Origin of the sequence: Acinetobacter sp. 809848, from assembly GCF_000581275.1 — a bacterium.
GTDB lineage: Bacteria > Pseudomonadota > Gammaproteobacteria > Pseudomonadales > Moraxellaceae > Acinetobacter > Acinetobacter pittii.
In genome coordinates this window covers 1-56,318 of sequence record NZ_JEXG01000026.1, presented here as the reverse complement: position 1 = coordinate 56,318, position 56,318 = coordinate 1, and the positions used below count along the sequence as shown (strand labels likewise).

Genomic DNA, 56,318 nt, shown 5'->3' with positions numbered 1-56,318 from the left:
CACACGCTTGATAAGCGTGGGGTCACAAGTTCAAGTCTTGTCAGACCCACCATGACTTTGACTGGTTGAAGTTATAGATAAAAGATACATGACTGATGATGTAAGCTGGGGACTTAGCTTAGTTGGTAGAGCGCCTGCTTTGCACGCAGGAGGTCAGGAGTTCGACTCTCCTAGTCTCCACCAGAACTTAAGAGAAGTTCGGATTACAGAAATTAGTAAATAGAGATTTCGGTCTTGGTTTATTAACTTCTGTGATTTAAGTATCACGGTATTAAGCATGACCTGACGAAGGCGTGTTTATTCATTAACAGATTGGCAAAATTGAGTCTGAAATAAATTGTTCACTCAATAACAAAGAGAGAAGAAGTAATTCTGATCTTAGAGTTAATTGAGAACTAGCAAATTAACTGAATCAAGCGTTTTGGTATATGAATTTAGATTGAAGCTGTACAGTGTTTAAGTACACAGGCAACAGATAGTAGTGATGAAGAATCGCACGGACAACACTCACTTGTAGGTGTTGACGACTGTTTGGGGTTGTATAGTCAAGTAATTAAGTGCATGTGGTGGATGCCTTGGCAGTCAGAGGCGATGAAAGACGTGATAGCCTGCGAAAAGCTCCGGGGAGGCGGCAAATATCCTTTGATCCGGAGATTTCTGAATGGGGAAACCCACCTACTTTAAGGTAGGTATTGCAACATGAATACATAGTGTTGCAAGGCGAACGAGGGGAAGTGAAACATCTCAGTACCCTTAGGAAAAGAAATCAATTGAGATTCCCTCAGTAGCGGCGAGCGAACGGGGATCAGCCCATTAAGTTATGTGTGTTTTAGTGGAACGCTCTGGGAAGTGCGAACGTAGAGGGTGATATTCCCGTACACGAAAGGGCACACATAATGATGACGAGTAGGGCGAGGCACGTGAAACCTTGTCTGAATATGGGGGGACCATCCTCCAAGGCTAAATACTCCTGACTGACCGATAGTGAACCAGTACCGTGAGGGAAAGGCGAAAAGAACCCCTGTGAGGGGAGTGAAATAGATCCTGAAACCGCATGCATACAAGCAGTGGGAGCACCTTCGTGGTGTGACTGCGTACCTTTTGTATAATGGGTCAGCGACTTATATTCAGTAGCAAGGTTAACCGTATAGGGGAGCCGTAGGGAAACCGAGTCTTAATAGGGCGTTTAGTTGCTGGGTATAGACCCGAAACCAGGCGATCTATCCATGAGCAGGTTGAAGGTTGGGTAACACTAACTGGAGGACCGAACCCACTGTCGTTGAAAAGCCAGGGGATGACTTGTGGATAGGGGTGAAAGGCTAATCAAGCCTGGTGATAGCTGGTTCTCCCCGAAAGCTATTTAGGTAGCGCCTCGGACGAATACCATAGGGGGTAGAGCACTGTTTCGGCTAGGGGGTCATCCCGACTTACCAAACCGATGCAAACTCCGAATACCTATGAGTACTATCCGGGAGACAGACTGCGGGTGCTAACGTCCGTAGTCAAGAGGAAAACAATCCAGACCGCCAGCTAAGGCCCCAAAATCATAGTTAAGTGGGAAACGATGTGGGAAGGCATAGACAGCTAGGAGGTTGGCTTAGAAGCAGCCACCCTTTAAAGAAAGCGTAATAGCTCACTAGTCGAGTCGGCCTGCGCGGAAGATGTAACGGGGCTAAAACTATGTGCCGAAGCTGCGGATTTGACATTAGTCAAGTGGTAGGGGAGCGTTCTGTAAGCCGATGAAGGTGTATTGAGAAGTATGCTGGAGGTATCAGAAGTGCGAATGCTGACGTGAGTAACGACAAAACGGGTGAAAAACCCGTTCGCCGAAAGACCAAGGGTTCCAGTCCAACGTTAATCGGGGCTGGGTGAGTCGACCCCTAAGGCGAGGCCGAAAGGCGTAGTCGATGGGAAATTGGTTAATATTCCAATACTTCTGTGTAATGCGATGAGAGGACGGAGAAGGTTAAGTCAGCCTGGCGTTGGTTGTCCAGGTGGAAGGATGTAGGTATGTATCTTAGGCAAATCCGGGGTACTCTATACTGAGATCCGATAGCAAGCTGTACTTGTACAGTGAAGTGGCTGATACCATGCTTCCAGGAAAAGTCTCTAAGCTTCAGTTACACAGGAATCGTACCCGAAACCGACACAGGTGGTCAGGTCGAGTAGACCAAGGCGCTTGAGAGAACTCTGCTGAAGGAACTAGGCAAAATGGTACCGTAACTTCGGGAGAAGGTACGCTGTTGTTGGTGATGGAACTTGCTTCCTGAGCTGACGACAGCCGCAGAAACCAGGCCGCTGCAACTGTTTATTAAAAACATAGCACTCTGCAAACACGAAAGTGGACGTATAGGGTGTGATGCCTGCCCGGTGCTGGAAGGTTAATTGATGGGGTTAGCGTAAGCGAAGCTCTTGATCGAAGCCCCAGTAAACGGCGGCCGTAACTATAACGGTCCTAAGGTAGCGAAATTCCTTGTCGGGTAAGTTCCGACCTGCACGAATGGCATAATGATGGCGGCGCTGTCTCCAGCAGAGGCTCAGTGAAATCGAAATCGCTGTGAAGATGCAGTGTACCCGCGGCTAGACGGAAAGACCCCGTGAACCTTTACTGCAGCTTGACACTGAACTTTGACCTTACTTGTGTAGGATAGGTGGGAGGCTTTGAAGTTGGAACGCTAGTTCCAATGGAGCCGTCCTTGAAATACCACCCTGGTAATGTTGAGGTTCTAACTCTGTCCCGTTATCCGGGACGAGGACCGTGTCTGGTGGGTAGTTTGACTGGGGCGGTCTCCTCCTAAAGAGTAACGGAGGAGTACGAAGGTGCGCTCAGCGTGGTCGGAAATCACGCGTAGAGTATAAAGGCAAAAGCGCGCTTAACTGCGAGACCCACAAGTCGAGCAGGTACGAAAGTAGGTCTTAGTGATCCGGTGGTTCTGTATGGAAGGGCCATCGCTCAACGGATAAAAGGTACTCTGGGGATAACAGGCTGATACCGCCCAAGAGTTCATATCGACGGCGGTGTTTGGCACCTCGATGTCGGCTCATCTCATCCTGGGGCTGAAGCAGGTCCCAAGGGTATGGCTGTTCGCCATTTAAAGAGGTACGCGAGCTGGGTTTAGAACGTCGTGAGACAGTTCGGTCCCTATCTACCGTGGGCGCTGGAAATTTGAGAGGATCTGCTCCTAGTACGAGAGGACCAGAGTGGACGAACCTCTGGTGTACCGGTTGTGACGCCAGTCGCATCGCCGGGTAGCTATGTTCGGAAGGGATAACCGCTGAAAGCATCTAAGCGGGAAGCCTACCTCAAGATAAGATTTCCCTAGGAATTTATTCCTCTAAAGAGCCGTTCGAGACTAGGACGTTGATAGGTTGGATGTGGAAGCATAGTGATATGTGAAGCTGACCAATACTAATTGCTCGTGAGGCTTGACTATACAACACCCAAGCAGTTGTATATGAAGCATCAATCGATTTATAAACATGCAAAGCAACTTGATTTAGTTATACTACTAGCTAAAATGAACAAATAAAGTAAGATTCAATCAGCCCATCTGTAAAGATTTGGAAAACGCAACGTATCACACAGTGAATAAAACGAAGCAAGTATCCATACCAGTTGTGCTGGCGACCATAGCAAGAGTGAACCACCTGATCCCTTCCCGAACTCAGAAGTGAAACCTCTTAGCGCTGATGGTAGTGTGGGGTTACCCATGTGAGAGTAAGTCATCGCCAGCTCATTATTCTAAACACCCCCGTTCTAATGAATGGGGGTGTTTCTTTATTGCGATAAAAAATTTGTGCGGAGAATAAATATAAAAATACTAAGGAAGAGTTGTGCTATAAATAATAAGAAAATTAATCTTTTAAGTATGCATAATAAGGGAAGAGCATCTATGATAATTTATGGTGATGTCGGTTCGGGTAACTGCTATAAGATAAAACTATTACTTTCCTTATTAAATATTAATCATAGATGGATCCACGTTGATATTTTAAACAAAGAAACTCAATCAGCTGATTTTTTGTCCTTAAATCCTAATGGAAAAATACCTGTATTAGTCCTAGAAGATGGTCGTGTTTTGAGTGAGTCGAATGCTATCTTAGGTTACTTGGCTGAAGGAACAAAATTTATTCCTACAGATCCTTTTATTAAAGCAAAAATGTACCAATGGATGTTCTTTGAGCAGTATAGTCATGAACCATTTATTGCAGTTGCACGTTTTATTAATAAATATTTAGGGTTACCACCAGAAAGAATAGAGGAATACCATAATTTACAGCCAAAAGGCCATAAAGCACTATCTATTATGGATAAAGCTTTAGTAGATCACGACTATCTTGTTGGAGATCAATTAACTATTGCTGACATTGCCTTGTATGCATACACGCATGTCGCGGAGGAAGGTGGTTTTGATTTGGAGCTATATCCAAATATTCAAGCGTGGTGTCAAAGAATTCGAGAATATTTAGGTTATGTAGATATGATTTAAATAAAAAAGAACTCATATCGAGTTCTTTTTTATTTCTGAAATTCTGATTTAGAAATGTGCTTCTAGACCTACATATGGGCCTTTAAACTCAAATTTAAGGTCATTGTTATCGTAGTCATCTAAGTCAATATTAAGTACGCGATAGCCTGCTGTTAGACCCAGATCAATGAGTAAGTTATCTGCAAATTTATATTTTACTTCTGCCAGTGCATCTGTAATTCGTGCATCGTCAAAGTTTGTATAAGTTGCTTCACCTTTAGCACTTAAGCCTGTAAACGGAAGTTTTACTTCACCTGACAAATAAGCAATAGGATATGTTTTATCAATATCCACGCGATTACCTGTATACGCAGTAATATCACCATTTAATACAGTTGCACCAAGACCAGCATCTACACTTACGATATTATCTAGTAATTCGTAGTAGAGGATAAAATCGCTATGATCTAGATCAACTTTATAGTTGGCTTGACCTAAAGTTTCTGATTTAGTTTCGGTATCTAAATTTACATAACGAATTTTTGCATTTGGAATAAATGGGATTGGGTGTTCTACTGCTAATGAGATTTGAGCACTACCTTTTTGATCTAAATCTTGATCTTCAGGTGATTGAGAAGACATATTAGCTTTACCGTCATAAAACCAGTAACTGACGTCTCCTTTTACTCCTACCAAGTCTGCTTGAGCAAAGCCACTTAAGCCCATCCCGAGCGTTAATAAAGATATTTTTAATATTTTCATTTTTACATCCACATAAAAGAAATCTTTGAGCGCATGATATAGACATCTTGCTACAGATGCATTGATAAAAAATAAGGATCTGAGATGTGTGATATGAATAAATTTTTAATCCTTAAAAAGTTTATTTATTTCAAGGAGTTAATATTTTCTATTTAATTTAAATGAATTTAATCTTGTAGAAAATTTAGTATAAATTTTGTCAATCGTACTGACTTATTAAATTTTAATTGATAACTGGAGAGTTAAAAATAAATTAGTGGATAAGTTGAGTAATTAAAGGAGCTTTTTTAAGAGTTGGCAGAAAATGTCATTGAACAATAATGTTGAGCTACAAGTAGTAGAACGTAAATATTAGCTGAAAAATAACCAATTGTGAAAAAAACTCAGAAAATTCGTAAAATTTCTGACGGAAATTACAGTAAAAAGAAATAAAAACAGGTATTGTTCAGCTATATAGGGGCAAAAAATGGACAAAAATCTTTAAGGAAGAATTTTCTATTTTTGCTTGTTTGTTAAGGGAATAAAAATACTCAAAAGGTGCTTTTTATTTTCTACAAACACAAAAGTATTTTTTGGTTCTTTTTTTGCATGCGGAATAACAATCAACAATAGCAGTAAAAATAAGTAATCTTTTAACATTAGGTGTTCTATGACAGATTCTCGTGAAAACTGGACGTCACGATCTGGTTTTATTATTGCAGCCGTTGGTTCGGCTGTAGGCTTAGGTAATATCTGGCGCTTTCCATACGTTGCTTATGAAAATGGTGGTGGTGCGTTTCTTATTCCCTATCTATTGGCACTCATTACTGCTGGTTTACCGTTACTATTTTTAGATTATGCGGTAGGACATCGTAGTACTGGTTCACCTCCTAAAGCTTACCGTGCCCTATTTAAAGGCGGGGAAACATTAGGTTGGTGGCAGGTTTGTGTCTGTATCATCATTGGTTTGTACTATGCAAGTGTGCTCACTTGGGCTGGTAGTTATGTTTACTTCTCTATTGGCCAAATGTGGGGAAGTGATCCAGAAGGTTTCTTCTTTAATACCTATTTGCAGACCACAAAAGCAACCGGTTTTGATTTACAATTTGTAGGTCATTTATTCTGGCCAATTGTTGGGATTTGGGCACTTACTCTAATCATTCTTTATGGTGGTGTGAAAAAAGGTGTGGAATTATCGAATAAGATTTTCATGCCTTTATTATTCATTCTCTTCACTATTTTAGTGATTCAATCATTACGTTTACCAGGCGCGGTTCAAGGCTTAAATGCTTTCTTTACGCCGAACTGGTCAGCAATGATGGATTATAAAGTTTGGTTAGCTGCTTATGGCCATACTTTCTTCTCCCTCTCTGTCGGTTTCGGGATCATGGTGACTTATGCATCTTATTTGAAACCAAAAACGAATTTAACAGGTTCTGGTTTAATCGTTGGTTTTGCTAATGCATCAACAGAGATTTTGGCTGGTATTGGTATCTTCGCAGCGCTTGGTTTTATGGCTCATGCGGCAGGTACTGAAGTTAAAGATGTGGTGAGTGGTGGGATTGGGTTAGCATTTATTGCATTCCCTAAAATTATCTCAAGTTTAGGTACTGGTGCCGATTTATTTGGTTTCTTATTCTTCTCTTCACTTTTTGTCGCAGGTATTTCTTCGATGGTGAGTATTTTGGAAGTACCTATTGCAGCAATGCAAGATAAATTGAAATGGGGCCGTAAAAAAGCTGTAACCATTATCGGTGGTGGTAGTGCGCTTGTATCAATTATTTTATTCTCAAGTGTAAACGCAATTAAGCTGGTTGATATTGTTGACCACTTTATCAATAACATCGGTATCATTGGCGGTGCTTTACTTTCTATTATTGCCGTGACTTGGTTTAAACGTTCTGCACTGAAAGAACTTCGTGATCACGTAAATCGCATCTCAACTATTCAATTAGGTAAGGGGTGGGATTTCACTTTAACAGTCATTACATCATTAATCTTGTTAACTACTCTCAGTATGACTGTATTTAATTTGATCAAAAATGGCTATGATACTTATAGTATGAGCTTACAAGGTGTATTCGGCTGGGGCAGTGTGATTTTCTGTGCAGTCGTTGCAATTGTTTTAAGCAAAATGAAAGATCGCTAGGGGGACAGAATAATGAATACTTCAGCAATCGTAATGATGGTAATTTCGATGGTGTTTTTATGGGGTGGCTTGGCTTTGTCCATTATCCATTTATCGAAACATCCTGAAGAGTTAGATGATGTTTTAGAAGAAGTAAAAGATCAGCACACACTTTAATGCTGATCAAGTAAAAAAGCAGGCTTTAAGCCTGCTTTTTTATACAATTTTTTGGATTTTACAATAATAAAATCCATCACCAGACTGCGCTTGTGGCAGTAATTGGCGACCATAGGTTTGCTCGATTCCCCAGTCAGCATCAATCTTGATCTCTTTTGCATTTGGATTTTCAGCAAAAAAAGTCATCATTTGCTGTTCATTTTCAGCTTTTAAAATTGAACAGGTGATGTAAAGCAATGTGCCGCCAACTTTGAGCTGTTGCCACATGTGGTCCAAGATCTGCTTTTGTAGTTCAATGGTTTGAGCTATATCGGTAGATTGGCGCAATAGGCGTATGTCAGGATGACGACGAATAACTCCTGTAGCAGAGCAAGGTGCATCGAGCACGATACAATCTACTGGCTGTGCAGGAGTCCATTGAGTTGCATCGGCTGCCAAAATCTCTGTATGACTTTGATCAAGTGCTAAGCGATTTAAGTTCTCAGTTACACGCACTAAACGGCTTGGGTCCTGATCAATCGCAATGAGCTGAGCTGGTTTAAACTTTTCAAGTAAATGAGCAGTTTTACCACCTGGGGCAGCACACGCATCAACTACTATTTTATCGTTCAAATCTGGCAATAATGTTGCGCAAAGCTGAGCGTGTTCATCTTGTACAGAAAACCAGCCCTGTTCAAAACCATGTAACTGAGTGATTTGTACAGATTGTTCAAGAACAATACCTGCTTCAGACAAAGTACATGCACGTGCCTGAATTTCTAAACTTTGTAGTTTTGCTAAATAAGCATCGCGGCCAATATGACGCTGGTTCACCCTTAAGGTTAAAGGCGCGACTTGCTTCAAAGATTGGCAGAGAGATTCAGTTTGTTCACCCCAATCCTTTTTTAACCGTTTGAAAAGCCAGCTTGGTAAGCCATGCGCCTGCTGTAAGCCTTGCTGAAAGTCATCAGTTTCACGAGTAGCTCGGCGTAAAATTGCATTAATAATACCGCTGAGTGCAGGGAAACCAAGTTGTTTGGTTGCATCTACTGTTTCTGAAATAGCGGCATGCGCTGCAATACGCGTGCATAAAACTTGATAAAGACCAACATAAAGACAGGTTTCTACTGCCTCATTATTTAAAGGCTTGCTGAGTAGCGGTAGGCTAATTGATTTAAGTGCAAACCATTGACGCAATGTACCTAATACAAGCTCATGAAACAAAGCACGATCACGCTCTGCGACCTGATTCAGCTGTGTATTTAAAATACTAGCGAGTGATTGGCCTTGCTGAACTTTTAGTAACGTCTGGACGACTTGAGCACGCAGGTTAAAACGTGAGGAATTTGAGGTAACCTGACTCATGGCAAAATTTGTCCTACATGAAGTTTTTGAGTTTGTGCAATTTGTTGAGCGTTTAATGCTTTGCCACCCGGCCACTGCACGCTAGTCAGACAAATAAATGTATTTTCACCGCAAGCAACGTGCACACCTTGTTTATCGATTGCAATAATTTCACCAGCTTGAGCATTCGCTTTGCTTTGGCTAGATACTAAAGAGTTCCAGACACGTAGAGCATTATTTTCATCAAGCTGAACAAAAGCGACTGGCCAAGGGTTGAATGCACGTATATTTCGGTCAACTTGAATAGCATCAATTGCCCAATCAATACGAGCTTCTGATTTTACGAGCTTATGAGCATAGACCGTTAAGCTTTCGTCTTGAACTTCGCGTTCTGCCAAATATTTTTGTAGTGTTTCTTCTGACTCAAGTACCGCACAAATTGCTGTTGCACCTTGAGCTGCGAGTTTGTCATGCAAAGTTGCTGAGGTATCTTCGGCAGTAATTGGACAGTATGTTTTATACATCATATCGCCTGTATCTAAACCAGCAGCCATTTGCATGATAGTGATACCAGTTTCGTCGTCACCTGTTGCAATCGCACGCTGAATTGGTGCTGCACCACGCCAACGAGGTAATAGTGAGCCGTGAATATTTAAACAGCCATATTTAGGTGTATCGAGCACAGCTTGTGGAAGGATCAAACCATAGGCTGCAACCACCATCACATCAGCACCTAAAGCTGCCAGTTCTTGTTGAGCTGCTAAACCTTCTTCGGTTGAAGCTTTGAAGTGAAGGGGTTGATAAACAGGGATATTATGCTCAAGAGCAAGTTGTTTTACAGGAGATGGCGTTAGTTTTTGTCCACGACCCGATTTACGATCTGGCTGAGTATAAACCGCGATAATTTCATGGGAAGTTTTTAATAAAGCCGCCAATGCTGTTGCAGCAAATTCGGGGGTGCCAGCAAAAATAATTTTCACAAATGCAATCCAAAAAGAGTTTAGGCGTAGTATACGTGAAAAATGATTGAAGCCCTAAAAGCATGGCGATTGAGCATTTTAGTTTTTAAATAGTGAACAAAAAATTATTGAAAAACTTTTATTGATAAAAAAAGGTTATGAAAAAATAAAAAATTATTCATGTAAGTTTTGCTAAATATTGACTGTCTATTACTGTTCTTGGCTTTCCGAATATTATTTGCTTCTATAGAATGGAGAATGATCAAATTATGATGATGAGTCAATATTCCGACTGATCTAACGCTATATCAGTATCATTCGCCAGAGCGGGAAAAATTCCGCTCAAGCACAACTTGTTGGAAACACTAATGCCTGACTATCGTTCAAAAACATCGACACACGGAAGAAATATGGCTGGCGCACGTGGCTTATGGCGTGCAACAGGAATGAAAGATGAGGATTTCGGCAAACCGATTATTGCGGTGGTCAACTCATTTACTCAATTTGTGCCGGGCCATGTACATCTTAAAGATCTAGGGCAGCTTGTCGCAGCAGAAATTCAGGCAGCAGGTGGTGTTGCTAAAGAGTTTAATACGATCGCAGTAGATGACGGGATCGCAATGGGGCATGATGGCATGCTTTATTCACTACCATCACGTGATTTGATTGCTGACTCAGTTGAATATATGGTGAATGCACACTGTGCAGATGCCATGGTGTGTATTTCAAACTGTGACAAGATTACTCCGGGAATGCTCATGGCTGCGATGCGTCTGAATATTCCTGTTGTTTTCGTGTCTGGCGGACCAATGGAAGCTGGTAAGGTTAAGTTCCGCGGTAATGAAAAAGCGATTGACCTTGTTGATGCAATGGTTGTTGCGGCTGATGAAAGTTATACAGACGAAGAAGTTGAGGAATTTGAACGTTCGGCATGTCCAACCTGTGGTTCATGTTCAGGGATGTTCACTGCAAACTCAATGAACTGTTTAACAGAAGCTTTAGGTTTATCTTTACCGGGTAATGGTTCGATTGTTGCGACGCATGCAAACCGTAAAAAACTATTCTTAAAAGCAGGCCAACTTATTGTTGAATTGGCTAAGCGCTATTACGAACAAGAAGATGCAAGCATTTTACCTCGTTCGATTGCAACCAAGGCTGCATTTAAAAATGCGATGACCCTTGATATTGCAATGGGTGGTTCAACCAATACCGTTCTGCATTTATTGGCTGCGGCAAGTGAAGCAGAAGTTGATTTTACAATGGATGATATTGACGAATTATCACGTCGAGTTCCTGTATTGTCGAAAGTAGCGCCTGCAAAACAAGACGTTCATATGGAAGATGTTCATCGTGCTGGCGGTATCATGGCGATCTTAGGTGAACTTGATCGCGCGAATTTGCTTGATGTATCTGTACCGACTGTACACGAGAAAACTTTAAAAGATGCATTAGATAAGTGGGACATTATTCGTACTGAAGATGCAGACGTTTATGAATTCTATCGTTCATCACCAGGTGGTGTTCCAACTCAAGTTGCATTCTCGCAAAATCGCTATTATTCAACATTAGATGGCGACCGTGAAAAAGGCGTTATCCGTAATGCAGAAAATGCATTCTCTAAAGATGGTGGTTTAGCGGTTCTATACGGCAACATCGCGCTTGATGGTTGTATCGTGAAAACTGCAGGTGTTGATGAATCAATCTTGAAATTTACTGGTACAGCGCGTGTATTTGAGAGCCAAGATGCGGCTGTAGACGCAATTTTGGGTCATGATATTAAAGCTGGCGATGTGGTTGTGATTCGTTACGAAGGTCCACGTGGTGGTCCGGGTATGCAAGAAATGCTTTACCCAACTAGCTATCTTAAATCGAAAGGTTTAGGAAAAGACTGTGCATTGGTAACAGATGGCCGTTTCTCTGGTGGTTCATCAGGTCTTTCGATTGGTCACGTTTCACCAGAAGCGGCTGAAGGTGGTGCAATTGGTTTGGTTGAAGATGGCGATACTATTGAAATCGATATTCCAAACCGTACGATTCACTTAAACGTTGATGATGCGACTATGGCACATCGTCGTACAGTGCAAGAAGCGAAAGGCTGGCATCCGAAAGAAGAACGTAAACGTAAGGTATCAAAAGCGTTAAAAGTTTATGCAATGCATACAACAAGTGCAGCGAAAGGAGCTGTACGCGTTCTATAAAATATTCAATTTTAATAATTGATTATGAATCATGCACCCTTTGACAAGATGAATTGCTATCATGTTAAGGGTGCATTTTTCATGTCTGGTAAATAAAATCAGCTTGTAGAAAAAGGTGTTTTTAGATCATTCTATGGGTTTGCCATAAAATGGTGATAAAATCTTCACCTACGTAGAAACTTGCTAAAAACATGACTTATTTTCTGCGTAAACTAAGGTAGTTATATTTCAATCTCGACTACTGTTTTACCTTGCACTATGATCAAAACAATCTTTGATCTCGCTTAGGATTTATTTTTTAGAGGCACAACTCATGTCACTGCTACGCCGTTGGTTTGACCCTATTCGATCGAGCTGGTTTTACCAAAAGCCTTCTCGTCAAGCGGTGTTACCCACGGAAAATGGTTTAAGTATTTATTTACGACTTGATGATGTGTATAGCTATTTGGCTGTTCAGCAATTGTCTCAGCTAGATGAAATTTTAAGTGATGAACTTAAGCCTTTAAAAATTATTATTTCGCATACGGCTTCTGAACCTCCAAACAGCATGTCGCATGAAGAGTGGCAGAATTATTGTCTGAATGATGCCAAGATATTAGCCAAACAACATCGTTTCGGTTTTGATGAATTTCCAGAAATCCCAAGCCCAGAATCTTTAAAACAAGCGGCAGTCATATTAAAAAGAACCCCATTACAAGGTCAGAACTTCTTCCATCTATTAGAAGATATTTTTCACATGCTTTGGCAACAACAATATGGAAAGTTACGAACTTTACATGCCATGGCAGTTAAACATCAGCTTCCTCAACATTTTTCAGAACGCATTTTTACGGATGAGCCTGTACCTGCGGCATACTTTGAATTTGGTGGACGTAAATATCACGCAGTAGATGATTTATTACGTTTAACTCGTCGTCTGAAGCAGCAAAAATTACTGACGGGTAATCCAATTTTTTTAATTAATCATATCGAATGGCGTGAACATTTGATTAATGATGCTGAGGCACTTACCGAGATTCAGACCCTTCATCCTGAGCTTGATATTTATATTGCTTTAGAAGACCCAATGAGCTGGTTGTTACTTACCTACATTAAAGAAGAGCTGGCTGATTATTATGATATTCAACTAAAAGTTTACCCTTTAAGTTATCAAGGTCGAGACTGGTTTGACTGGAGTTTGGCGACACGTGTTTCTAAACGAACAGGTGTGGCCTTTACACCATTTTGTCGTCCTACTGAGGAAAGCACATTAGAGATGGCAAAGCTTTTCTATAGTGTGCAAGAGAATCAGCAAATCGATACAATTTTTACAATATTGCAGGCAGTTTGGACGAAAGGAAAAGATTTATCTTTCTTAAAACATTTTCAACAGTTACAGCAGCAACTTGGGATTGAGCAGCTAACCGTCCAAGATGTGCAATCTGTTTTGGCGCAGAATGATGCACTTTGCAAAGACAAGCATCAGCCTGATTTACCGGTTTTAGAGCTGCGTATTGATGGTCAGACCTACGTATTTAATAGCTTGTATCGTGTGTGGATGATCGAAAGTATTTTTAGCAATGTATTAGAAGAAAAATATAAAACAGCCTCAACTTTTAATTGAGGCCTACTCCTAAAAACAAGAATAGGGCAGTACCTGTTTTTTCCGTAGCATATTCTTTAAGGAATCGGAGATAAACAGTGACTTTTTTAGCAATTATTATAGTGGTCTTTGCCTTCGCTGGCATGATTAAAGGCATGATCGGTTTAGGATTGCCCGCGGTATCGATGGGCTTACTCACCATCGCAATGAGCCCTTTTCAGGCAGCATCTCTGCTCATTGTCCCTTCAATGGTCACCAACGTCTGGCAGCTTTTTGCTGAAGGACATGTCTGGGCGTTTATTCGCCGTTTCTGGACGTTGCTTGTCGGCATTATAGTAGGTTCTATATGGAGCTTTTTACCTACTTTAAGTCAAAGTCATGGGCATAGTAGTGAAATTTTATTAGGCTGTATGTTGGCCTTATATGGACTCTACGGTTTGTGCGTGAAGAAACTTCCACACTTAGGAAAGTATGAACGTTGGCTATCACCGATTATTGGATATATCGGCGGGGCAGTGACTGTAGCAACTGGTGTCATTATTATTCCAATCGTTCCTTATTTGCAGTCTTTACATTTAAAGCGTGATGAGTTGGTTCAGGCTTTAGGACTAACGTTTACTGTCTCTACCATTTGTCTTGCAGTCTTTTTACACCACAACCCGATGTCGGGAATGACATTGGATTATCGTTTATCTTTTGCTGCATTATTGGCGGCTCTCGTTGGAATGTGGTTAGGTAAAAAAATCCGTTATCGGTTAAATGAGCAGTTATTTCGCCGTATCTTTTTTATAGGTTTGGTGTCATTAGGTCTTTATATGATTTTGCATTAAGCTAATTTTTAAGGGCGATGTTGCAATAAAAAATCTGAAAATTGTTTATAACTGTTAGGCAGTTGATTGAAATTTTGTGTGGCCAAAAGCAGTTTACGATTTGCCCACGCGCCTAGCAGTTGAATGGAATGAAAGTCATAGTCCGATTGCAAACGCTGGGCAGCACGAGCCGGCATAATCGCAATTCCAACGCCTTTGGCGACTACCTCAGCAATCGCCCCAAAATTAGGTAAGCGCAAACGGTACTGTATGTTAAAGCCCAATAGCTTAGCTTGAGTTTCGATGGACTGTTGCAACGAATGGTGGGGTTTAAGGCCAATAAAACCATAATTTAAAGCCTCTACCAAATTCAGCTCTTGGTGTTGAGCTAAATTGTGAGTAGGAGGACAAATCAGAACTAATGGATCGCTAGCAAATTCCTTAGTTTGCAAATGTCTGGTATCAAAAAAACTTGAGACTAGCCCAAGATTTGCAACTCCTTGCGTTAATACCTCTACAATTTCTGAACTTTCTGCCTCATGTAAATCAATACTCATTTCGGGATGAAGCACCAAATATTGTGGTAATAACGGAGGCAAATATTCGCTTTGAGCAGAAGAGTTACACCAAAGCGTTAATGACTCTGTTGTAGGCGGCCTAAACCTCTGCATTTCTTGTTCGAGCTGCTCTTTTTGTGTCATCAGTTGACGGGCATGCTCTACAAACGCGTGTCCCGCTGTGGTGAGCTCCACTCCCGTCGTCTGGCGAATAAATAAGGGCGTTTCAAAATATTGTTCGAGTTTTTTTATACGTTCACTGGCGGCTTGAAGTGAAATTGCAGAGCGGTCTGCACCTTTGGTTAGACTACCTGTAGAGACAATATGAAGAACCAGCTGTAAATCAAAAAAATCAAAACGCATGACAAGGAACGTATTGAAGGCTAAAAAGTCATCATACTAAATCGTAATAAAAAAAGGCAGCTTGCGCTGCCTTTTTGAATTTAGGTTTTATCTTTTAAACTAAACAGCCAATTTAAAATAATGGCTGCAAAAGTTGCGGTACCAATACCACCTAAATTGAAATTACCAAACAATAATTCAAAGTTACCAGCACCTAAAATAATCGTGACCGAAGCAACAATTAGATTTTTATTGTTAGAAAAATCAACTTTGTTTTCGATCCAGATTTTGGCCCCAGCAATGGTAATTAAACCAAACACAACAATAGACGCGCCTGTTAAAACAGCACTTGGAATAGTACTAATAACCGCGCCAAATTTTGGAGATAGACCTAAGAAAATTGCAAAGACACCTGCGATGACGAAAACAATAGTTGAGTACACACGAGTGACTGCCATCACACCAATGTTTTCACCGTAAGTAGTCATCCCTGGAGCGCCGACACTACCAGATAATGTTGTTGCCAAACCATCTGCAACAAATGCTTTACCTAATTGTGGAGTCAGGTTTTCACCAGTCATCGCGCCAACAGCTTTAATATGTCCTAGATTTTCTGCTACTAAGATAAGCGCAACTGGCGCAATAATTAGCATAGCATTCGTGTCAAAAGTAGGATGCGAAAAGCTTGGAATCCCAAACCATGCGGCTTGTGAGATCTGGCTAAAATCGATTGGTTTACCTAAACCTAGCCCATTGGTGGTGATGGCATAAATTGCATATGCCAAGATCAAACCAATCAACAGAAGCAAGCGTTGCAATAGGCCACGAGTAAAGACTGCAATACTGCCCATACAAAGTACAGTAATTAAGGCCATCCACATTTCAAATGGTTGGCCTGCAACACCTTTAATCGTAACAGGTGCAAGGTTCAGACCAATAATCATCACAATGGCACCAGTCACCACAGGCGGCATGAGTTTTTCAATCCAGCGTGTACCAGTAAGCATCACGATAAAACCGATGATGGCATAAAAAACACCACATGCTACGATTCCACCTAAAGCCATAGATAGATTTGGATTGGCACCTGAACCTGTAATATGCCCAGTTGCAGCTGCAACCACCCCAATAAAGGCAAAACTTGATCCTAAGTAACTTGGAACACGACCACCTGTAATTAAGAAAAACAGAATGGTACAGATTCCAGACATTAAAATAGCAAGGTTAGGATTAAAACCCATGAGTAAGGGTGCTAAAACAGTCGCTCCAAACATAGCAAATGCATGTTGAATACCCAAAACAGCACTTTGAACGGGTGGGAGATATTCATTGGTAGAGACTGGCCGATGGTCAATATCACCTTGGTAAGGCTGCCATTTTGGAAACCAATTGGACATAAAATAAGCTCATTATTCTTTAATTGCTGCCATGATACTCTTTCTTGAGAGTGCATTTAATCTCTAGAGAGAAGTATATGAGTGAAAAGTAATTATTTTTTAACGATTGGTATAATTTTAAAAAAACTAAATGTGCGTATTTAGTTATTTTTTTCTTATAAAGATTAATTTTATGATTTTTAAAAAATATTCAAAAAAATAGAAAATCGGAGAAAATTTAAGAAAAATAAAGAACTTTGCAAGTAAAAAGCAGCACATCGAGATGCACTGCTTTATAAAACAATTGGTAAAATTAGCTTAGCCTGTATTACGTAAGCCAGCAGCGATACCCGCAATACTCACCATAAGTGCATGGTCAACAGGAGTGTGCTCTGCCTGACGCTCAGCAAGATAATCACGACGGCGCTTCATGAGTTCAGCCTGTAAAAGATGCAAAGGAAGTAAGTATGGTTTACGAACCTGCATGGATTGATCAAGAACATCATTATTACTCAGAAGCTTTGATTCATCTTTTAAGGTTAATAAAGTTTGCACAGCATCTTTTAGTCGTTGGCGTAATTGGTTACCAAGAACTTTCAAATCTTCATCTTCAGTCAGATGAGACTCGTAATAGAGTGCAATGTTGGCATCGGATTTAGACAATACCATTTCCAGCATATCAATGAGTGTCTGGAAATAAGGCCATTGCTGGAGCATTTCATCAAGTGTTGCTTTTTGCTGATCTGCAATCACTTCATTAATGGCAGCACCTGTACCTAGCCATGCAGGCAACATCAAACGGATTTGTGTCCAAGCAAATACCCATGGAATCGCACGTAAAGACTCGATGCCGCCACTTACTTTTCGTTTTGCAGGACGCGAGCCTAAAGGCAACATCTGTAATTCGAGTTCAGGCGTAACGGTCCGTAAATACTTGACAAAATGTGGGTTTTCACGAACTGTCTGGCGATAGACCTTAACAGAATGATCAGTCATGCGATTCATGAGTTCACGCCACTCAGCCTTAGGCTCTGGTGGTGGTAATAAGGTCGCTTCAAGTGTTGCTGCGGTATAGATTTCAAGGTTTTGCATGGCAATACCTTCTAAACCGAATTTGAAACGGATCATTTCACCTTGTTCTGTGACACGAATTGCACCAGAGATCGAACCCGGCGGCTGTGAGAATAGAGCTTGTTGGGTTGGTGCGCCACCACGGCTAATTGATCCGCCGCGACCATGGAATAGTGTCAACTGTACGCCGTGTGTTTGAGCAATTGCAGTCAGCTCTTCTTGAGCACGATATTGCGCCCAGTTGGCAGACATGAAACCGGCATCTTTTGCAGAGTCGGAGTAGCCGATCATGACTTCGTGTTTACCCTGAATGTGCTGTTTATACCAATGCATATTGAACAGCGTATTCATGGTAGTTGCAGCGCCATCTAAGTCTTTTAAAGTCTCAAATAGAGGAACTACACGTAAAGGATGCTGAATACCTGCTTCTTTTTGCAATAACAACACAGCTAAAACATCACTTGGATATTCAGCCATCGAAATAATATATGCTCCTAAAGACTCAGGTGGTTGGTCTGCCAAAGTACGCATGGTTGCAAATACTTCTTGAACATCTGGATGACCAATCAAACTCCCTTCAGGCTCATTAATATATTTCGGTAAAAGCGGGCGTTTACTTTGTAATTCTTGAATGAGGAAATTTTGGCGCGCTTGTTCAGTCCACGATTCAAAATTACCTAAACCTAAATATTCGGTAATGGCTGAAATCGCTTGGCGATGACGGCCTGATTCTTGGCGAATGTCGAGTTTAAGTAATTCAATACCAAAACAGTTCACACGGTAGATAAAGTCGAGCAGTTGACCATTCGCAATTTCAGGTAGGTTACTGTCGATTAAAGAGCGATAGCACAGCAATAATGGTTGTAAAAGCTCATCTTTACTTTTAATGACATTGCTGTCATCAGCTTCTAAGCCTTGTAAACGCTGAGCTAACCAGTGGCGAGTTGCTTTTAAACGCTCTCGTGTAGCACGTAAATATTCACGATAAGGTTCTGCATGTTGGCTACCAATTGCTTGAATCATTTCTTCAGAACACGTCTGGATTGAAAGTTCCCAACGTAAGTTTTCGATATCTCTTAAATAGAGATCGGCAGCTTGCCAGCGTGATAACCACAGCACTTCTTGGGTAATTTGATGGGTAACATTTGGGTTGCCATCACGGTCTCCGCCCATCCAAGATGCGAAACGTACTGGTGCAATATTAAGTGGTAAATTGAGTTGGCAGTTTTCTTGAACTAATTCATTTAACTCGCGAATGAATTTAGGTACAGCATTCCAAAGTGTTTGCTCAATTGTGGCAAATCCCCATTTTGCTTCATCGACTGGAGTTGGGCGATGCTGTCTGATTTCATCTGTTTGCCAAGCCGAACTAATTTGTTGCTTTAAATTCGCAAGTGCATTTTGGCGTTCGCGTGGGGTAAGTTTTTGCTGATCAAGCTGCGAGAGACATGCGTTAATATCATCATATTTCTGAATCAGGGTACGACGACTCACTTCAGTGGGGTGCGCCGTAAGTACTAACTCAATTTTAAGATCGCAAATTTGCTGGAATAGTTTTTCTGTTGAAATACTTTTATCTTTAAATTTTTGAAATAAGTGAACCAGCGGATTCGGAGAGTTTGCATCCGAATCGAACTCTGCCTGTCTGCGGCTACGGACCACATGATATTGCTCGGCAATATTGGCAAAATTGAGGAAATGAGAAAAAGCGCGGGTGAGAGGAAGTAACTCTTCATCGGGCAGTTCTAAAAATAATTGTTCTAGTTGCTTTTCGGCTTCAGCTTGACCATCACGTGCACCTTTGGCAAGAGCACGGATTTGCTCGATCTGATTAAACAGTTCTTGTCCTGCATGTTGTTTTAGGGTTTCACCTAATAAATTACCAAGTAAGCGGACATCCTCACGCAGTGGCGCATCGATTTGCTGAACCATGCTATTTTCTCCTGTTCTTATTCTTATCGAATATAGCGCGATTAACAAACATTCCAAGCTTTGAGCGTAAGAAAATGTGAATTTTTGCTTAAAAAATAACATTTAATTCGCTTATAGTGTCTTAAAAGCTGGCATGCACTCAGCGCAACTTTTGACAATCGGACTTTGGTTTAATTCCGGTATTTGAGCAAGAATAAATTAATTGCGTCACGAATAATTTGCTCTAGCTCCTGTGCATTTGGGGCAGCAGTGATGCCCAGTAAAACCTTGTGATGGCGTACACCAAGCAATAAGGTCAAAAGTAGTTCTGTTTGATAGATCGGATCATCGGCTTGAATGAAACCTAATTGAGCCGCTTTTTGAAAAAACTCAGCTAATTGATTCTCCATTCGTGTATGTGAAGCTTCAAAAAACTGTAGGGCGAGTGGGTTCTGTTCGGCTGCAAGCTCCAACAATACATGATCAAGCTTTAATGCTTCAGGTGAATAAATAATTTGTAAGGCACGTGAACATACAATAAAGAGTGTTTGATAGAAGTCTGCCGATGTATCTAAGTCAAATTGTTTAGTGCACAGTGTCTCTTCACAAGTTTCCGTAATCGCACAGATAAACAGGTTCACTTTATCTTGAAAGTGGTTATAAACCGTGAGTTTAGTAACGCCTGCTTCCTGTGCAATCTGGTTCATGCTAGTACCGTGATAACCGGATTTTAAAAAAATAGCTTTCGCGGCTTGTAGGATACGAGCACGCTTTTCCAGATCTTTGGGGCGACCACTTTGATTAACTGTTTGCACAAAACCCTCTAATAAAAGTTTAGAAAAATAAATATTTATAAGTTTTTTTTAATTAATGTACTCGTAGGTATATTAATTAAAAAACAAACAAATTATGATGCAAGCATATTGTGCCTTAAAAAATCAGTTTGAATAAGAGCGATAAGATATGAATCTGTTAAAACCTCTCATCATGAGTATGGTGATTGTTTGTACGGTCACATTAATGGGATGCAGTAAAGAAGCACCCAAAACAGAAGAAATACCCTATGTGATGGTGGCGCAGCCATTAACCACACTCAATGAACAAAAAAGCTATGCAGGGGATGTGCAGGCTAGACAACAAACGGCTTTGGCATTTCGGGTTGGTGGACAAGTTACGGCGCGCTATGTGGATGTAGGCGACCGAGTTAAAGTTGGACAAGTATTAGCAAAACTCGATGTGGCAGATGCTCAGTTACAATTAAATGCTGCTAAAGCCCAACTGGATAATGCACAGGCTTCAGCAAAAACAGCAGCAGATGAACTTAAACGTTTTCAACAATTACTCCCTATTAATGCAGTGAGCCGTTCGCAATTCGATACGGTAAAAAATCAATATGACGCGGCACAGGCAGCACTACAACAAGCTCGTTCTAACTATGAGGTTTCTGCTAACCAGACAGGTTATAACCAACTCGTTTCTAACAAAAACGGGGTGATTACTGCGCGAAATATAGAAATTGGACAAGTGGTTGCAGCAGGACAAGCTGCTTATCAACTTGCAATTGATGGAGAGCGTGAAGTTGTTATTGGTGTTCCTGAACAAGCAGTTACCGAGATTAAAGTTGGTCAAGGCGCTTGGATCACCTTGTGGTCTAAACCGAATGAAAGGTTTGCCGGATATGTACGTGAAGTTTCTCCGGCAGCGGATCAGTCTCGTACCTTTACAGTGAAAGTTGCACTCAAAGAAGGGCAGTCTGTTATCCAACTTGGACAAAGTGCACGCGTATTTTTTACCTCAACTCAAACCAACGTGATGAGTGTGCCACTTTCGAGTGTTTCAGCAACAGATAATCAGCCTTATGTCTGGGTTGTTAATGCGAATCAAACTTTACGCAAAGTACCTGTAACTGTTGGTGCATATGGCAGAGACAGTGTACCCGTGCTATCTGGTTTAACACCAAATGATTGGGTGGTGATTGGTGGTGTGCATTTGCTACGCGATAAGCAGAAGATTCACCCGATTGACCGTGAAAACCGTGCGGTGAAAATTCAGGGAGCAACCCAACCATGAAATTCAATCTCTCGGAATGGGCATTAAATAATAAAGGTATCGTCCTTTATTTTATGCTGTTACTCGGCATTATCGGCGCGATCTCTTATTCAAAACTCTCACAAAGTGAAGACCCACCATTTACTTTTAAAGTCATGGTCGTACAAACCTATTGGCCGGGAGCAACAGCGAAAGAAGTTTCAACGCTGGTGACTGACCGTATCGAAAAGGAACTGATGACCACAGGTCAATATGACAAGATTATGGCTTACTCCCGCCCAGGTGAGTCGATGGTTACGTTTGTTGCCAAGGACTCGCTGACATCGGCACAGATTCCTGACGTGTGGTATAACGTCCGTAAGAAGGTGAATGATATTCGCCATGAACTGCCAAACGGTGTACAAGGCCCATTTTTTAACGATGAATTTGGGGACACTTTCGGTAATATTTATGTACTGACAGGCAAAGACTTTGACTATGCACTTTTGAAAGAATATGCAGATCGTTTGCAATTACAGCTTCAACGAGTCAAGGATGTCAGTAAGGTCGAATTGATTGGTCTACAAGACCAAAAAATATGGGTTGAGATTTCTAACACTAAAGCGGTGCAGCTCGGAATTCCAGTTACAGCGATTCAAGAAGCCTTACAAAAGCAAAATAGTATGGCAAGTGCTGGCTTTTTTGAAACGGGTACAGACCGTATTCAAATTAGAGTAAGTGGTCATCTACAAAACATTGATGAAATTAAAAAAACACCTTTATTGGTCGGTGATAAAACCATCCAGCTTGGTGACGTTGCTGATGTTTATCGTGGTTTTAGTCAGCCTGCTCAACCACGTATGCGTTTCATGGGTGAAAATGGTATTGGCATTGCCGTTTCGATGCGTAAAGGCGGTGACATTATTGCCCTTGGTAAAAATCTAGAAACAGAATTTGCCCAACTGCAAAAGACCTTGCCACTCGGCATGAAATTGCAAAAAGTTTCTGACCAACCTGTAGCAGTACAACGCAGTATTCATGAGTTTGTGAAGGTACTCGCTGAAGCAGTCATTATTGTCTTGTTAGTGAGTTTTTTCTCTTTAGGCTTCCGTACGGGATTGGTGGTCGCTTTTTCTATTCCATTAGTTTTAGCAATGACCTTTGCCGGTATGAGTTTATTCGATGTCGGACTGCATAAGATTTCACTTGGTGCTTTGATCTTGGCGTTAGGTCTGTTAGTCGATGACGCCATTATCGCCGTCGAGATGATGGCCATTAAGATGGAGCAGGGCTATAGCCGAATTAAAGCCGCCGGATTTGCGTGGAAAACTACCGCATTTCCGATGCTCACGGGAACATTGATTACCGCGGCAGGTTTTTTACCGATTGCTACGGCTCAGTCTAGTACAGGCGAATACACACGCTCTATTTTTCAGGTCGTGACCATTGCTTTATTGGTGTCTTGGATCGCGGCAGTTTTATTCGTACCTTATTTAGGTGAAAAGCTATTACCAGATTTTACCAAGTTAGGACATCAGGCCCCTTGGTATGTCCGTTTGTGGGCAAGATTAACGAAAAAACCGCAACCGCAAACTGTGGCAATTTCACAGGACCATCATTACGATCCTTATCAATCTAGTTTCTATTTACGTTTTAGAAAGATGGTCGAGTTTTGTGTGACCTATCGTAAAACCGTGATTGCAACGACAGTGGGGATTTTTGTACTCTCTGTGCTGATGTTTAAGATGGTACCTCAGCAGTTTTTCCCGCCTTCAAACCGTGCCGAGATTTTAGTCGATTTAAAGCTTGAAGAAGGCGCCTCTTTAACAGCAACAGAACAAGCTGTGAAAAAGGTTGAAAAATTCTTGTCGAAACAAAAAGGTATTGATAACTATGTGGCCTATGTGGGTACAGGTTCACCACGTTTTTATTTACCTTTAGACCAACAATTACCACAAGCCAGCTTTGCTCAGTTTGTTGTACTCGCATCATCACTTGATGATCGTGATGACATTCGTCGTTCGTTAGAAACACAAATTAAGCAGTTACTCCCACAAGTCCGTACTCGTGTGTCATTACTCGAAAATGGCCCACCTGTGGGTTATCCATTGCAATATCGTGTGTCAGGTGAAGATTTAAATCTGGTACGTAAAGAAGCACAGCAAGTCGCTAAAGTAATGAGTGAAAACCCGAATACCACCAATGTGCATTTAGATTGGGGCGAGCCAAGTAAGATCATTTCCATTCAAATTGATCAAGACCGTGCTCGACAAATGGGTGTCTCTAGTCTGGATTTAGCGAATTTCATTAATGCATCAATTACTGGTAGTGCGATTGAGCAATATCGTGAAAAACGTGAACTCATTGAAATTCGCTTACGCGGGGACCAAGCAGAGCGCGTTGAAGTGGCTTCACTGGCAAGCTTAGCTGTGCCAACGAACAATGGAACTACTGTACCTTTAGCTCAAATTGCGAAGATTGAGTATAAGTTTGAAGATGGTTTGATCTGGCATCGTAACCGCTTACCGACGATTACTGTTCGTGCAGATATTCGTACCAATTTGCAGCCTGCTACTGTTGTGGGTGAGTTAGCTGAATCAATGGATAAGTTACGTGCTGAATTGCCAAGTGGCTATCTCATTGAAGTGGGTGGAACCGTAGAAGAGTCTGCACGTGGGCAAGATTCTGTGAATGCGGGTATGCCACTCTTCTTGGCAGTGGTCATGACATTACTGATGATTCAGCTCAAAAGCTTGTCTCGCTCGACCATCGTGTTGTTAACAGCTCCACTGGGTTTAATTGGTGTTGTTTTATTCTTACTGTTATTTAACAAACCATTTGGCTTTGTGGCCATGTTAGGCACAATTGCGCTCTCTGGCATGATCATGCGTAACTCGCTTATTTTGATTGATCAAATTGAGCAGGACCGACAAGCGGGACATCCAACTTGGGAAGCAATTATTGAAGCGACAGTGCGTCGATTCCGTCCAATTATTTTGACTGCTTTAGCCGCTGTTCTGGCCATGATTCCACTTTCGCGAAGTATTTTCTTTGGTCCGATGGCAGTTGCGATCATGGGCGGATTGATTGTTGCCACCTTACTGACATTATTTTTCCTACCTGCACTCTACGCAGCGTGGTTTAAGGTGAAAAAAACCGCATAAAATACATAAATTTTTTGTGAATAAAGGTGCGAAATATTGAAAACTCCAATATAGTAGCACCTGTCTTTACACAAAAAATACAGGATTATTTCACTGCATAAAAAATAGGCAAAATGCAGTGAATTGAGGTGAAATACAGATGGGGCAAGACCATATCGAACAGCATCGCCGCTATATAGTAATTTCTTATGCGTTCATGTTTCTTGCATTGTTTACGGTTATTTTTGCGGCCTTTGCTTATTTGGTCGCTCGTAAAGTGGCAGTTGTAGATAATGCAGAAGTTTGGATTCATGCGCATGCGCTATGGATTATGCGCAATGCGATTCTATTTCTATTTATGGCAATTTTTGCTGTTGTCTGGTTTATTCCGCTCTTCTTCTTTGCATGGGACAGCAATCTTTGGGTCACAGCCTCTACAGTTGCTGGTGTAGTTTTTAGCGCTATTGCGTGGTTATTTCTATTAAATGCATGGTTAAAAGGCTTGTCTAAATATTTAAAAAATAAGGCAGTTTTTTAATATATCTATTTTTTGAACATTTCCCCCTTGTAAATTCGGCTAAAGTCCCCCATTTAGTCGGCAATAGAGTATTGATAAAATTCCGTGAGGAGCACCGCCAAAAATGGCTAAACGTGATTATTATGAGGTTTTAGGCGTTTCAAAAACCGCAAGTGATGATGAGATCAAAAAAGCCTACCGTAAATTGGCGATGAAATATCATCCTGATAGAAACCCTGACAATGCCGAAGCTGAAGAGAAATTTAAAGAAGCTGCTGAAGCTTATGAAGTTTTATCGGATAGCGAAAAGCGTAGCATGTACGATCGCATGGGACATAATGCGTTCGAAGGTGGCTTTGGCGGAGGCGGTGGTGGCTTCGGCGGATTTAGTGCAGAAGATATTTTTAGCCAGTTCGGTGATATCTTCGGTGGCGCATTCGGTGGTGGTGGACGTCAACAGCGTCAACGTCGCGGATCAGATTTACGCTATGTAATGGAACTTACCCTTGAAGAAGCTGTAAAAGGGGTGAAAAAAACCATTACCTTTACTGCTCCAGCACCATGTGATGTGTGTGATGGTAAAGGTTCTAAAAATCCAAAAGATGTTGAAACCTGTAAAACTTGTCATGGTTCAGGACAAGTTCGTATGCAGCAAGGTTTCTTCTCTGTACAACAAACATGTGGTACGTGTCGTGGTCAAGGTAAAATTATTAAAAACCCTTGTCAGGCATGTCATGGTTCAGGTGTTGCCGATCGCCAGCAAACGTTGGAAGTTACAATTCCAGCGGGTGTAGATAATGGTGACCGTGTTCGTTTGAGTGGTAAAGGCGAAGCAATTCGTGATGGCCAATCAGGTGACTTATACGTTGAAGTCGTTGTTCGTGAACACGAAATTTTCCAACGTGATGGTGCCGATCTTTATATGGACGTACCAGTAAGCATTGCTGATGCTGCACTTGGTAAAGAAATTGAAATTCCAACTTTGGAAGGTCGCGTTAGCCTGAAAATTCCTGAGGGAACTCAAACAGGTAAATTATTCCGTTTACGTGGCAAAGGCGTTCGTCCAGTACGTAGCAGCATGGTGGGTGATTTACTCTGCCGTATTGTGGTAGAAACACCAGTCAACTTAAATTCTCGCCAACGTGAATTACTTAAAGAGTTGCAAGCTTCTTTTGATGGCGAAGACAGTGCTTCCTCACCAAAGAAAAAATCATTCTTTGATCGTTTGTTCGATTAATGCTTGATTAGACAAGAAATTAAAAAGAAGGCGGATATTTATAAAATATCCGCCTTTTTATTGCGCTGATGTATCTTATTATTTTTATTCTGCTTAAAAGAAAATTACGTCTGCTTACTTTGTAGGGAGAGCAACATCAATATCATTAACACTTACAGTCGGTTCGCTAGAAGCAAGAGTAGGAGCATTTTCGATCACTGGTGCGGCTACTGCTTCTGCCTGTACAGCTACTTTTGGTGCCTCTGCTGCTGTTTCGCCAATAATTGGGTCAATATCTTCAACTTTAACCTCAGCATTGGCATCGCTTGTTTGAGCTGTAGGCGTTGCTGTTTGAGTATTTACGTTTGTTGTAATACGCGCTTTAGATAAGCTTTCTAATGTGTCTCCTGGCTGGATTGCAGGCTCTGCAAATGCCACTGAACTCATAATCCCCATCATTACTGTAAAGCCAATAATTCTCGAATGCATGCTGAACTCCTTATAGTCATCTTTTTCTCATTCGTGGCTCCGTAGTCTGCCGATCAATTCTTTAACTTTTGTGAAAACAGATTAAATTTCGTCCCAACTCAAAAAATAATTTTTACTTTTTAAGATGAGCAAAGAGTTTTGATATAGTAGGTAAATTACGTAAAACCGAAGATTGGGAAGATTATGTCAGCAGCTCCACGCATTGGTATTTTAGGTGCAGGCGGTCGTATGGGCCGTACGCTTATTCAAGCAGTTCAACAGGCAGGCTATCAATTAGCTGCTGCGGTAGAGCGTCCGGAAAGTAGTTTGGTAGGCACTGATGCAGGTGAGCTTGCTGGTATTGGTTCAGTGGGTGTGAAGGTTTCAGGAAACTTGGCAGAAGTTCTTAAAGACTGCGATGTAATCATTGATTTTACTGCACCAGTTGCAACTGCTCAGCATTTAAAGCTTTGCCGTGACGCTGGGGTTGCTATGGTTATTGGTACAACAGGTATGTCAGATGAGCAAAAAGCTGAGTTAGATGAAGTTGCTACGCATACACCTGTGGTTTACGCTGCGAACTATTCAGTGGGCGTAAATGTATCAATCAAGTTACTTGAGCTTGCAGCAAAAGTATTTGGCGATACAGTAGATATTGAAGTGATTGAAGCGCATCACCGTCATAAAGTAGATGCGCCGTCAGGTACAGCATTAATGATGGGCGAAGCAATTGCAGATACTTTAGGCCGTAACTTAAAAGAAGTTGCTGTGTATGGCCGTGAAGGGCATACAGGCCCACGTGACCGTCAAACGATTGGTTTTGAAACTATTCGCGGTGGTGACATCGTTGGCGAACACACAGTCATGTTTATTGGTGAAGGTGAGCGCGTTGAAGTGACTCATAAAGCGACTAACCGTATGAACTTTGCTGCTGGTGCAGTACGAGCTGCTGCATGGGTTGTGGGCCGTGAAGCGCGTAAATATGACATGAAAGATGTTTTAGGATTGAACGACGTACAGGTTTAAAACCCTGTCCGTATTCCATGTGTAGCGAGAAAAACAAGATAGAGCAGAACATGAATAAAAAACAAATTGCCTTGACCACTCTTCTTTGCTTAAGCAGCCTCTGGACAGGGGCTGCTTCTACAGAAAAAGCTAAACTCAGCTTAGACCGTAATAATATTAAAGTCTGGACCTATCAAAAAACTGATAATCCAGTCTTTCAATATAAAGCAGAAACCACATTTGATGTACCACTTGAACGCGCTGTTGCTGTGATTTTAGATGTAAATCGAGCTGACCAGTGGGTGCCTTATATGGGCAAAGTTGAAATGTTGTCTCAAGATGAGAAAAAAGGTGAGTTCACACTGTATATGGTGTTGGATTTTCCGTTTCCTTTGAAAGATCGCGATGTGGTTGTAAAAGGAAAAATGAGCAAGGCTGCAAATGGCGTTGTGACAATTAAAAATACTGCAATTAGTGGAAATTATCCGATACAACCTGATGTAGTGCGCTTAACACGCTATGAAGGGGATTGGACATTCCAGAAAGTTGCAAATAATAAGGTGAAAGTAACCACCAGTGGTTATGCTGATCCTGCTGGTGCAATTCCGTTGAGCTTTGTAAATATGTTTGTTCAACAGCAACCTTACCAGATGCTGCTTAAAATGAAGCGGGAAGTGACCAGTCCAATTTATGAACACCCTAAATTACCAGATATTTTAAAATAAATACCTTAAAAAAAGCGCCTGAGATCAGGCGCTTTTTTTATTAATCTGAACACTGCTGTAAAGCTTGTGCAGGGCTACTTTCGCGTTTGATTTGAAATAAAACCAATAACAAACCTAAGCCAGCTAGTAATGCTCCAGCAAATGATACTGCGCTATAACCCCAACCTAAATCGAGTACTAACGCGCCTGCTGCTGCTCCTACTGCGTTACCTAAGTTAAACGCACCGATATTCACTGAAGAGGCAAGTCCCGGTGCTTCATGAGCGACTGACATTACACGCATTTGCAAAGGTGGTACTAAAGCAAAGGTTGCTGCACCCCAGATCACTAATGCAATGGCTGCTCCAATCTGGCTTTGTGCAAGAATTGGGAAAGTCACCATCATCACAATTAACAGAACCAAGAAACCAATCAAAGTTTTATTAATCGACAAATCTGCAAAACGTCCGCCTAAATGGTTACCAATTGAGAAACCGACACCAATCAATACCAACATAAACGTAATGAACGTCGGTGAAGCATGGGTAAACTCAGTCAAACTTGGCGCAATATAGGTATAGAGCGTAAACATTGCACCTGCACCGAGTACGGTAGTGAGCAGCGCAAGAACCACAGGAGTACGCGTTAATACCTTCAACTCAGCTTTCACATTTGGTTTTTGGGCAACCATACCTTGTGGGAGTGCTTTCCATAAAGCAAGCATGGTAATCACACCAAGCAAGGAAATTGCAAGGAAAGACATACGCCAGCCAATGTTTTGCCCAACCCAAGTTGCCAACGGTACACCACCAATATTGGCAATAGTTAAGCCCATAAACATGGTGGCTACAGCACTGGCCTGTTTATGTGCGGGAACAATGCTTGCCGCTACAACAGAGCCAATCCCAAAGAAGGCACCGTGGTTTAAGCTTGTGATGAGACGTGCACCTAATAAGCTCATATAACTTGGTGAAAAGGCTGCGATTAGGTTACCTACCGTAAAGATCGCCATCAGTAAAATAAGCGCATTACGTCGTGCAAAACCACCGAACCACAGGGTCATGAATGGGGCACCTAGCATGACACCAAGTGCATAACCTGTAATTAACATTCCGGCTGTTGGAATTGAAATACCTAAATCGTTAGCGATGTTCGGAAGTAACCCCATTGGAGAAAATTCCGTGGTGCCAATGGCAAAGGCACCTATTGCCAATGCCAATAACGAGAACGCCGTATTTGATTGAGTGTTCATGAGTTTAGTCCCAAACTGGTGCCCATGGCTCTGGGCTAACTTCACGACTGTTACGGTCGAGTTCAGCAATCATTTGCATTTCAGCTGAAGTTAACTCGATATCCTGTGCTTTTAAGTTGCTAATCAGGTTTTCACGTTTAGTCGAAGATGGAATGACTGCAAAACCACGTTGCAATGCCCACGCTAGTGCAATTTGTGCTGTTGTTGCTTTATGCGCTGCTGCAATTTCAGCGAGAACTGGGTCTTGAAGCACTTTACCGTACGCAAGAGTCATGTATGAAGTGACATCAATATTCTTCTCTTGTAAGAAATTCACAAGCTTATGGTTTTGAAGATAAGGGCTTAACTCAATCTGGTTGGTTGCAATATGCTCTACACCAATTGTGTCAATTGCTTGTTGAGTAAGCTCAATATTGAAGTTTGAAATACCAATTTGTTTAGTTAAGCCCTGTTGTTTTGCTTCAAGTAAAAGCTTTATAACTTCAGGAATCGAAACGCCTAAATCTGGTGCTGGCCAATGGATCAAAGTGAGGTCAACATGGTCAGTACGAAGCTTTTGTAGGCTCTCTTTTAAGCTTGGAATAAACTTATCTTGAGCAAAATTATCTACCCAGATTTTTGTGGTTAAAAATAAGTCCTGACGTGATACACCGCTTTCGGCAATCGCTTGACCAATTGCTGCTTCATTGTCATAAATTTGAGCAGTATCAATGACACGGTAACCTACGTCTAAAGCAGTTTTAACAGAATCAATAACTGCTTGTTCTTTAAGACGGAAAGTTCCTAGACCAAAACGTGGGATATTCATGTGTTTACCTAAATTTGAATAATCATTTAACTTGATGTGCATTTTGCTTTTTTTATTGTTGCGAAAAAATAGATGAATAAGCAAAATATCTTTGATCATTAGTCAATAATGGAATAAGACATGAAATCAACAATTGAAGAGCTGGTCGCGTTTATCGCAATCGTTGATACGGGCTCTTTTGTTGCGGCGGCAGAACATTTAAAACAAACGCCTTCAGGAGTCAGTCGATCTTTAACGCGCCTAGAAGCGAAGTTAGATGTGACCTTATTAGAACGAACGACACGTAAATTGAAACTCACTCAAGAAGGACAACAGTTTCTGGTAAAGGCCCGTAAAATCTTAAATGAGCTAAATGCGGCTGAAGAAGAACTACAAAAATCTGATCAGGGTACTGCGGGACTTATTCGCATTGATTCAGCAACGCCGTTTGTCTTACACGTTATTGCGCCATTAATGCATAAGTTTCGTGAGTGCTATCCAAATATTGAAATTGAGTTAAATAGTAATGATCAGGTGATTGACCTGCTACAACATAAAACCGATGTGGCATTTCGATTCGGAGAACTTAATGATTCAAGTCTTCATGCCAAATTAGTATGTAAAAGTCGCTTATTTATCGTTGCAAGCCCTGAGTATTTAGCAATTAAGGGTACACCGACACAACCTGAACAGCTTGAACAGCATGATCTGATTGGTTTTACCAGACCTGCTTATATTAACAGCTGGCCGATTAAAGTCGGCGATGAATATTTTTTTGCACAAGCAAATATTAAAGCTTCTAGTGGTGAGACGGTACGCCAACTCACGATTAGAGGACATGGTATTGCACGACTATCTGAATTTGAAATTTGGAAAGATATTCAAGAAGGACGTTTGATTGCATTATTCGAAGACCAAATTGAACATCAATATCAAAGCATCCATGCTGTGTATTATCAACAAGAGCATCTACCAAAACGAATTCGTTTATTTATTGAGTTTTTGGCAGAACAGTTAAAAGACGGTTTTAAAAACGCTCTCTAAAAGTAGTGTAACTGTCAGTTGGAAAATGAACTTCTAAAAGTGGGGTCGTTTGTCCTTGTGATGAATGTTGAGACAGAAAATAGCTTTTTTGATGTTCTCGGCAGCTAAAATATAATTTGGAATAAACCGAGTTCACCATTACAACTTCATTTGAGCTATTCCGTTTATATTGATAATGAGAAATCGTACTGGTCTTGTCATCAGTGCGTTGTTCCATTTTATAGTCTTGTTGATTTGTCATTTTTAAATAACCTTCTATGAGGCTTTGGCAAACAGTATGTCTGTACTGCTCATCTTTTGGTTGTTGTTGGCAACCAGCTAAAACAATAGTAAATAACAATATAGCTTTTAATTTCATGACTTTGCTACTTTCTGAGTTGATTTCTATAGCCTAAAGGTGTTCTATAAACCAGTACAGATACAGAAATTTTTAAAAAAGCAGTACAGAATGACTTTCCAATATCAGGTTCTTGCCAATCAATTAGCACATCGTATTTATCAAGATGAGCTTAAACCTCACCAGAAACTTATTTCTTTACGAGATTTTGCTCGTCAACACAGCATTAGTTTAAGTACAGCAAAAAGTTGTTATGAGTTACTTGAGGCGAGGGGGCTTATTTATGTAAAGCCGAAGTCAGGTTATTTTGTGGTTGCTCGTGCACAATCGGGTCCCATTCCTGAAAGTCCAGATTTCTTGTCTTTACCTCGACAAGTTTCAAATCTGGAATTGCATAATCAAATTCAGGAAGCTGCCTTACAAAGCCATCTTGTACCATTAGGCTCTATTCAGTTAACGCCTCATTTTATTCCTGTGGAAGGTTTACGTCGTTCTATTCAACGGGCTTTAAAAAATTGTCAGCCTCAAGACTTTCTCTATTGTAATAAACAAGGGCATGAGCAATTAAGAAAAGCGCTATCTGATCATTGGCGTGAAGATGGGATTTTTATCGCAGCAGAAGATATTTTTATTACCAATGGCTGCATGCCTGCTTTGTCTTTGGTGATTCAACATCTAACAGAAGTAGGTGATACTATTTTAATTCCGACGCCTACTTTTAATGGACAATTACAGCTTATAGCAAGTTTAAAACGACAGATTATTGAAATTCCAGCGCATCATCGTGGTATTGATCTTGAGCGCTTAGAATCATTTATGAAGCAGGGTTTAGCCAAGGTTTGCTTAATGACAGCCAACTATCAGAACCCATTGGGATATTGTTTAAGTAATGCAGAAAAACAAAAGATTGCCGAATTAGCAGCAAAGTATCAGTGCTTTATTATCGAAGATGATATTTATGGAGAGTGTGGTTACAGCGGTGAGCGACCATTACCTATACGCTATTGGGACCGTGAAGGCTATGTCATTTGGTGTGGATCGGTTTCTAAGTCGTTATCGAGTGCGTATCGCGTAGGATGGTTCTGTTTAACAACAAAGTTAGAACATTTAAGGCTTGAGCTGTTAGCCAGTAATATTGGGGTCAATACACCGCTACAATTAGGTCTAGCTGATTTTATTTATAGTCGTGGTTATAGGGAGCATTTAGAGCAGTTAAGACCGAATTTGATGCGGCAAGTCGAGGAGTATCGTAGTTGTATTTTAAATGCATTTGAAGGTATTCCAATTGCACTGAGTCAACCAGAAGGTGGTTATGCTTTATGGATGCAGTTACCTAAAACTGTAGATAGCTTGGCGCTCTATTACACTGCAAAATCTCACGGAATTACTGTAGTTCCCGGTCATGTTTTTGGTGAGGATGAACGCTATCGGCATTTTATTCGTTTAAATGCAGGTCATGAGCTAACAGCAGATGTCCGCCAAGCAATTAAAGACTTAGCGGACTGGGCACGGCAACAGATTAAAACAGCGAGTTAGTCTTATTCTGCAAAGTCTGCTTTAAGCACAATGCGGTAGCGTGCCTGCCCTGAGTGTAGACGCTCAATTGCTTCATTGAGCTGTGACATCGGAAATAGCTCAATTTGAGGCGCAATTTTTTTACGTGCAGCAAACTTTAAAAGCTGACGTAGTGCAGCAGGTGAGCCCGTAGGTGAACCAGTCACTGACTTAGCACCACCAATAAGAGAGCCAACTGAAACAGGAACAGGCTCAAGTGTAAGGCCTAAGAAATGTAAGGTTCCGTTTGGTGCCAGTGTTGCAATAAAAGCAGACCAATTTAGAGTCACATTCACGGTACTTAGCAATAAATCGAATTTACCTTTTTGAGCTTTTACTGCCTCTGTATCGCGGCTATTTACCACATGGTCGGCTCCCATTGCTTTGAGTTCTTCCGTTTTATCTGGGTTAGAACTAAAAGCAGTGATTTCACAGCCCCATGCTTTAAGTAGCTTAATGGCTATATGGCCTAAACCACCAATGCCAATTACACCGACATGATGCGTTGCCTGAATTTTGTGTTTGAGTAGCGGATCAAAAACGGTAATTCCGCCGCAAAGTAAAGGGCCTGCACTTTCAGCGTCTAAATCGTCAGGGAGGGGAATAGCCCACTGCCAACCTGCGCGAACCTTATCGGCAAAGCCACCCGCATGTCCTACGATTGTTGCAACATTTCCACCTGTACACAGTACTTGCTGACCACCAATACATTCATCACAGGCTTGGCAACTTTCAGCTGTCCAACCAATACCGACACGCTGTCCAATTTGTAGACCTTTGGCTTCTGAGCCCAAAGCAACAATTCGTCCAATAATTTCATGACCTGCAACCACAGGATACACGGTTGAACGCCATTCATTGTTTAAAACAGAAATATCAGAATGACATAAACCACAATATTCAACTTTTACCTCAACCTGATGCGGTTGTAATTCACCTGCGTCAAATTGATAGGGAACTAGTTTTTCACCTGCCTGCATTGCAGCATAAGCTTGAATCGTATTATTGCTCATCGGAAACTCCTTAAGCGGCTTTGAACCGTTCTGGTGGGTTATGAAGCTTTAAATTGACAATCGTTTTCATGATCATCGACCATGCCTACTGCCTGCATAAAAGCATAGCAGGTGGTTGGGCCAACAAATTTGAAACCATTCTTTTTAAGAGTTTTGGAAAGTTTTACGCTCAGTTCGGTTTGAGCAGGGGCCTTACGATAATCTACAACATCATTGTTTTGTGGCGCTGCATCTACAAACTGCCAAAGCCATGTAGGAACATCACCGACTTGTGCTTTGAGCGCTTGCCAAGCAATTGCATTATCGCGAATAGCTTTGAGTTTCCCCAAATGACGAATTAAGCCTGCATCAGATAATTTTAGTTCTAGAAAATCATCTGTAAATGAAGCAATGTCTGCAATCGGATGATTAAAAAAGTGTTGACGGTAGCTTTCTCTTTTTTTTAGTACGGTAATCCATGAGAGGCCAGCTTGCTGACCTTCGAGACAAAGCATTTCAAATAATCGTGCCTCGTTGTGTTCGGGTTTACCCCATTCCTCATCATGGTAGGCAATATAGAGTGGATCGTCGGAACACCATCCGCAACGTTGAGTTTTCATGATAATGCTCCTTATATTTATCTTAGAATTTTAAAGTTTAAATAAGACCCATTCATTTGGGCGAGTATCCCAATAATACAGTTCTGCTTGTGTTAAGTCTTCAAACTTTAGCCAAAAGTCTTTGCCGACTTTGTCTGAAAAACCAGTACTGATTAGTAGGGCATCATCGCTGATTTCCATGATCCAGCCTTGATAGCTATTGCCATTTAAAATGATCTTTTGCTGGTTACCAGACTCGGCAAACTCTACTAAGCGATTGATCAGCGCTTCCGACATAAAATGTTCCTAGCGTAAATATGAATAAGGATTAACAGCACCACGACCTTTACCATCTAGATAAAGACCATAATGAAGATGAGGTGAAGTATAACGTGCATTGCCCGTATTGCCGACATAACCAATGAGGTCGCCCTTTTTGACATAGTCGCCTACATTTAAGCCACGTTTGTGACCATCAAGATGGGCATAATAATGCCATGTTCCTGCTGGACCTAAAATCCAGATCACTTTGCCACCTAGATTATTATTACGAAGATCTGCAACGAGTCCTTCGGTTGCACTGTACACTTTGGTTCCACGTGGAGCCAAAATATCAATTCCTTCGTGACTACGGCCCTGACTCCGAGCAGCTCCCCAAGTGTCTTTTAATTCATCGCGGTCAATACCTTTTACAGGCACAGGCAGTCGATTTGGAAGCTGCATACTTTTGAGTTTGATGACTTGAGCGGGTGGAAGTGGGGCAGGTTTTTTAGGTGCACTGGTACAGGCAGCCAAAAGAATAATCAGAAAACCAAGTGAGAAATGAGAAACAAAACGTCGCACAAAATACTCCCTGTCACAGCCATATCAAAATTATTTTACTCACTATGTCATGAACGGCTTGCCGAGATCAATTTTTTCATCGCGGTTGGAACACCTTTGGCAATGGCTTGTTCCGGACTCAACCATTGACCTTCAAGTTCAATAGCCAGATGTTCTTTTTGATCAGGTTCCACGTGGAACACATGAGCATTAAGTAACCATGTGAAATGAGTGAAGCTATGGCTGATCTGAAAAGTTTGTGCTTGAGGCTGTAGTTTAAATTGTTGGCTTAAGCTCAGTCGTTCATGTTCATTTTCTAAAATAGGTAAACAGAATAAACCGCCCCATAGACCATAAGCTTGACGTTGTTGCCAGAACCATTCACCTTCGCACTGAATAATAAGAACATCTGCTGTTTTAACAGGCGGTGTTTTTTTCGGTTTTTTAAAAGGTAATTCTTGTTCTAATCCTTGCTGATAAGCCTGACAATGAGCTTGCATTGGACAATATAAACAAAGCGGTTTTTTAGGCGTACAAATGGTTGCGCCGAGATCCATAATCGCTTGAGTGTAGTCATGATTACGATGTGTCGGGCAAAGCTCTTCAGCCAGTTTCCACATTTCACGTTCGTGCTGTGGTTTGCTTAAATCATCTTCAATGGCAAAGAAACGAGCTAAGACGCGTTTCACGTTGCCATCCATGATGACGCCGTACTGACGTAAACCTAAAGACATGAGCGCGCCTGCGGTAGAGCGACCAATGCCAGGTAACGCAATCCATTCTTCTAACGTTTCAGGAAATTTACCTTGCTGCGTGACAAGACCAGCCGCTTTATGCAAATTGCGGGCACGAGCGTAATAGCCAAGACCTGCCCAATAAGGTGCGACTTCATCCCAAGTTGCATGACCTAAAGCTTCTACCGTCGGGAAGCGCTCCATAAAGCGATCAAAATATTGCAAGACCGTTTTCACCTGAGTTTGCTGTAGCATAATTTCAGAAACCCAAACTTTGTACGGATCATCGGCAACTTGCCAAGGCAAATCGTGACGACCATGTTGGTCGAACCAATTTAAGAGGGCATCAGAAAAAGAAAATTCAGGCATGAACAGCTATAGAAGAAAAGTAAGGGGTAAATTATAGCTGAAATTTAGCTGAAATTTTGTTTAAAGCAGGCAAACAAAAAGAGTGTATTAAAACAGAGACTACTTCAAAGCGCGTAATCTCTGTTTCAATCAGATAAAAGGATTAATCCTTTTGTACACCCCAACGTTGATCAAGTTTCAATGGCTGATTTTTGTAGTAAGGGATGACATGAATGTGGAAATGATCTGAGGTTTGTCCAAACACTTCACCATCATTAAAGCCAATATGAAAGCCGTCTGGTTGATGACGAAGCTGTGTCTCATGACGGGCAATTTCAAGAAGTGTCAGTAAGCCTTGATGTTCTTTAGACGTAATATCAAAAAAAGAACTAACATGGCGTAGTGGTGTTACTACACAGTGGCCTTTAGATAACGGATTAGAATCAGGCAAAATTACGGCAAATTCATTCTTATCAATGATGTCATATTCATCAAATTCGCAATACGGACATTTCTTGTCAGTCATTGTTGTATCCTCTCATGTTATTCCATTAAACCCCGAGTGCGGGAAATAAGACTAGGCTTTGCTCTAGCTCAACGGGAGTATAGTTATTGAAGTATGGTTTAAAAAATACAGTAAAAATATTGCAAAGTCATAAACATTTAAGGGAGCAAATGCAAAAAAAACCATTTGCTCCAAATTTGCTTCTTTTATTTTAGAGTACGATCTAATAAAGCGTACATTTTAGCAAGGCCTTGTTTTTCCGCTTTGCTATTGTAGCCAAGGTCCACACCGTTCGCTTTAGCTCTTTCATCGGCAAGCGGGTTACTAAAGCCATGTTTAGCACCTTCTAAAACCACTACCTCGTGTTTAACCTCAGCAGCTTGCATCTCTTTTTCAAAATTAGCAACATCTTCTAAGGTGACCATACTGTCTAGTTCACCATGTAGAACTAAAATTTCACCCTGAATGTTGCCTTTTTGAGCAGGAGCCTTCGGTGCTAATGTGGCATGGAACGTTACAATTGCTTTAAGTGGAGCACCTGAGCGAGCAAGATCCAACACGACTTTACCACCATAGCAAAAACCAATCGCAGCCAATTTCTCGTTATTTACTTCTGGTTGGGCAGCAAGGGTTTGCAGTGCTGCATTAGCACGATCAGTCACCGTGTCTAAATCTTCAAATGTCTGCATCATCCATTCATAGGCTTGAGCTGCTGTTGTCGTGACTTTTTTATCGCCATACATGTCAATAGCAAGAGCTGCATACCCGTGTTCAGCAAGCTCACGTGCGCGTTGCTCAGTATATTCATTACGACCCCACCACTCAGGACCAATAATGATACCTGGTACCGGTTCTTCACTCTCTGGAGCCGCAAAGTAACCAATTAAATGGCTGCCATCTGGTGCAGTATATTGAATTTCACGGGTTTTAATTGCTGTACTCATGACATTAATCCTGAAATTAAACTTGGTTTAAACACGCTTGATTAAAACATAAAAAATAAGAAGTAAAATAAAGAACTGTGTAAAAAACTACATCAAAATAAAAAGATAGATATTTCTACGCAATAAAAAAGAAGGAAACCAGTTCCTTCTTTTTATATGGTGATGATTAAATTTAAGTCCGGCCTCGGGAAATGAACCCAATTACAGCTAGAATTACAGCCACAACTAATAAAATCACGGCAAAGTCTTTAGATAGTCCTGCAACACCACCAAACCCTAATAGACTGGCAATGAGTGCAATCACTGCAAAAATTATCGCCCAACGGAACATAATGCTGTCCTCCTTATTTTTCATTGTCATTTAACTATATAGTGTGTTTTTTAGCCCGAATGTGTCGTTTATGTGGTTGAAATGTATATTAAACAATCATTTTGTGATGTCAGAAATACAGCTTCTTTTTTAGTACAGGCCACTTCAATGCTATACTGATACACTGTTTTATCTCATCAGCTGTTAAAAGATTATGTCTACCGAGACCTCCCTCCGACCACTCTTCTGGAAAAATTATCCATTAGAGCAACTGACTCAACTTGAGTGGGAAGCTTTATGTGATGGTTGTGGTTTATGCTGTCTGGTCAAACTAGAAGATGAAGATACGCATGAGGTGGCTTATACCAAAGTGGCTTGTAAGTTACTCGATTGTGGTACAGGGCGTTGTACGGACTACCCAAATCGTCAGCAGCAAGTACCTGATTGTTTACAATTAACGGTAGAGTCTCTAAAAACAATTCATTGGCTGCCCTCAAGCTGTGCTTATAAGCGCTTGAATGAAGGCAAGAATTTACCTTCTTGGCATTATTTAAATACGGGTTCTAGACAAAGCGTGGTTAAGGCGAAAAAGTCAGTTGCAGGACGTTGTATTTCTGAAGTTGATGTACATGAAGATGATCTTGAAGATTATGTAGTACGTTGGGTACGTTAAATAGATCTTAAAAGGCGTTGTTTGATTACAGCGTATAATAAAGTAACATTTTTATCGTCATTTTTTTGCTCATCTCCGTTATATAACAATAAAAGCAAAAGGAGATAAAAACGATGAGACGATTAGCAGCCCCCTTATTATGTAGTAGCTTTTTTTTGTTAATGGCCTGTGGGTCTAATAATACCAACTCAAAAAATCTTGAACAAAATACGACTGCGAAAACAGATCAGTCTGTTGCTGTCAAACAAACTTATCAGGTCGAAGCAGTCGCACATTTTAATGAGCCTTGGGCTGTGACCAGTCTGCCTGATCAACGTTTATTAGTGACTGAACGGCAGGGTAAATTAAAAATTTTTAACCCTAAAAATAAACAAATATTAGATGTCCAGAATGTCCCTGCAGTGAACTATGGGGGACAAGGTGGTTTAGGAGATGTCATTTTACACCCTGACTTTGCCAAGAATCATTGGGTTTATCTTAGCTATGCTACAAAAGGACAAGGCGGATCTGGCGCAGTGATTTCACGTGCGAAATTAGATTTATCTAATCCTAATCAGCCAAAACTTAACGATATAAAGCAGATTTGGCAGCAAGTACCTAAAGTCTCGGGACAAGGCCATTATGGACATCGCATGCTTTTTGGTACAGATGGTAAGCTGTGGGTCAGTTCAGGTGAGCGACAAAAGTTTGATCCTGCCCAAAACATGAAAAGTAACTTGGGTAAAATCTTGCGTTTAAATGAGGATGGCACCGCGGCTGTAGGTAACCCTTTTTATAAGCAAGGCGGGGTTACTGCTGAAATATGGTCACTTGGACACCGTAACCCTTTAGGTATGGCTTTTGACCGCCAAGGACAGTTGTGGGTGGTTGAGATGGGGCCTAAAGGTGGTGATGAGCTTAATATTATTACCAAAGGTGAAAATTATGGTTATCCAATCGTTTCAAATGGAGACCACTATTCGGGCCAACCTATTCCAGATCATCACACTCGGCCAGAGTTTAAAGCACCCGAAATTGACTGGACTCCTGTTATCTCTCCATCGAGTATGATCATTTATCGCGGACAACAATTTCCTGCATGGCAAAATAAAGCCTTAATTGGCGGGTTATCTTCCGAAGCGATTATTGTGGTGGATTTAGAGCATAAGCCCCTGAAAGAAGTGCAAAGATTGGATATGAAAAAACGTATTCGTGGGTTGCATGAAGCACAAGATGGTTCGATTTGGGTGATTGAAGATGGCTCAAATGCGCGTTTACTCAAGCTGAGTAAGAAACCCTCTTAATGCTAAGCAAGAGCCTGTAAATAAAGAACGTGTCTCATAGATTCAAATTGTAGATTTCTGTGAGACACAATAGACTATAGTGAAAAGACGATAAAGCCATTTGAGATGTCAGACACCCATATTCCACTTCCCGAACGCCTGCGCCCAAGAGACTTGTCTGAAATTATTGGGCAAGACCATTTATTAGGTGAACATGCGCCCTTACGTCAAATGATTGATCAGGGTCATTTGCCTTCTATTATTTTTTGGGGACCACCAGGCGTTGGTAAAACAACAATTGCTTTGCTTTTGGCTCAGGCAATAGACCGTCCATTTGTGAGCTTATCTGCGCTGAATACGGGCGTAAAAGAATTACGTGAAGTGATTGCAGAAAGTGGTGATTTACTGACACCTGTAGTTTTTATTGACGAAATCCATCGTTTTAATAAATCACAGCAAGATGCTTTATTGGGTGCTGTTGAAAAAGGCAAAATTACGTTAATAGGCGCGACAACTGAAAATCCATCTTTTGAGGTGAATAGCGCGCTTTTATCACGCTGTCAGGTCTATACCTTAAATAGTTTAGACAGTGAGGCAATTCAGACACTACTCAACAATGCACTTCAAAGCGATAGATTCTTAAAAGAACGTTACATTCATATAGAAGAATATGATGCGCTCATTCAGTTCGCAGCAGGTGATGCACGTAAAGCGCTTAATTTACTGGACTTGATCGCAAGTACTTTTGAACCAGAAATTGAAAACACGATTACCAATGCGGTTGTGGTAAAAGTCGCTCAGCAAAATATTGCGCGTTATGACAAATCTGGCGAGCAGCATTACGACCTTGTTTCTGCCTTTATTAAATCAATTCGCGGTAGTGATCCAGATGCAACGCTATATTGGATGGCACGTATGCTTAAAGGCGGAGAAGATCCAGTTTTTATTGCAAGACGTATGCTGATTGCAGCCTCAGAAGACATTGGAAACTCTAATCCAAATGCGCTATTGCTTGCAGGTGAGTGTTTCCGCTCTGTACAAGCGGTGGGTATGCCTGAGGCTCGAATTATTCTAGGTCAAACAGCAGTTTACTTAGCAACGAGTGCAAAAAGTAATAGTACTTATTTAGCGATTAATAAGGCTCTGGAACTTGCTGAAAAAACGGCAAATTTACCTGTGCCTTTGCATTTGAGAAATGCGCCAACCAAGCTTATGAAACAGCAAGGCTATGGTATTAATTATCTCTATCCTCATGATTACCCTGAGCACTTTGTGCTGCAAGACTATCTGCCGCCTGAGTTGAAGGGAACCAAACTCTATGAGTCTGCAAGAAATAAGCGTGAGGTTGAAGGTGAGCGTTTGCAGCAACGCAGATGGCAGCAGGAACAATAGTTCCTGCTTTATGCTATTCCAGCTCTTTAGTGACCTGACCATAAATCAGTAGAGTAAACACGCCTGTACCGCCAATAATATTGCCGATAGTGGTAGGGATGAGGAAAGTAAACAGATACTTGCTAATAGAAGCTTCTCCTTGCCAGACCAGATAGGACATTTCTGTAGAACCAACCACTACATGGGTAAAGTCACCCAGTCCTATCAAATACGTCATAAAAAAGATGAGCAGAAACTTATTACTGACTGAAGGCAACATCCAGACCAATGCAGCAATTAACAGCCCTGACATAATGCCTTTGAGCAGATTCTGAGTGGCAGAAAAGGAACCCACATGATGTGCGAGTTCATCTAGTGCTTTATCAATATCTGGCGTAAACAGGTGAGTAGTTAGGAAAAATAAACTCGCTAAAGCTGTTCCAATGATGTTGCATAGAATCACAATGCCCCATAAGCGGCCCACTGCTCGTAATTTATCGAAAGTAAAGGGATTAAATAAAGGCACAACTGTGGTGATAGTATTCTCGGTAAAGAGTTGCATGTGACTCAATATAGCGATTAGAAACCCAATGGTATAACCCACATTAGTGATTAAATCGGTCCAGACTGCATCAGTTGGGAGATAAGCAGCAATAATCGCTTTAAATACAAATGAAAAACTGATGACTAAACCCGCGGCAATCCCTGAAAAGATCAGTGCAGTTGTTGGACGATCAAGCTCTTCGGCACCATCACGGCGGATAATTTCATAAACCAGACGGGGTGACAGTTTCTCATGTTCTTCGACTGCCATTTTTTCACGCCAGCTTAAAGTTTTCTCGACTTTCTTTTCCTCTATTTCATGGTCCATCAGGGTTACTCCTCACTGAATAAATATCTTATATTTATTGTTTTATTTATTGTTAAGGCAGTGTTCAGGATAAATCTAGTCTATTCATAACAGCTTTATGTGTCTTTTTATAAATCGAATGCACAATGATCAGATCATCAATCACAAAATCAAAGAAAAGTATAAGCTCTTAAAGTACGGATGAGTGCCATATAGTCGCCTTGAGAGGCTTTAGCAATAACAGATTCAACCTCTGCCTGACTCCAGCCTTGTTTTAAGGCAGAAGTACTAAAGTTGTTTAATAAGACCAAAGGATTTTCACCAAAATGGATTGGATGATTCATTAATCTCTTTTCAAGCTTAGATAATTCCATAGGTTCATCCTAGTTTTTAAATTTAATTATTGTGAAGTACTTTGTGTTTTTTTAGATTTTAGTGTTTTAAATTAAGCTTATGCAAGTGTTAATTTATAGAAATAGACAAATCTGTCTACATTGTTTGGGGCGCATGGCGCTGAATATAAAAAAACCGGGCTTTAGCCCGGTTTTTTATGAAGTTTTACTGATTAGATGTCAGATAAATCTACGCCTAAACGAGCAGCAACTTCTTCATAAGCTTCAACAACACCGCCTAAACCTTGACGGAAACGGTCTTTGTCGAGTTTCTTCTTAGAGTCTTTATCCCATAAACGGCAGCCGTCTGGAGAGAACTCATCACCAAGCACGATGCGGTCATGGAAAACACCGAATTCAAGCTTGAAGTCCACCAAAATCATGTTGCCTTCAGCAAATAAAGCTTTTAATACATCGTTTACTTTATAAGTTAAAACTTTCATTTGTTCTAACTGTTCAGCAGTCGCCCAACCTAAAGCAATCGCTTGAGATTCGTTAACCATTGGGTCGCCTAGACCGTCATCTTTATAGAACAATTCAAATGTAGGAGGAGTTAACTCTTTACCTTCTTCTACACCTAAGCGACGGCATAGAGAACCAGCTGCGTAGTTACGAATTACACATTCAACTGGAATCATTTGAAGTTTTTTAACAAGCACTTCAGTTGGAGAAAGCAATTTTTCAAAATGCGTTTCAATACCCGCAGCAGCAAGTTTTTCCATGATGAAGGCGTTAAAACGGTTGTTCACCTTGCCTTTACGATCTAGTTGTTCGATTTTTTCGCCGTTGAACGCAGAGGCATCATCACGAAAGACTAAAATCAGATGGTCGGCATTGTCTGTTTCATATACAGATTTTGCTTTACCAGTATAGAGCAAGGTTTGTTTTAACATGAGGGAACCTTTTTAAAAAAAATGCCTAGTAAACGACTAGGCTGGCCAATTTTGGTAAATCTGGTTTAGCACTTCAGCAGCCACATCTGGGCTTGCAAAAGTGTTATCTACATTAAATAGAGCAAGAGTATGACTAGAACCTACACCAGTAAGTTTAAGCACATAAGTATTGTCATTTACTTTAATCGTCGCTTGATTACTACCTTGAGCGATGATGTTGAAATTTAAAGTACTTAAAGTTGCTTTGGTGTACTGCCAGATCTCGGCTGTATTTCCATCAACTTTTAACAACGGATTTTTATTACCGTCAGTCACAAGCTGAGGACGTCCAAGCGCAGTCGTCGTTTGAGCAGAGGCATCTAGTGTCGCATTACCTTGCGTTTGTTCAGGGCGTGGCAGTGCATAGCGGTTGCCACGCTTATTTTCAAACTTCGGTGCGTTATCGATAGCGCGCTGTTCTACAGTTGGTGCAGGATACAAAGGTGTCGCTGGTCGTACAGTTGCATCGGCAGGATATTCAAGCGGGGCAAGTTGCTTGGCATTTTTATAATCTAAAGAGTGATTATTAATTGCGAAGCGACCACAACCAGCTAAACTTAAGGCTGAAACTGCAAGGACTAAACCAAGACGTAATTGCATCATAAATTGCTCTTATTAAATAATTCCCGCATCTTTTAGGGCATTGCGGAGAGGTTCGCGATATTGCTCAGCGAGAGGAGTGAGTGGTAAGCGAATACCAGTATCAATCAGTCCCATCTCATGTAGTGCCCATTTCACAGGAATTGGGTTTGATTCGCAAAATAGAATATTGTGTAAATTTGCAATCTTATTGTTAAGCGTCTTCGCTTGTTGTTCATCTTTGGCAATCGCAACAGCACATACTTCACTCATTGCTTTAGGTGCAATATTTGCAGTAACCGAGATGTTGCCGTCAGCGCCAAGAAGCATAAGTTCCCATGCTGTCTCATCATCACCTGAGTACACAGCCATCTTGCCGTTTAACGCCTCAATTAAAGCTTTACCACGAGGTACGTCACCTGTTGCATCTTTAATGCCAACAATATTCGAGATCTCTGCTAAACGTACAGCTGTGTCGTTTGAAAGGTCTACGCCAGTACGACCAGGTACGTTATAGAGAATAAGCGGTAATTCAACAGCTTCAGCAATCGCTTTATAGTGTTGGTAAAGGCCTTCTTGAGTTGGCTTGTTATAATATGGTGTTACAAGTAAAGCTGCATCAGCACCGAGGTCTTTAGCGGCTTTAGTTAATTCGATTGCTTCACGGGTTGAGTTTGCACCAGTACCGGCAATAATTGGAATACGTTTATTGGCTACACGAATAATTTCTTTAATAACCTGTGTGTGCTCTTCCATGCTCAATGTTGAGGCTTCGCCGGTTGTACCGACGGCTACAATACTGTTTGTACCTTGTTCTATGTGCCACTCAACCAGCTTCTCAAGACCCTTCCAATCTACACCGCCGTCTTTCAACATTGGTGTGACGATTGCGACGATTGAGCCTTGAATGGTCTGTGCTTGCTGAGTCATTTTTAAAAATATCCTATTTATCCATCCGAATCTGAGGTAAGAAAAACAAAATGTGGGATGGTTGCAGTATTTTGATTGTCCAGTTCTAACAATAACAGATTGTTGAATGACAATTATGCAAATTATGACTGATCAGACGCATAAGAACAATACGCCTAACGGATAATCGCGATGTAAACTTGAGGAAAAGATAGGATGTTTTCGTTATTGCGCATTAAGAACACCCAATAAACACAACAATACAGTTGGATTCAGCTGAGCCTTACTTAATATGTACTTTTTTTATGGCAAGATAGAATGCAATTTCCCAGTTGGGATTGAAGATGACATGGAAATGAATAAACAACCACAAAATGCGGTTTTAATCGTAGTTGATGTACAAAATGGTTTTACACCGGGTGGAAATTTAGCAGTTGCTGATGCCGATAGAATTATTCCAACGATTAACCAACTTGCTGGTTGTTTTGAAAATGTCGTCCTGACTCAGGACTGGCACCCGGATAATCATATCTCTTTTGCAGCCAATCATTTTGGCAAGCAACCATTTGAAACCATTGAACTCGACTATGGACAGCAGGTGCTTTGGCCTAAGCATTGTGTACAAGGTACTCAAGATGCCGAGTTTCATCCTGATTTAAATATTCCGACAGCTCAACTGATTATCCGAAAAGGCTTTCATGCTCATATTGATAGCTACTCGGCTTTTATAGAAGCTGATCACTCTACAACGACGGGTTTAACAGGTTATCTAAAAGAGCGCGGTATTGATACGGTTTATGTGGTCGGAATTGCTACGGACTTTTGTGTAGCATGGACTGCTTTAGATGCAGTTAAGCAAGGTTTTAAAACTTTAGTGGTTGAAGATGCTTGTAAAGGGATTGATCTGAATGGTTCATTAGAACACGCGTGGCAAACCATGCAGCAGCAAGGTGTTGTCCGTATTCAGTCGACTGATCTGTTGAGTGAGCGCTAATTATATTGCTCTGGTTTTTAACTTTCATATTTTAATTTTTAGGGATAGAAAGTATGGCTGCATTCCTACGCTTTACCCAATTTATTCAAAAAACTTTTGCCCTATGGGTGATTGTTTTTGCAGCGCTAGCGCTATGGCAGCCTGAATTTTTTGTCTGGCTCAAAGCGTACATTCCATGGATTTTGGGCATTATTATGCTTGGTATGGGAATGACCATGACTGTCGATGACTTTAAAGGGGTATTACAAAGCCCTAAAGCGGTATTGATTGGGGTGGTAGCGCAGTTTGTCGTAATGCCTGGCTTGGCATATGTTTTATGTAAATTATTTAATTTACCGCCTGAAATTGCGGTTGGGGTCATTTTGGTGGGTTGTTGCCCAGGGGGAACGGCGTCAAACGTAATTACCTATATGGCCAAAGGCAATGTGGCGTTATCGGTAGCCTGCACATCGGTATCAACACTTTTAGCACCTGTATTAACCCCTGCGATTTTCTATCTGCTTGCCAGCCAATGGCTAAAGATTGATGCAGCTTCAATGTTTATTTCGATTTCGCAGGTGGTGCTACTGCCTATTGTGATTGGTTTGATTTTAAGAACATGGCTTAAACGTCAGGTCGAATCTTATATTCAAGTCATGCCTTTAGTTTCGGTCATTGCAATTGTAGCGATTGTGGCCGCGATTATTGGTGGAAGCAAAGCAGCAATTTTACAGTCGGGCTTGCTCATTTTAGCCGTAGTGATCTTACATAACGGGCTTGGCTATTTATTAGGTTTTACCGCGGCACGTTTCTTTAAACTACCTTATGCGGACAGTAAGGCCATTGCTATTGAGGTGGGGATGCAAAACTCAGGCTTAGGTGTTGCACTTGCAGCAGTCCATTTTGCTGCTTCTCCGATTACAGCTGTACCAAGCGCAATTTTCAGTCTTTGGCATAATATTTCTGGGCCTGCGCTTGCGACTTATTGGGCAAGTAAACACAAACAAGAATAACTGTATAAACAACATTCATTAGGAAAGAAGGCCAAACGAATAGTTTGGCCTTTTTATTTAAAGCATATTTTAGGGGAGCTAAAGCTAGAACTGGTATGTCTTTTGCTTTGAATTGATGCACTAAAAATAACGTGAATATGAGTATAAATCGTAAAGAAAAATAAGGCATTTCCTTGATGAACCAGATTTTTAAATTATTTATTCCCATGCTCTCAAGCAATTTAATTCTAGTTTTAAGTGGATTGATTGATATTGCTTATGTAGGGCATTTTAGTAACGATCATGTAGCAGCATTATCGGTGACCTTATCTTTATATACAGTGGTTTATGTCATTGGTATGGGGATTCTGCAAGGTGTGATGCTCAAGCTTTCAGAAGCTTATGGTTGCCATGACATACCACGCATTCGTCAAATTTTTATTCAAGGCATCTGGCTGATGTTATGTTCGGCATTGGTGAGTATTGGCTTGCTCTACTTGTTCCGTGATTTGCCCAAATTGTTTGGTGCATCGGAACATGTTGTTTCAATTACTAAAAACTGTATTTGGGCTTTGGTATTTATTTTACCTGCCCATTTACTGATGCGCTTATTTACAGCTTTATCTCAGGTCACTGAAAATGCGCATAAGGTTTTACTATCAGATAGCATTTTCTTCATTCTTAAAATTATTTTGTCCTATCTTTTGATTTATGGCGTCGCTTCATTTTCAATTCCACCACTCGGTGCCATAGGGGCTTTGTTAGCCACTCTCATTGTACGGTGGTTTATGTTGGCTGTTTATTACGTATTTTTCTTGGAAAAAGGATACCTCTTTATTGAGCAACCCGAACAGTCGATTGAAGATAGTCGAGAAAGTCTGCGGATGATTTTAAAAATAGGTATCCCGACAGCAATTATGGCGTTGATGGACGTTGTTGCATTTTGTTCGGTTGCTATTCTGATTTTACCTTTTGGGAGTGTGGTGTCAGCAGCACATCAAATTGTCGCAAGCACTGGCGGCTTCATGTTTATTTTTCCTTCGTCCATTGCCTCGGCCTATAGCATTTTGGTGTCACGATCTATGGGCAGCGGGAACATGGAAGAAGCAAACAAAATTGCCAGACAAAGTATATGGGTGATTATGGCAGTGAGTGGCAGTTTGTCCCTGTGTTTATGGTTGGAACGGGATTTAATTGTCACGTTCTATTCAGACGATTTGGCCGTGCAGATTTTGGCTGCATCGTTGTTGTTGATTGTGTGTCTGTCTCACTTTCTAGATGGCTTAATGACGTTATTGACCTCTTTGTTGCGCTGTTGGGATGTGTCGATTTTACCAATGCTGATTTTCTTGGTCGTGGTGTTATGTTTCGGATTAGGCGGTGGTTGGTGGATGGCCTATAAAGGACTGCATTGGCAGGATATCTCGATTTCTGCGATGGGAATTTATGGCTTCTGGTGGATGGCTGCCATAAGTTATTTAGTGGCTTGTCTAATGAGTGCCATCTGTTTCCATTTTAGAAAACAATTAAGAGGATTTTGATTGAGCAGACAATGATTAAAGAGGATGTTCTACTAACCAATCTTCAATCTCATTTTCAGAAATTACTTCAAAGCCATGGCGCTGCAAAAGCGCCGTGGTGATTCCAACTCCCGTAATTTTCTCACCTTGAAAAGTACCGTTATAAATTTTTTGGCTACCACAAGATGGGCTATTCTCTTTTAAAACCACACAAGTCGCTTTTATTTGCTGCGCAACTTCTAGGGTGCGGTAAGCACCTTTTAAATATAACTCTGTCACATCTAAACCAGATGAATCAGTAATTTTTGCTTTGCCATCAAGCACATCTTGACCTGTTCCGTCCACAATTTCTGCGGGTAAACGGGGAGTGGTAAAACCACCTAATAGCTCTGGGCATAATGCTTGGGCTTTTTTATTGATTAATAGTTGCTTAAGTCGGGTATTTGGACAGGATTTACCATCATATCGAACAGGTTCACCAATTAAACATGCGCTGACTAAAAGCATAGTTTTTCAAACTCAAAGCAAGAGAGATTTTTGAAGATAAGGATCATAAACAGAATATCGAATATGACAATTGATTTTAAAAACAGGCAAATTAAAAGATTACTAAAATTATGCAATTCATAATTAAGTTATGTATTGCATAATTTAATTGTTTTTAGTAGCATCTAATTCAAGGTAAATGGCCATTGGAGATCCAACAAGGATGTTGGTCTCCATAAATCTATAAATGATTTTTAGGAAAAGACGATTTTTAAGGGTTTATTGAAAAATCTCAATCGTACTTTTAGATAACAAAGGACAGTGTGTATGGAAAACAAACACCACATGGAACGGAAATTAATCATTAAAGGCTTTACGCTCATCATATCTTCGTTTTAATGACTCGTTTTTTTCTCATAGGATGCGTTGGGTTAAGCCAATTTGACGGTTCAAGTCTTCACCCAATAGCAACGTATTCTATAGAGAAAGGAGCTGAGTTCATCAGCAATAGAGATAAACGGAACAGGTAATCACCAGAGGGAAACTAGATGGATATTTTAGAGAACCCATTAGAATTATGCGGTTTTGCATTTATTGAGTTTGTTTCAAAAGAAAATGAATTAGATCCAGTTTTTGAGACAATCGGCTTTTCAAAAGTAGCCAAGCATAAATCGAAAGAAGCGTACTTATGGCGTCAAGGAAATATCAATATTATCCTGAATTATCAGCCAGAATCTTATGCTTCATTCTTCTTTAATGAACATGGTCCATCTGCTTGTGCGATGGGTTTTAAAACACGTGATGCAGCAAAAGCTTTCCAAAAAGCAGTAGAACTTGGTGCTGAACCAATGTATTCAAAAGTTGGGCCAATGGAGCTCAACATCCCGGCAATCAAAGGTATTGGTGGTATGCCAATCTTTTTAGTTGACCGTGATATTTATGAAAATGACTTTGTTTTCTTTGATGATGCCGAGAAACGTCCAGTAGGGGCAGGCTTAAATGAGATTGACCACTTAACTCATAACGTCTACAAAGGCCGTATGGAGTATTGGGCAAACTTCTATGAAAAAATCTTTAACTTCCAAGAAATTCGCTACTTTGATATTAAAGGTGAATATACAGGTTTAACGTCTAAAGCATTAACAGCACCAGACGGTAAGATCCGTATTCCGTTAAACGAAGATTCAGACAAAGGAAACGGCCAAATTGCAGAGTTCCTATCTGACTTTAATGGCGAAGGTATTCAGCATATCGCGTTTATTTGTGATGACTTAATCTCGACTTGGGATAAGTTAAAAGGCCTTGGTCTGAAATTCATGACACCGCCGCCAAATACGTATTATGAAATGCTAGAAGATCGTTTACCTGAGCATGGTGAACCGACTGATGAATTAAAACAGCGCGGTATTTTGCTTGATGGTAATACTAAAGACGGTCAGAAAAAGCTTTTATTGCAAATTTTCTCTGAAAACATGATTGGTCCAGTTTTCTTTGAATTTATTCAACGTAAAGATGATGATGGCTTTGGTGAAGGTAACTTCAAGGCGTTATTTGAGTCGATTGAACGTGACCAGATTCGCCGTGGTGTTTTAGAAACTAAATAAATAAGCTGAGCTTTATTCCTGATCTTAAAAAAACCAAGAGTTTGATCTCTTGGTTTTTTTTATGGCTACTGATTAGCGGCTTTTAATATATTGATTGATGAGGTTCACTTCATTTTTCAAGATTTCAATCGTTTTACTATGAGGATCGACTGGTAAAAACATTTCACTGTCTAGTGCGACAATACAAAACTCAATACTTTGATTTGAGTTAAATACAGGTAAACCCACCGCATTAATTCCTGTCAGTAAATCACCTTTCGCTGCCGACATTTGTTGCTGGCGAATGGTGTCTTTAAGCTCTGTAAATGCTTGCCAGTTTTGTGGTGCGATGTGCAGATCAAGCTCTTGATGTTTTTGCCATTCTATTTCCATTAAGGGACGAACAAAATGTTCTGGAAGATAAGAAGCAAATAGACGTCCCGCAGCAGAATTGACTAAAGGCATAATCGAGCCGACTTTAGTCACAATCGAAATAGGGTGGTTTGATTCAATCGATTGAACCACGACAGGGCCTTTTGGTGACCATTTACTAATTTGTATACCGCAACCAATTTTGTTTTGTAGGTCATAAATTAAATGCTGTACCAGCTGTAGTGTGTCGCTATGCTGGACACAGTTGAGACCTAAGCGCCATGCCTGATCACCTAAAGCATATTGCCCATCATCAAGCTGTTTTGCATATTCCATACGAATAAGGCTAACCAGATAGCGGTGAACCTTGGCAGGATGCATTTCGAGCTTGCTAGACAGATCTTTGAGAATAATAGGTTGATTGTGTTCCAAAAGGGCGTTTAGTACAGATAAACCGACTTCAAGTGATTGAACCCCCCCAGATACTTTTTCTTCAATCATTTAAATACCCTTAATAAATTTACTTCAGCTGTTAAACAGTGACGATCAAAACATAAATTGAAATTGGCGCGTTTTACATCATGCCTGAGCCTAGTGAAAAATAGAAATCACCTTTTTCTATTAGCGAAATTGACATGTTTAATAACCAACAATTTTCTAAAATCACTATGCTCTTATTTATAGCGCAATTTTCTAGAAATTTAGCGGTTTTAAATAATATAAATCGGCATTGATATAGAACTGCTCTTAAAACAATTCTAATCAATGCCGATTTTTTAGTGCGCTCTTTAAAAATTAGGTTCCTAACTCTTCTTCATGCAAGAAATGAGTATGGTGCGGAGCGCGTTTGGTTTTGCTCCATTCCTCTAGCATTTCAGTTTTCATTTCTTCAGTAATTTTTGCAATTTTTTCTTCAGCATGAGCATCGTTATAAGTCAGTTCTAAACGATGGCCATTTGGGTCAAAGAAGTAAATTGAGTGGAAAATACCATGGTTAGTTACGCCTAAAACTTTCACGCCATTTTCTTCTAAATGTTGCTTGGCAGCCATCAGCGCATTTAAGTCTTCAACTTCAAAAGCAATATGTTGTACCCATTGAGGCGTATTTTCGTCTCGGCCCATTTCTGGTTGAGTTGGCAATTCAAAAAATGCCAAAACGTTGCCTTGACCAGCATCTAAGAATAAATGCATATATGGGTCAAAGGCTTTAGTTGACGGCACATGGTCTTCAGCAAAAGCTAAAATAAAGTCCATGTTGAGCATTTTTTTATACCACTCAACAGTTTCTTTCGCATCCTTACAACGATATGCAACGTGATGTATTTTTTTAATGGCAAATGTCATATTAAAACTCCTTTTTACTATTCCCAATCTGGTTGTTGTTCTGGCGCCGCGTTATAAAAGGCTGGGATAGACAAACAATGGTGATAAATCGATTCAATTTTTGGAAACGCAGATAAATCAATCTTGAAGCGTTTCGCGTTGTAAACCTGTGGAATCAGACAGCAATCAGCAATTGTTGCTTGTTGTCCAAAGCAGAATTGTCCATTTGAATCTTGAAGTAGCTGTTCGAGATTTTGAAAGCCTTCAATAATCCAGTGCTGATACCAATAATTTTTCTGCTCATCTGAAACATTTAAGTCATTTTTTAAATATTTCAGTACGCGTAAGTTGTTTAACGGGTGAATATCGCAAGCGATTGCTTGGGAAAAAGCACGGATTTTGGCTCTCTCTTGCACATCACTTGGAAGTAATTTGGTTTCTAGATATTGCTCATCCAGATATTCCAAAATACTTAACGATTGAGACAAGGTTAAATCGCCGTCAATTAAAGTCGGAACTAGAGCACTACGGTTTAACTTTAAATAGTCTTCGCTTTGCTGTTCGTTTTTTACCAGATGAACTGGAACAGTCTCATAAGCTAATCCTTTAATGTTTAGACCAATCCGTACTCTGTAGGCTGCAGAGCTACGAAAGTAACTATACAGCTTCATAGTCAGGCTCCGAAGTTTCTGCAAAATCGAAATTTAATGCAGGAAGGACTGTATTTCGAACTTCACCGAAGCCAATGCGAATACTATTTTTCTCACAGTGACCTTTCATAATGAGTGTATCGCCGTCTTGCAAGAAACCACGAGTTTCACCATTGGCAAGTGTTAAAGGCTTGGTGGTGTTCCATGTAAGCTCAAGCAAGCTGCCATACGAATCTGGTGTAGAACCTGAAATAGTACCTGAACCCATTAAATCACCAACCTGAACGTTACAGCCGCCAATGGTGTGGTGAGTGAGCTGCTGAGCCATAGACCAGTACATATATTTGAAATTAGTTTGGCAAATCACGTCAGCTTGTGCCGATTTCGGGCTTTGAATTTCAACACTCAAATTAATGTCATAACTATTCGCGATATTTTCTTGTAAATACGTTAAAGGTTTAGGCTCTTGTTTTGGGCCTTCCACTTTAAATGGCTCAAGTGCTTCAAGTGTGACTACCCAAGGTGAGATGGCACTAGCAAATGATTTTGAATTGAAAGGGCCTAAAGGCACATATTCCCATTGCTGGATATCGCGTGCTGACCAGTCATTGAGTAATACCATTCCAAAAATATGATCCCAAGCATTTTCAATAGAGATCGGCTGGCCAAGCTCTGTTGGTTTACCAATAACAAATGCTGTTTCAAGTTCGAAATCGAGTTTACGCGTAGCTGAGAAAACTGGGCGCTCTTCATTTGGAAGTTTAATTTGACCAGATGGACGCACGACTTGAGTGCCACTGACGACAACAGAGCTAGCACGGCCGTTATAACCAACAGGCAATTCAGTCCAGTTTGGCAGTAAAGCATTTTTAGGGTCGCGGAACATACAGCCTACATTGGTGGCATGTTCTTTAGAAGAATAGAAATCGGTATAACCAGATACTTGAAGTGGTAAATGCAAAGTAACGCTGTCTTGCTTAACCAAAACTTCCTGACGCAATGCTTCATTTTCTTGAAGCGTTAAATTTTCAACCGAGAGAAGAGACTGTAGTGTCTTACGAACTTTTGACCAGTTGGCTTTTCCAGACTCGATAAATTTATTCAGAGTAGGCTGGTTAAAGTATGTGTCTTGTTCTGAAAGTTTTAAAAGACCATGCTTTTCAAGAGCAGCGAGATCAATCACCCAATCACCAATAGCTACACCAACTTGACGCTCACTTTCGTTAGCTCTGCTAAAAACACCGTAAGGCAAATTATGAATAGTGAAATCTGATTGAGGTGAAACTTCAATAAAAGAGTTTAGTTTTTGTTCCATTTTCGCTTCCTTGTCTTTATCTCGGGTCTTATACAAATAAAAGTTCGGTCTAGGACTGAGCTACTCAATAAGTTTTAACCTTTGCTTAGATCATCTTTTGTCTTATGAGTTTGATATAGACCGAGCACAACCAATTGCTTCATGTCTCTATAATACTGAATTCATAAAATTACGCAATACATAATTTAATTACACATTTCATAATAATTGTCATTTCTTGTATTTTCTGTTTTCATTCGCGGTCATGAGAAAAGTTACGCAATTATTTTTTCATGAATCTCTATGAAAGTTTGATCAATTTATGATATACGTAATTTATTGGAAAAAAATTACGTGACACGGATGAGAATAATCATATGTCAGCACAAGAGCAAGGAAACCTGAAACATGGTTTGAGTAATCGGCACATCCAGCTTATTGCATTGGGTGGGGCGATTGGCACAGGGCTTTTTCTTGGTATATCACAATCGATTAAATTAGCAGGTCCATCGGTCATCCTCGGTTATGCCATTGCAGGATTTATTGCTTTTTTAATGATGCGTCAGCTTGGTGAAATGGTGGTAGAAGAGCCAGTTAGTGGATCTTTTAGTCATTTTGCCTACAAATATTGGGGACCATTTGCAGGGTTCATGTCAGGATGGAACTATTGGGTACTCAATGTACTCGTCTGTATGGCAGAACTAAGCGCAATTGGTCTTTACATTCAATATTGGTGGCCGCAAATCCCGACGTGGGCATCTGCTTTAGCCTTCTTTGTCTTAATTAATGGCATTAATTTGCTACACGTTAAGTTTTTTGGCGAAATGGAATTTTGGTTTTCTATTGTCAAAATCTTAGCGATTCTTGCAATGATTGGCTTTGGTTCATATCTACTTGCAACAGGCACAGCAGGTCCACAGGCAAGCATTTCAAACCTCTGGGCACTTGGCGGTTTCTTCCCGTTTGGTGTTGAAGGCTTAGTCATGGCAATGGCAGTCATTATTTTTGCTTTCGGTGGTATTGAGCTTTTCGGTATTACTGCAGCTGAAGCACGTGACCCTGATAAAACTTTACCTAAAGCTGTGAATCAAATTATTTACCGTATTTTGATTTTCTATATTGCGACGCTTTTTGTTTTATTCTCGCTGTTCCCATGGAACCAAATGGCACAAGGCGGAAGCCCGTTTGTGATGGTATTTGCTTCT

Annotated in this window: 51 protein-coding genes, 1 tRNA gene and 2 rRNA genes; 25 read left to right on the top strand and 29 right to left on the bottom strand. The window is 40.7% G+C overall.

The genetic code is table 11. The annotated features are described in order from the left end of the window. Positions 1 to 107 precede the first annotated feature (107 nt). The 4 genes from J536_RS17875 (at position 108) to J536_RS17860 (ending at position 4,490) form a co-directional block, all read left to right on the top strand. Positions 108 to 183, top strand: a tRNA-Ala gene (locus J536_RS17875). A 360-nt stretch (positions 184 to 543) separates the two neighbouring features. Then, positions 544 to 3,434 (top strand): 23S ribosomal RNA (locus J536_RS17870). 186 nt (positions 3,435 to 3,620) lie between these two features. Beyond that, a 5S ribosomal RNA gene (gene rrf / locus J536_RS17865) occupies positions 3,621 to 3,735 on the top strand. 158 nt (positions 3,736 to 3,893) lie between these two features. Continuing rightward, the gene (locus tag J536_RS17860) at positions 3,894 to 4,490 is read left to right on the top strand and encodes a glutathione S-transferase family protein (protein WP_032012858.1); all 597 of its coding nucleotides are present in this window, start codon (positions 3,894 to 3,896) and stop codon (positions 4,488 to 4,490) included. A gap of 48 nt (positions 4,491 to 4,538) precedes the next feature. Here the strand turns inward: J536_RS17860 and J536_RS17855 are convergent, their stop codons facing one another. Beyond that, the gene (locus J536_RS17855; RefSeq protein WP_080776796.1) at positions 4,539 to 5,243 is read right to left on the bottom strand and encodes a TIGR04219 family outer membrane beta-barrel protein; all 705 of its coding nucleotides are present in this window, start codon (positions 5,241 to 5,243) and stop codon (positions 4,539 to 4,541) included. A 637-nt stretch (positions 5,244 to 5,880) separates the two neighbouring features. Between J536_RS17855 and J536_RS17850 the strand changes: the two genes are divergently transcribed. Together J536_RS17850 and J536_RS17845 are read left to right on the top strand one after the other, a co-directional pair. Further along, the gene (locus J536_RS17850) at positions 5,881 to 7,359 is read left to right on the top strand and encodes a sodium-dependent transporter (RefSeq protein WP_002119149.1); all 1,479 of its coding nucleotides are present in this window, start codon (positions 5,881 to 5,883) and stop codon (positions 7,357 to 7,359) included. Between the two features lie 12 nt (positions 7,360 to 7,371). Beyond that, positions 7,372 to 7,515 carry a methionine/alanine import family NSS transporter small subunit gene (locus J536_RS17845; RefSeq protein ID WP_002119126.1) on the top strand — a complete coding sequence of 48 codons (144 nt, stop codon included), beginning with the start codon at positions 7,372 to 7,374 and terminating at the stop codon, positions 7,513 to 7,515. Positions 7,516 to 7,554: 39 nt separating this feature from the next. On the opposite strand, the gene rsmB is transcribed toward J536_RS17845, so the two are convergent. Continuing rightward, positions 7,555 to 8,859 carry a 16S rRNA (cytosine(967)-C(5))-methyltransferase RsmB gene (gene rsmB, locus J536_RS17840; RefSeq protein WP_032012856.1) on the bottom strand — a complete coding sequence of 435 codons (1,305 nt, stop codon included), beginning with the start codon at positions 8,857 to 8,859 and terminating at the stop codon, positions 7,555 to 7,557. Further along, positions 8,856 to 9,818, bottom strand: coding sequence for a methionyl-tRNA formyltransferase (gene fmt / locus J536_RS17835; RefSeq protein WP_032012855.1), 963 nt, complete (start codon positions 9,816 to 9,818; stop codon positions 8,856 to 8,858). The genes rsmB and fmt overlap by 4 nt, the downstream gene beginning before the upstream one ends. Positions 9,819 to 10,165: 347 nt before the next feature. Here fmt and ilvD point away from each other — a divergent pair, with 347 nt between their 5' ends. From ilvD to J536_RS17820, 3 genes are all read left to right on the top strand, one after another. Next, positions 10,166 to 11,995 (top strand): dihydroxy-acid dehydratase, encoded by a 1,830-nt coding sequence (ilvD, locus tag J536_RS17830; protein ID WP_005804318.1) that lies wholly within the window; start codon positions 10,166 to 10,168, stop codon positions 11,993 to 11,995. Between the two features lie 313 nt (positions 11,996 to 12,308). Continuing rightward, positions 12,309 to 13,598 carry a hypothetical protein gene (locus J536_RS17825; protein WP_032012854.1) on the top strand — a complete coding sequence of 430 codons (1,290 nt, stop codon included), beginning with the start codon at positions 12,309 to 12,311 and terminating at the stop codon, positions 13,596 to 13,598. A gap of 77 nt (positions 13,599 to 13,675) precedes the next feature. Further along, positions 13,676 to 14,407 carry a sulfite exporter TauE/SafE family protein gene (locus J536_RS17820; RefSeq protein ID WP_005804320.1) on the top strand — a complete coding sequence of 244 codons (732 nt, stop codon included), beginning with the start codon at positions 13,676 to 13,678 and terminating at the stop codon, positions 14,405 to 14,407. Positions 14,408 to 14,415: 8 nt separating this feature from the next. On the opposite strand, the gene J536_RS17815 is transcribed toward J536_RS17820, so the two are convergent. The 4 genes from J536_RS17815 to J536_RS17800 all read right to left on the bottom strand — a co-directional run bounded on the left by J536_RS17815 (position 14,416) and on the right by J536_RS17800 (position 20,458). After that, complete coding sequence (locus J536_RS17815; RefSeq protein WP_016802698.1) at positions 14,416 to 15,306, bottom strand: LysR family transcriptional regulator; 891 nt, start codon at positions 15,304 to 15,306, stop codon at positions 14,416 to 14,418. Positions 15,307 to 15,386: 80 nt separating this feature from the next. Next, complete coding sequence (locus J536_RS17810) at positions 15,387 to 16,682, bottom strand: solute carrier family 23 protein (RefSeq protein WP_032012852.1); 1,296 nt, start codon at positions 16,680 to 16,682, stop codon at positions 15,387 to 15,389. Between the two features lie 297 nt (positions 16,683 to 16,979). After that, positions 16,980 to 19,664, bottom strand: coding sequence for a phosphoenolpyruvate carboxylase (gene ppc / locus J536_RS17805; RefSeq protein WP_032057160.1), 2,685 nt, complete (start codon positions 19,662 to 19,664; stop codon positions 16,980 to 16,982). 170 nt (positions 19,665 to 19,834) lie between these two features. Further along, positions 19,835 to 20,458: a TetR/AcrR family transcriptional regulator gene (locus J536_RS17800; protein WP_002119184.1), complete on the bottom strand. Its 624-nt coding sequence runs from the start codon at positions 20,456 to 20,458 to the stop codon at positions 19,835 to 19,837. A 148-nt stretch (positions 20,459 to 20,606) separates the two neighbouring features. On the opposite strand from J536_RS17800, the gene J536_RS17795 reads away from it, so the two are divergent. The 4 genes from J536_RS17795 (at position 20,607) to dnaJ (ending at position 26,568) form a co-directional block, all read left to right on the top strand. Then, the gene (locus tag J536_RS17795; RefSeq protein ID WP_005804324.1) at positions 20,607 to 21,713 is read left to right on the top strand and encodes an efflux RND transporter periplasmic adaptor subunit; all 1,107 of its coding nucleotides are present in this window, start codon (positions 20,607 to 20,609) and stop codon (positions 21,711 to 21,713) included. Continuing rightward, entirely contained in the window at positions 21,710 to 24,835 is a 3,126-nt protein-coding gene (locus J536_RS17790; RefSeq protein ID WP_005078784.1) for an efflux RND transporter permease subunit, read from the top strand. Before J536_RS17795 ends, J536_RS17790 begins: the two co-directional genes overlap by 4 nt. A gap of 139 nt (positions 24,836 to 24,974) precedes the next feature. Continuing rightward, complete coding sequence (locus J536_RS17785; RefSeq protein WP_002119294.1) at positions 24,975 to 25,352, top strand: membrane protein; 378 nt, start codon at positions 24,975 to 24,977, stop codon at positions 25,350 to 25,352. A gap of 103 nt (positions 25,353 to 25,455) precedes the next feature. Next, positions 25,456 to 26,568 carry a molecular chaperone DnaJ gene (gene dnaJ, locus J536_RS17780; RefSeq protein WP_002119101.1) on the top strand — a complete coding sequence of 371 codons (1,113 nt, stop codon included), beginning with the start codon at positions 25,456 to 25,458 and terminating at the stop codon, positions 26,566 to 26,568. A 114-nt stretch (positions 26,569 to 26,682) separates the two neighbouring features. Here the strand turns inward: dnaJ and J536_RS17775 are convergent, their stop codons facing one another. Continuing rightward, positions 26,683 to 27,036 carry a hypothetical protein gene (locus tag J536_RS17775; RefSeq protein WP_002119225.1) on the bottom strand — a complete coding sequence of 118 codons (354 nt, stop codon included), beginning with the start codon at positions 27,034 to 27,036 and terminating at the stop codon, positions 26,683 to 26,685. A 183-nt stretch (positions 27,037 to 27,219) separates the two neighbouring features. Here J536_RS17775 and dapB point away from each other — a divergent pair, with 183 nt between their 5' ends. Both dapB and J536_RS17765 read left to right on the top strand, forming a co-directional pair. Continuing rightward, complete coding sequence (gene dapB / locus J536_RS17770; RefSeq protein ID WP_032007450.1) at positions 27,220 to 28,041, top strand: 4-hydroxy-tetrahydrodipicolinate reductase; 822 nt, start codon at positions 27,220 to 27,222, stop codon at positions 28,039 to 28,041. Positions 28,042 to 28,091: 50 nt separating this feature from the next. After that, complete coding sequence (locus tag J536_RS17765) at positions 28,092 to 28,745, top strand: START domain-containing protein (RefSeq protein WP_005066572.1); 654 nt, start codon at positions 28,092 to 28,094, stop codon at positions 28,743 to 28,745. Positions 28,746 to 28,785: 40 nt separating this feature from the next. Here the strand turns inward: J536_RS17765 and J536_RS17760 are convergent, their stop codons facing one another. Together J536_RS17760 and dkgB are read right to left on the bottom strand one after the other, a co-directional pair. Next, entirely contained in the window at positions 28,786 to 29,976 is a 1,191-nt protein-coding gene (locus J536_RS17760) for an MFS transporter (RefSeq protein WP_005066574.1), read from the bottom strand. Positions 29,977 to 29,980: 4 nt separating this feature from the next. After that, positions 29,981 to 30,784 (bottom strand): 2,5-didehydrogluconate reductase DkgB, encoded by an 804-nt coding sequence (dkgB, locus tag J536_RS17755; protein WP_032063525.1) that lies wholly within the window; start codon positions 30,782 to 30,784, stop codon positions 29,981 to 29,983. Between the two features lie 120 nt (positions 30,785 to 30,904). Between dkgB and J536_RS17750 the strand changes: the two genes are divergently transcribed. Continuing rightward, a complete protein-coding gene (locus J536_RS17750; protein ID WP_005804330.1) occupies positions 30,905 to 31,807 on the top strand; it encodes a LysR family transcriptional regulator in 903 nt (300 codons plus the stop codon). On the opposite strand, the gene J536_RS17745 is transcribed toward J536_RS17750, so the two are convergent. Beyond that, positions 31,791 to 32,165 (bottom strand): hypothetical protein, encoded by a 375-nt coding sequence (locus tag J536_RS17745; protein WP_032063524.1) that lies wholly within the window; start codon positions 32,163 to 32,165, stop codon positions 31,791 to 31,793. The genes J536_RS17750 and J536_RS17745 overlap by 17 nt on opposite strands. A 90-nt stretch (positions 32,166 to 32,255) precedes the next feature. On the opposite strand from J536_RS17745, the gene J536_RS17740 reads away from it, so the two are divergent. Continuing rightward, a complete protein-coding gene (locus J536_RS17740) occupies positions 32,256 to 33,680 on the top strand; it encodes a PLP-dependent aminotransferase family protein (RefSeq protein ID WP_032063523.1) in 1,425 nt (474 codons plus the stop codon). Positions 33,681 to 33,682: 2 nt separating this feature from the next. Here the strand turns inward: J536_RS17740 and ahr are convergent, their stop codons facing one another. The 8 genes from ahr to J536_RS17700 all read right to left on the bottom strand — a co-directional run bounded on the left by ahr (position 33,683) and on the right by J536_RS17700 (position 38,973). Then, entirely contained in the window at positions 33,683 to 34,711 is a 1,029-nt protein-coding gene (gene ahr / locus J536_RS17735) for an NADPH-dependent aldehyde reductase Ahr (RefSeq protein ID WP_032063522.1), read from the bottom strand. A 38-nt stretch (positions 34,712 to 34,749) separates the two neighbouring features. Further along, positions 34,750 to 35,310: a DNA-3-methyladenine glycosylase I gene (locus J536_RS17730; protein WP_032063521.1), complete on the bottom strand. Its 561-nt coding sequence runs from the start codon at positions 35,308 to 35,310 to the stop codon at positions 34,750 to 34,752. A 30-nt stretch (positions 35,311 to 35,340) separates the two neighbouring features. Beyond that, complete coding sequence (locus J536_RS17725) at positions 35,341 to 35,586, bottom strand: hypothetical protein (protein WP_001287364.1); 246 nt, start codon at positions 35,584 to 35,586, stop codon at positions 35,341 to 35,343. 9 nt (positions 35,587 to 35,595) lie between these two features. Next, positions 35,596 to 36,132, bottom strand: a complete 537-nt coding sequence (locus J536_RS17720; protein WP_032063520.1) for a M23 family metallopeptidase — start codon at positions 36,130 to 36,132, stop codon at positions 35,596 to 35,598. Positions 36,133 to 36,179: 47 nt separating this feature from the next. Beyond that, entirely contained in the window at positions 36,180 to 37,214 is a 1,035-nt protein-coding gene (gene mutY, locus J536_RS17715) for an A/G-specific adenine glycosylase (RefSeq protein WP_032063519.1), read from the bottom strand. Positions 37,215 to 37,356: 142 nt separating this feature from the next. Further along, positions 37,357 to 37,719 carry an HIT family protein gene (locus J536_RS17710; RefSeq protein ID WP_005066600.1) on the bottom strand — a complete coding sequence of 121 codons (363 nt, stop codon included), beginning with the start codon at positions 37,717 to 37,719 and terminating at the stop codon, positions 37,357 to 37,359. Positions 37,720 to 37,904: 185 nt separating this feature from the next. Further along, positions 37,905 to 38,642: a dienelactone hydrolase family protein gene (locus J536_RS17705; protein WP_032063517.1), complete on the bottom strand. Its 738-nt coding sequence runs from the start codon at positions 38,640 to 38,642 to the stop codon at positions 37,905 to 37,907. 172 nt (positions 38,643 to 38,814) lie between these two features. Further along, positions 38,815 to 38,973, bottom strand: a complete 159-nt coding sequence (locus J536_RS17700) for a DUF1328 domain-containing protein (RefSeq protein WP_002053759.1) — start codon at positions 38,971 to 38,973, stop codon at positions 38,815 to 38,817. A 193-nt stretch (positions 38,974 to 39,166) separates the two neighbouring features. Between J536_RS17700 and J536_RS17695 the strand changes: the two genes are divergently transcribed. The 3 genes from J536_RS17695 (at position 39,167) to J536_RS17685 (ending at position 42,279) form a co-directional block, all read left to right on the top strand. Further along, on the top strand, positions 39,167 to 39,625 hold the full coding sequence (locus tag J536_RS17695; protein WP_032063516.1) for a YcgN family cysteine cluster protein: 459 nt from the start codon (positions 39,167 to 39,169) through the stop codon (positions 39,623 to 39,625). Positions 39,626 to 39,738: 113 nt separating this feature from the next. Next, complete coding sequence (locus tag J536_RS17690; RefSeq protein WP_032063515.1) at positions 39,739 to 40,908, top strand: PQQ-dependent sugar dehydrogenase; 1,170 nt, start codon at positions 39,739 to 39,741, stop codon at positions 40,906 to 40,908. 105 nt (positions 40,909 to 41,013) lie between these two features. After that, positions 41,014 to 42,279 (top strand): replication-associated recombination protein A, encoded by a 1,266-nt coding sequence (locus J536_RS17685; RefSeq protein WP_017402866.1) that lies wholly within the window; start codon positions 41,014 to 41,016, stop codon positions 42,277 to 42,279. 13 nt (positions 42,280 to 42,292) lie between these two features. On the opposite strand, the gene J536_RS17680 is transcribed toward J536_RS17685, so the two are convergent. The 5 genes from J536_RS17680 to dapA form a co-directional block, all read right to left on the bottom strand. Further along, positions 42,293 to 43,129 carry a formate/nitrite transporter family protein gene (locus tag J536_RS17680; RefSeq protein ID WP_032057142.1) on the bottom strand — a complete coding sequence of 279 codons (837 nt, stop codon included), beginning with the start codon at positions 43,127 to 43,129 and terminating at the stop codon, positions 42,293 to 42,295. A 149-nt stretch (positions 43,130 to 43,278) separates the two neighbouring features. Beyond that, complete coding sequence (locus J536_RS17675; RefSeq protein ID WP_005804340.1) at positions 43,279 to 43,482, bottom strand: hypothetical protein; 204 nt, start codon at positions 43,480 to 43,482, stop codon at positions 43,279 to 43,281. 191 nt (positions 43,483 to 43,673) lie between these two features. Continuing rightward, positions 43,674 to 44,393, bottom strand: a complete 720-nt coding sequence (gene purC, locus J536_RS17670; RefSeq protein ID WP_002119240.1) for a phosphoribosylaminoimidazolesuccinocarboxamide synthase — start codon at positions 44,391 to 44,393, stop codon at positions 43,674 to 43,676. A gap of 36 nt (positions 44,394 to 44,429) precedes the next feature. Further along, positions 44,430 to 45,032: a hypothetical protein gene (locus J536_RS17665; protein ID WP_002119179.1), complete on the bottom strand. Its 603-nt coding sequence runs from the start codon at positions 45,030 to 45,032 to the stop codon at positions 44,430 to 44,432. Between the two features lie 15 nt (positions 45,033 to 45,047). After that, positions 45,048 to 45,941 carry a 4-hydroxy-tetrahydrodipicolinate synthase gene (dapA, locus tag J536_RS17660; RefSeq protein ID WP_005804343.1) on the bottom strand — a complete coding sequence of 298 codons (894 nt, stop codon included), beginning with the start codon at positions 45,939 to 45,941 and terminating at the stop codon, positions 45,048 to 45,050. A 328-nt stretch (positions 45,942 to 46,269) separates the two neighbouring features. Between dapA and pncA the strand changes: the two genes are divergently transcribed. The 3 genes from pncA to J536_RS17645 all read left to right on the top strand — a co-directional run bounded on the left by pncA (position 46,270) and on the right by J536_RS17645 (position 49,426). Then, positions 46,270 to 46,914 carry a bifunctional nicotinamidase/pyrazinamidase gene (gene pncA / locus J536_RS17655; protein WP_032057140.1) on the top strand — a complete coding sequence of 215 codons (645 nt, stop codon included), beginning with the start codon at positions 46,270 to 46,272 and terminating at the stop codon, positions 46,912 to 46,914. Between the two features lie 53 nt (positions 46,915 to 46,967). After that, positions 46,968 to 47,906, top strand: coding sequence for a bile acid:sodium symporter family protein (locus J536_RS17650; protein WP_032063514.1), 939 nt, complete (start codon positions 46,968 to 46,970; stop codon positions 47,904 to 47,906). 176 nt (positions 47,907 to 48,082) lie between these two features. Then, positions 48,083 to 49,426, top strand: a complete 1,344-nt coding sequence (locus J536_RS17645) for an MATE family efflux transporter (RefSeq protein WP_032063513.1) — start codon at positions 48,083 to 48,085, stop codon at positions 49,424 to 49,426. Between the two features lie 15 nt (positions 49,427 to 49,441). On the opposite strand, the gene J536_RS17640 is transcribed toward J536_RS17645, so the two are convergent. Beyond that, the gene (locus J536_RS17640) at positions 49,442 to 49,912 is read right to left on the bottom strand and encodes a DUF523 domain-containing protein (RefSeq protein WP_005804347.1); all 471 of its coding nucleotides are present in this window, start codon (positions 49,910 to 49,912) and stop codon (positions 49,442 to 49,444) included. 527 nt (positions 49,913 to 50,439) lie between these two features. On the opposite strand from J536_RS17640, the gene hppD reads away from it, so the two are divergent. Beyond that, on the top strand, positions 50,440 to 51,495 hold the full coding sequence (gene hppD, locus J536_RS17635; RefSeq protein WP_002119157.1) for a 4-hydroxyphenylpyruvate dioxygenase: 1,056 nt from the start codon (positions 50,440 to 50,442) through the stop codon (positions 51,493 to 51,495). Positions 51,496 to 51,567: 72 nt separating this feature from the next. Here hppD and J536_RS17630 read toward each other — a convergent pair whose 3' ends face one another. From J536_RS17630 to fahA, 4 genes are all read right to left on the bottom strand, one after another. Then, positions 51,568 to 52,347, bottom strand: coding sequence for an IclR family transcriptional regulator (locus J536_RS17630; protein ID WP_005804348.1), 780 nt, complete (start codon positions 52,345 to 52,347; stop codon positions 51,568 to 51,570). 294 nt (positions 52,348 to 52,641) lie between these two features. Beyond that, the gene (locus J536_RS17625) at positions 52,642 to 53,190 is read right to left on the bottom strand and encodes a VOC family protein (protein ID WP_002119119.1); all 549 of its coding nucleotides are present in this window, start codon (positions 53,188 to 53,190) and stop codon (positions 52,642 to 52,644) included. A 17-nt stretch (positions 53,191 to 53,207) separates the two neighbouring features. Further along, positions 53,208 to 53,840 (bottom strand): maleylacetoacetate isomerase, encoded by a 633-nt coding sequence (gene maiA, locus J536_RS17620; RefSeq protein ID WP_005804350.1) that lies wholly within the window; start codon positions 53,838 to 53,840, stop codon positions 53,208 to 53,210. Next, a complete protein-coding gene (gene fahA / locus J536_RS17615; RefSeq protein ID WP_025464152.1) occupies positions 53,827 to 55,134 on the bottom strand; it encodes a fumarylacetoacetase in 1,308 nt (435 codons plus the stop codon). Before fahA ends, maiA begins: the two co-directional genes overlap by 14 nt. Positions 55,135 to 55,490: 356 nt before the next feature. Here fahA and J536_RS17610 point away from each other — a divergent pair. Continuing rightward, positions 55,491 to 56,318: amino acid permease (locus tag J536_RS17610; protein ID WP_032063512.1), on the top strand; the 828-nt coding region annotated here is incomplete at its 3' end.

Excerpts from the sequence above, each read along its gene's own strand:
- J536_RS17645 (WP_032063513.1), top strand. The coding sequence starts at position 48,083 with ATGAACCAGATTTTTAAATTATTTATTCCCATGCTCTCAAGCAATTTA.
- dnaJ (WP_002119101.1), top strand. The coding sequence starts at position 25,456 with ATGGCTAAACGTGATTATTATGAGGTTTTAGGCGTTTCAAAAACCGCA.
- J536_RS17775 (WP_002119225.1), bottom strand. The coding sequence starts at position 27,036 with ATGCATTCGAGAATTATTGGCTTTACAGTAATGATGGGGATTATGAGT.
- J536_RS17845 (WP_002119126.1), top strand. The coding sequence starts at position 7,372 with ATGAATACTTCAGCAATCGTAATGATGGTAATTTCGATGGTGTTTTTA.
- ilvD (WP_005804318.1), top strand. The coding sequence starts at position 10,166 with ATGCCTGACTATCGTTCAAAAACATCGACACACGGAAGAAATATGGCT.
- J536_RS17760 (WP_005066574.1), bottom strand. The coding sequence starts at position 29,976 with ATGAACACTCAATCAAATACGGCGTTCTCGTTATTGGCATTGGCAATA.
- J536_RS17705 (WP_032063517.1), bottom strand. The coding sequence starts at position 38,642 with ATGAGTACAGCAATTAAAACCCGTGAAATTCAATATACTGCACCAGAT.
- J536_RS17730 (WP_032063521.1), bottom strand. The coding sequence starts at position 35,310 with ATGAAAACTCAACGTTGCGGATGGTGTTCCGACGATCCACTCTATATT.
- J536_RS17740 (WP_032063523.1), top strand. The coding sequence starts at position 32,256 with ATGACTTTCCAATATCAGGTTCTTGCCAATCAATTAGCACATCGTATT.
- J536_RS17725 (WP_001287364.1), bottom strand. The coding sequence starts at position 35,586 with ATGTCGGAAGCGCTGATCAATCGCTTAGTAGAGTTTGCCGAGTCTGGT.
- purC (WP_002119240.1), bottom strand. The coding sequence starts at position 44,393 with ATGTTAAAACAAACCTTGCTCTATACTGGTAAAGCAAAATCTGTATAT.
- dapA (WP_005804343.1), bottom strand. The coding sequence starts at position 45,941 with ATGACTCAGCAAGCACAGACCATTCAAGGCTCAATCGTCGCAATCGTC.
- J536_RS17765 (WP_005066572.1), top strand. The coding sequence starts at position 28,092 with ATGAATAAAAAACAAATTGCCTTGACCACTCTTCTTTGCTTAAGCAGC.
- J536_RS17815 (WP_016802698.1), bottom strand. The coding sequence starts at position 15,306 with ATGCGTTTTGATTTTTTTGATTTACAGCTGGTTCTTCATATTGTCTCT.
- pncA (WP_032057140.1), top strand. The coding sequence starts at position 46,270 with ATGGAAATGAATAAACAACCACAAAATGCGGTTTTAATCGTAGTTGAT.
- J536_RS17860 (WP_032012858.1), top strand. The coding sequence starts at position 3,894 with ATGATAATTTATGGTGATGTCGGTTCGGGTAACTGCTATAAGATAAAA.
- J536_RS17695 (WP_032063516.1), top strand. The coding sequence starts at position 39,167 with ATGTCTACCGAGACCTCCCTCCGACCACTCTTCTGGAAAAATTATCCA.
- J536_RS17785 (WP_002119294.1), top strand. The coding sequence starts at position 24,975 with ATGGGGCAAGACCATATCGAACAGCATCGCCGCTATATAGTAATTTCT.
- J536_RS17700 (WP_002053759.1), bottom strand. The coding sequence starts at position 38,973 with ATGTTCCGTTGGGCGATAATTTTTGCAGTGATTGCACTCATTGCCAGT.
- J536_RS17810 (WP_032012852.1), bottom strand. The coding sequence starts at position 16,682 with ATGTCCAATTGGTTTCCAAAATGGCAGCCTTACCAAGGTGATATTGAC.
- maiA (WP_005804350.1), bottom strand. The coding sequence starts at position 53,840 with ATGAAGCTGTATAGTTACTTTCGTAGCTCTGCAGCCTACAGAGTACGG.
- J536_RS17745 (WP_032063524.1), bottom strand. The coding sequence starts at position 32,165 with ATGAAATTAAAAGCTATATTGTTATTTACTATTGTTTTAGCTGGTTGC.
- J536_RS17640 (WP_005804347.1), bottom strand. The coding sequence starts at position 49,912 with ATGCTTTTAGTCAGCGCATGTTTAATTGGTGAACCTGTTCGATATGAT.
- J536_RS17665 (WP_002119179.1), bottom strand. The coding sequence starts at position 45,032 with ATGCAATTACGTCTTGGTTTAGTCCTTGCAGTTTCAGCCTTAAGTTTA.
- J536_RS17675 (WP_005804340.1), bottom strand. The coding sequence starts at position 43,482 with ATGGAATTATCTAAGCTTGAAAAGAGATTAATGAATCATCCAATCCAT.
- J536_RS17850 (WP_002119149.1), top strand. The coding sequence starts at position 5,881 with ATGACAGATTCTCGTGAAAACTGGACGTCACGATCTGGTTTTATTATT.
- J536_RS17625 (WP_002119119.1), bottom strand. The coding sequence starts at position 53,190 with ATGACATTTGCCATTAAAAAAATACATCACGTTGCATATCGTTGTAAG.
- dapB (WP_032007450.1), top strand. The coding sequence starts at position 27,220 with ATGTCAGCAGCTCCACGCATTGGTATTTTAGGTGCAGGCGGTCGTATG.
- dkgB (WP_032063525.1), bottom strand. The coding sequence starts at position 30,784 with ATGAATATCCCACGTTTTGGTCTAGGAACTTTCCGTCTTAAAGAACAA.
- J536_RS17795 (WP_005804324.1), top strand. The coding sequence starts at position 20,607 with ATGAATCTGTTAAAACCTCTCATCATGAGTATGGTGATTGTTTGTACG.
- J536_RS17650 (WP_032063514.1), top strand. The coding sequence starts at position 46,968 with ATGGCTGCATTCCTACGCTTTACCCAATTTATTCAAAAAACTTTTGCC.
- ppc (WP_032057160.1), bottom strand. The coding sequence starts at position 19,664 with ATGGTTCAGCAAATCGATGCGCCACTGCGTGAGGATGTCCGCTTACTT.
- J536_RS17750 (WP_005804330.1), top strand. The coding sequence starts at position 30,905 with ATGAAATCAACAATTGAAGAGCTGGTCGCGTTTATCGCAATCGTTGAT.
- J536_RS17790 (WP_005078784.1), top strand. The coding sequence starts at position 21,710 with ATGAAATTCAATCTCTCGGAATGGGCATTAAATAATAAAGGTATCGTC.
- hppD (WP_002119157.1), top strand. The coding sequence starts at position 50,440 with ATGGATATTTTAGAGAACCCATTAGAATTATGCGGTTTTGCATTTATT.
- fahA (WP_025464152.1), bottom strand. The coding sequence starts at position 55,134 with ATGGAACAAAAACTAAACTCTTTTATTGAAGTTTCACCTCAATCAGAT.
- J536_RS17685 (WP_017402866.1), top strand. The coding sequence starts at position 41,014 with ATGTCAGACACCCATATTCCACTTCCCGAACGCCTGCGCCCAAGAGAC.
- ahr (WP_032063522.1), bottom strand. The coding sequence starts at position 34,711 with ATGAGCAATAATACGATTCAAGCTTATGCTGCAATGCAGGCAGGTGAA.
- J536_RS17680 (WP_032057142.1), bottom strand. The coding sequence starts at position 43,129 with ATGGACCATGAAATAGAGGAAAAGAAAGTCGAGAAAACTTTAAGCTGG.
- J536_RS17825 (WP_032012854.1), top strand. The coding sequence starts at position 12,309 with ATGTCACTGCTACGCCGTTGGTTTGACCCTATTCGATCGAGCTGGTTT.
- J536_RS17630 (WP_005804348.1), bottom strand. The coding sequence starts at position 52,347 with ATGATTGAAGAAAAAGTATCTGGGGGGGTTCAATCACTTGAAGTCGGT.
- J536_RS17710 (WP_005066600.1), bottom strand. The coding sequence starts at position 37,719 with ATGACTGACAAGAAATGTCCGTATTGCGAATTTGATGAATATGACATC.
- mutY (WP_032063519.1), bottom strand. The coding sequence starts at position 37,214 with ATGCCTGAATTTTCTTTTTCTGATGCCCTCTTAAATTGGTTCGACCAA.
- rsmB (WP_032012856.1), bottom strand. The coding sequence starts at position 8,859 with ATGAGTCAGGTTACCTCAAATTCCTCACGTTTTAACCTGCGTGCTCAA.
- J536_RS17690 (WP_032063515.1), top strand. The coding sequence starts at position 39,739 with ATGAGACGATTAGCAGCCCCCTTATTATGTAGTAGCTTTTTTTTGTTA.